Annotated in this window: 51 protein-coding genes, 1 tRNA gene and 3 pseudogenes (1 of these 55 only partly in view); 35 read left to right on the top strand and 20 right to left on the bottom strand. The window is 70.6% G+C overall.

What is annotated here, in order from left to right:
* The 3 genes in view from ACFYZL_RS14860 to gntD are tightly spaced (at most 41 nt apart) and all read left to right on the top strand, a layout consistent with a single transcriptional unit that may run on beyond the window.
* Positions 1-1,210: the 3' portion of an MFS transporter gene (locus tag ACFYZL_RS14860; RefSeq protein ID WP_384747560.1), read on the top strand. 95 nt of this gene lie to the left of the window's left edge; 1,210 of the gene's 1,305 nt are visible here — the last part of the coding sequence; the start codon falls outside the window, past its left edge; it ends in the stop codon at positions 1,208-1,210.
* A 2-nt stretch (positions 1,211-1,212) separates the two neighbouring features.
* Positions 1,213-1,869: a hypothetical protein gene (locus tag ACFYZL_RS14855; protein WP_388679148.1), complete on the top strand. Its 657-nt coding sequence runs from the start codon at positions 1,213-1,215 to the stop codon at positions 1,867-1,869.
* 41 nt (positions 1,870-1,910) lie between these two features.
* Positions 1,911-2,933: a guanitoxin biosynthesis L-enduracididine beta-hydroxylase GntD gene (gene gntD, locus ACFYZL_RS14850; protein WP_384747555.1), complete on the top strand. Its 1,023-nt coding sequence runs from the start codon at positions 1,911-1,913 to the stop codon at positions 2,931-2,933.
* A gap of 99 nt (positions 2,934-3,032) precedes the next feature.
* Here the strand turns inward: gntD and ACFYZL_RS14845 are convergent, their stop codons facing one another.
* Positions 3,033-4,538, bottom strand: a complete 1,506-nt coding sequence (locus tag ACFYZL_RS14845) for a helix-turn-helix domain-containing protein (RefSeq protein WP_388679145.1) — start codon at positions 4,536-4,538, stop codon at positions 3,033-3,035.
* Between the two features lie 328 nt (positions 4,539-4,866).
* Here ACFYZL_RS14845 and ACFYZL_RS14840 point away from each other — a divergent pair, with 328 nt between their 5' ends.
* On the top strand, positions 4,867-5,577 hold the full coding sequence (locus ACFYZL_RS14840) for a DUF4232 domain-containing protein (protein WP_384747546.1): 711 nt from the start codon (positions 4,867-4,869) through the stop codon (positions 5,575-5,577).
* 420 nt (positions 5,578-5,997) lie between these two features.
* Here ACFYZL_RS14840 and ACFYZL_RS14835 read toward each other — a convergent pair.
* Positions 5,998-6,066, bottom strand: a pseudogene (locus ACFYZL_RS14835) (alpha/beta hydrolase); the annotation flags it as partial.
* A gap of 279 nt (positions 6,067-6,345) precedes the next feature.
* On the opposite strand from ACFYZL_RS14835, the gene ACFYZL_RS14830 reads away from it, so the two are divergent.
* The gene (locus tag ACFYZL_RS14830; protein WP_384747543.1) at positions 6,346-6,651 is read left to right on the top strand and encodes a putative quinol monooxygenase; all 306 of its coding nucleotides are present in this window, start codon (positions 6,346-6,348) and stop codon (positions 6,649-6,651) included.
* 257 nt (positions 6,652-6,908) lie between these two features.
* On the opposite strand, the gene ACFYZL_RS14825 is transcribed toward ACFYZL_RS14830, so the two are convergent.
* Positions 6,909-7,247 (bottom strand): helix-turn-helix domain-containing protein, encoded by a 339-nt coding sequence (locus ACFYZL_RS14825; RefSeq protein ID WP_384747541.1) that lies wholly within the window; start codon positions 7,245-7,247, stop codon positions 6,909-6,911.
* A 1,007-nt stretch (positions 7,248-8,254) separates the two neighbouring features.
* Here ACFYZL_RS14825 and ACFYZL_RS14820 point away from each other — a divergent pair.
* Positions 8,255-8,614: a hypothetical protein gene (locus tag ACFYZL_RS14820; RefSeq protein ID WP_384748984.1), complete on the top strand. Its 360-nt coding sequence runs from the start codon at positions 8,255-8,257 to the stop codon at positions 8,612-8,614.
* 110 nt (positions 8,615-8,724) lie between these two features.
* Here the strand turns inward: ACFYZL_RS14820 and ACFYZL_RS14815 are convergent, their stop codons facing one another.
* The 7 genes and pseudogenes from ACFYZL_RS14815 to ACFYZL_RS14785 all read right to left on the bottom strand — a co-directional run bounded on the left by ACFYZL_RS14815 (position 8,725) and on the right by ACFYZL_RS14785 (position 13,331).
* The gene (locus ACFYZL_RS14815) at positions 8,725-9,036 is read right to left on the bottom strand and encodes an SCO5918 family protein (RefSeq protein ID WP_388679140.1); all 312 of its coding nucleotides are present in this window, start codon (positions 9,034-9,036) and stop codon (positions 8,725-8,727) included.
* Between the two features lie 52 nt (positions 9,037-9,088).
* On the bottom strand, positions 9,089-9,493 hold the full coding sequence (locus ACFYZL_RS14810) for a CBS domain-containing protein (RefSeq protein WP_384748978.1): 405 nt from the start codon (positions 9,491-9,493) through the stop codon (positions 9,089-9,091).
* Between the two features lie 46 nt (positions 9,494-9,539).
* A complete protein-coding gene (locus ACFYZL_RS14805; protein WP_388679137.1) occupies positions 9,540-11,054 on the bottom strand; it encodes a DEAD/DEAH box helicase in 1,515 nt (504 codons plus the stop codon).
* Positions 11,055-11,364: 310 nt separating this feature from the next.
* Positions 11,365-11,568, bottom strand: a complete 204-nt coding sequence (locus ACFYZL_RS14800) for a cold-shock protein (RefSeq protein ID WP_384748973.1) — start codon at positions 11,566-11,568, stop codon at positions 11,365-11,367.
* Positions 11,569-11,879: 311 nt separating this feature from the next.
* Positions 11,880-12,323: a DUF2267 domain-containing protein gene (locus ACFYZL_RS14795; RefSeq protein WP_388679134.1), complete on the bottom strand. Its 444-nt coding sequence runs from the start codon at positions 12,321-12,323 to the stop codon at positions 11,880-11,882.
* A 64-nt stretch (positions 12,324-12,387) separates the two neighbouring features.
* A pseudogene (locus ACFYZL_RS14790) lies at positions 12,388-12,781 on the bottom strand (DUF2267 domain-containing protein).
* Positions 12,782-12,896: 115 nt separating this feature from the next.
* Positions 12,897-13,331 (bottom strand): Hsp20/alpha crystallin family protein, encoded by a 435-nt coding sequence (locus tag ACFYZL_RS14785; protein WP_384748967.1) that lies wholly within the window; start codon positions 13,329-13,331, stop codon positions 12,897-12,899.
* A 128-nt stretch (positions 13,332-13,459) separates the two neighbouring features.
* On the opposite strand from ACFYZL_RS14785, the gene ACFYZL_RS14780 reads away from it, so the two are divergent.
* Entirely contained in the window at positions 13,460-14,113 is a 654-nt protein-coding gene (locus ACFYZL_RS14780) for an HSP18 transcriptional regulator (protein ID WP_384748964.1), read from the top strand.
* A gap of 56 nt (positions 14,114-14,169) precedes the next feature.
* On the top strand, positions 14,170-14,544 hold the full coding sequence (locus ACFYZL_RS14775) for an STAS domain-containing protein (RefSeq protein WP_388679130.1): 375 nt from the start codon (positions 14,170-14,172) through the stop codon (positions 14,542-14,544).
* Positions 14,545-14,803: 259 nt separating this feature from the next.
* Here ACFYZL_RS14775 and ACFYZL_RS14770 read toward each other — a convergent pair.
* Positions 14,804-14,874 (bottom strand) — tRNA-Gly (locus tag ACFYZL_RS14770).
* A 461-nt stretch (positions 14,875-15,335) separates the two neighbouring features.
* On the opposite strand from ACFYZL_RS14770, the gene dcd reads away from it, so the two are divergent.
* Entirely contained in the window at positions 15,336-15,923 is a 588-nt protein-coding gene (dcd, locus tag ACFYZL_RS14765; protein ID WP_376660035.1) for a dCTP deaminase, read from the top strand.
* On the top strand, positions 15,920-16,420 hold the full coding sequence (locus ACFYZL_RS14760) for a phosphoribosyltransferase (RefSeq protein WP_384748958.1): 501 nt from the start codon (positions 15,920-15,922) through the stop codon (positions 16,418-16,420). Before dcd ends, ACFYZL_RS14760 begins: the two co-directional genes overlap by 4 nt.
* Positions 16,421-16,510: 90 nt before the next feature.
* On the opposite strand, the gene ACFYZL_RS14755 is transcribed toward ACFYZL_RS14760, so the two are convergent.
* Entirely contained in the window at positions 16,511-17,416 is a 906-nt protein-coding gene (locus ACFYZL_RS14755) for a Yip1 family protein (protein WP_384748955.1), read from the bottom strand.
* Positions 17,417-17,668: 252 nt separating this feature from the next.
* Here ACFYZL_RS14755 and ACFYZL_RS14750 point away from each other — a divergent pair, with 252 nt between their 5' ends.
* Entirely contained in the window at positions 17,669-18,658 is a 990-nt protein-coding gene (locus tag ACFYZL_RS14750) for a hypothetical protein (protein ID WP_388679125.1), read from the top strand.
* A gap of 643 nt (positions 18,659-19,301) precedes the next feature.
* On the opposite strand, the pseudogene ACFYZL_RS14745 reads toward ACFYZL_RS14750, so the two are convergent.
* Positions 19,302-21,563 (bottom strand): annotated as a pseudogene (locus ACFYZL_RS14745) ((Fe-S)-binding protein); the annotation flags it as partial.
* Between the two features lie 110 nt (positions 21,564-21,673).
* Positions 21,674-22,204: a sugar transferase gene (locus ACFYZL_RS14740; protein WP_384736382.1), complete on the bottom strand. Its 531-nt coding sequence runs from the start codon at positions 22,202-22,204 to the stop codon at positions 21,674-21,676.
* A gap of 318 nt (positions 22,205-22,522) precedes the next feature.
* Here ACFYZL_RS14740 and dnaK point away from each other — a divergent pair, with 318 nt between their 5' ends.
* Genes dnaK through ACFYZL_RS14720 form a run of 4 tightly spaced genes read left to right on the top strand, consistent with a single transcriptional unit; the run spans position 22,523 to position 26,741 of the window.
* Positions 22,523-24,367: a molecular chaperone DnaK gene (gene dnaK, locus ACFYZL_RS14735; RefSeq protein ID WP_384748950.1), complete on the top strand. Its 1,845-nt coding sequence runs from the start codon at positions 22,523-22,525 to the stop codon at positions 24,365-24,367.
* Positions 24,367-25,044, top strand: coding sequence for a nucleotide exchange factor GrpE (gene grpE, locus ACFYZL_RS14730; RefSeq protein ID WP_388679121.1), 678 nt, complete (start codon positions 24,367-24,369; stop codon positions 25,042-25,044). Before dnaK ends, grpE begins: the two co-directional genes overlap by 1 nt.
* Positions 25,045-25,083: 39 nt before the next feature.
* A complete protein-coding gene (dnaJ, locus tag ACFYZL_RS14725; RefSeq protein WP_388679118.1) occupies positions 25,084-26,268 on the top strand; it encodes a molecular chaperone DnaJ in 1,185 nt (394 codons plus the stop codon).
* 2 nt (positions 26,269-26,270) lie between these two features.
* Positions 26,271-26,741 carry a heat shock protein transcriptional repressor HspR gene (locus ACFYZL_RS14720; protein WP_384580355.1) on the top strand — a complete coding sequence of 157 codons (471 nt, stop codon included), beginning with the start codon at positions 26,271-26,273 and terminating at the stop codon, positions 26,739-26,741.
* Positions 26,742-26,876: 135 nt separating this feature from the next.
* On the opposite strand, the gene ACFYZL_RS14715 is transcribed toward ACFYZL_RS14720, so the two are convergent.
* Positions 26,877-27,920, bottom strand: coding sequence for a helix-turn-helix transcriptional regulator (locus tag ACFYZL_RS14715; protein ID WP_384748942.1), 1,044 nt, complete (start codon positions 27,918-27,920; stop codon positions 26,877-26,879).
* 114 nt (positions 27,921-28,034) lie between these two features.
* Between ACFYZL_RS14715 and ACFYZL_RS14710 the strand changes: the two genes are divergently transcribed.
* Positions 28,035-28,247 (top strand): hypothetical protein, encoded by a 213-nt coding sequence (locus tag ACFYZL_RS14710; protein WP_384580359.1) that lies wholly within the window; start codon positions 28,035-28,037, stop codon positions 28,245-28,247.
* 29 nt (positions 28,248-28,276) lie between these two features.
* Positions 28,277-28,558 carry a (2Fe-2S)-binding protein gene (locus tag ACFYZL_RS14705; RefSeq protein WP_051734285.1) on the top strand — a complete coding sequence of 94 codons (282 nt, stop codon included), beginning with the start codon at positions 28,277-28,279 and terminating at the stop codon, positions 28,556-28,558.
* Between the two features lie 159 nt (positions 28,559-28,717).
* On the opposite strand, the gene ACFYZL_RS14700 is transcribed toward ACFYZL_RS14705, so the two are convergent.
* The gene (locus tag ACFYZL_RS14700; RefSeq protein ID WP_384580361.1) at positions 28,718-29,131 is read right to left on the bottom strand and encodes a pyridoxamine 5'-phosphate oxidase family protein; all 414 of its coding nucleotides are present in this window, start codon (positions 29,129-29,131) and stop codon (positions 28,718-28,720) included.
* A gap of 145 nt (positions 29,132-29,276) precedes the next feature.
* Here ACFYZL_RS14700 and clpB point away from each other — a divergent pair, with 145 nt between their 5' ends.
* Positions 29,277-31,877, top strand: coding sequence for an ATP-dependent chaperone ClpB (gene clpB / locus ACFYZL_RS14695; RefSeq protein WP_384748939.1), 2,601 nt, complete (start codon positions 29,277-29,279; stop codon positions 31,875-31,877).
* Positions 31,878-32,033: 156 nt separating this feature from the next.
* A complete protein-coding gene (locus ACFYZL_RS14690; protein ID WP_384748937.1) occupies positions 32,034-32,573 on the top strand; it encodes a YbjN domain-containing protein in 540 nt (179 codons plus the stop codon).
* A gap of 4 nt (positions 32,574-32,577) precedes the next feature.
* On the opposite strand, the gene ACFYZL_RS14685 is transcribed toward ACFYZL_RS14690, so the two are convergent.
* Together ACFYZL_RS14685 and ACFYZL_RS14680 are read right to left on the bottom strand one after the other, a co-directional pair.
* Positions 32,578-33,771: a hypothetical protein gene (locus ACFYZL_RS14685; RefSeq protein ID WP_384748934.1), complete on the bottom strand. Its 1,194-nt coding sequence runs from the start codon at positions 33,769-33,771 to the stop codon at positions 32,578-32,580.
* A 172-nt stretch (positions 33,772-33,943) separates the two neighbouring features.
* A complete protein-coding gene (locus ACFYZL_RS14680) occupies positions 33,944-35,134 on the bottom strand; it encodes a pyridoxal phosphate-dependent aminotransferase (protein WP_388679111.1) in 1,191 nt (396 codons plus the stop codon).
* A 705-nt stretch (positions 35,135-35,839) separates the two neighbouring features.
* Between ACFYZL_RS14680 and ACFYZL_RS14675 the strand changes: the two genes are divergently transcribed.
* The 13 genes from ACFYZL_RS14675 (at position 35,840) to ACFYZL_RS14615 (ending at position 49,597) form a co-directional block, all read left to right on the top strand.
* On the top strand, positions 35,840-36,388 hold the full coding sequence (locus ACFYZL_RS14675; protein WP_384748929.1) for a DUF2617 family protein: 549 nt from the start codon (positions 35,840-35,842) through the stop codon (positions 36,386-36,388).
* A 118-nt stretch (positions 36,389-36,506) separates the two neighbouring features.
* On the top strand, positions 36,507-38,150 hold the full coding sequence (locus tag ACFYZL_RS14670) for a polyamine aminopropyltransferase (RefSeq protein ID WP_388679108.1): 1,644 nt from the start codon (positions 36,507-36,509) through the stop codon (positions 38,148-38,150).
* Positions 38,151-38,182: 32 nt separating this feature from the next.
* Positions 38,183-39,274, top strand: a complete 1,092-nt coding sequence (locus tag ACFYZL_RS14665) for an SRPBCC domain-containing protein (protein ID WP_388679105.1) — start codon at positions 38,183-38,185, stop codon at positions 39,272-39,274.
* A 37-nt stretch (positions 39,275-39,311) separates the two neighbouring features.
* Positions 39,312-40,100 carry an aldose 1-epimerase gene (locus ACFYZL_RS14660; protein ID WP_384748921.1) on the top strand — a complete coding sequence of 263 codons (789 nt, stop codon included), beginning with the start codon at positions 39,312-39,314 and terminating at the stop codon, positions 40,098-40,100.
* Positions 40,101-40,121: 21 nt separating this feature from the next.
* Positions 40,122-40,661: an orotate phosphoribosyltransferase gene (gene pyrE, locus ACFYZL_RS14655; protein WP_384748918.1), complete on the top strand. Its 540-nt coding sequence runs from the start codon at positions 40,122-40,124 to the stop codon at positions 40,659-40,661.
* A gap of 283 nt (positions 40,662-40,944) precedes the next feature.
* Entirely contained in the window at positions 40,945-41,967 is a 1,023-nt protein-coding gene (gene fbaA / locus ACFYZL_RS14650; protein WP_376656574.1) for a class II fructose-bisphosphate aldolase, read from the top strand.
* Positions 41,968-42,145: 178 nt separating this feature from the next.
* On the top strand, positions 42,146-42,862 hold the full coding sequence (locus ACFYZL_RS14645; protein ID WP_388679101.1) for a ScbR family autoregulator-binding transcription factor: 717 nt from the start codon (positions 42,146-42,148) through the stop codon (positions 42,860-42,862).
* A gap of 182 nt (positions 42,863-43,044) precedes the next feature.
* Entirely contained in the window at positions 43,045-43,851 is an 807-nt protein-coding gene (locus ACFYZL_RS14640; RefSeq protein WP_384751578.1) for a BTAD domain-containing putative transcriptional regulator, read from the top strand.
* An 88-nt stretch (positions 43,852-43,939) separates the two neighbouring features.
* Positions 43,940-44,353 carry a DUF3151 domain-containing protein gene (locus tag ACFYZL_RS14635; protein ID WP_388679098.1) on the top strand — a complete coding sequence of 138 codons (414 nt, stop codon included), beginning with the start codon at positions 43,940-43,942 and terminating at the stop codon, positions 44,351-44,353.
* A gap of 162 nt (positions 44,354-44,515) precedes the next feature.
* A complete protein-coding gene (locus ACFYZL_RS14630; RefSeq protein ID WP_384751583.1) occupies positions 44,516-45,361 on the top strand; it encodes a tryptophan 2,3-dioxygenase family protein in 846 nt (281 codons plus the stop codon).
* On the top strand, positions 45,354-46,598 hold the full coding sequence (gene kynU, locus ACFYZL_RS14625) for a kynureninase (protein WP_388679093.1): 1,245 nt from the start codon (positions 45,354-45,356) through the stop codon (positions 46,596-46,598). The genes ACFYZL_RS14630 and kynU overlap by 8 nt, the downstream gene beginning before the upstream one ends.
* Positions 46,599-46,769: 171 nt before the next feature.
* A complete protein-coding gene (locus tag ACFYZL_RS14620) occupies positions 46,770-47,648 on the top strand; it encodes an alpha/beta hydrolase family protein (protein ID WP_384751587.1) in 879 nt (292 codons plus the stop codon).
* Positions 47,649-47,899: 251 nt separating this feature from the next.
* Positions 47,900-49,597, top strand: coding sequence for a hypothetical protein (locus ACFYZL_RS14615; RefSeq protein WP_384751590.1), 1,698 nt, complete (start codon positions 47,900-47,902; stop codon positions 49,595-49,597).
* Between the two features lie 78 nt (positions 49,598-49,675).
* Here ACFYZL_RS14615 and ACFYZL_RS14610 read toward each other — a convergent pair whose 3' ends face one another.
* A complete protein-coding gene (locus ACFYZL_RS14610; protein ID WP_384751593.1) occupies positions 49,676-50,959 on the bottom strand; it encodes an adenylosuccinate synthase in 1,284 nt (427 codons plus the stop codon).
* A gap of 184 nt (positions 50,960-51,143) precedes the next feature.
* Here ACFYZL_RS14610 and ACFYZL_RS14605 point away from each other — a divergent pair, with 184 nt between their 5' ends.
* On the top strand, positions 51,144-51,965 hold the full coding sequence (locus tag ACFYZL_RS14605; RefSeq protein WP_384751635.1) for a diacylglycerol kinase: 822 nt from the start codon (positions 51,144-51,146) through the stop codon (positions 51,963-51,965).
* An 89-nt stretch (positions 51,966-52,054) separates the two neighbouring features.
* Here the strand turns inward: ACFYZL_RS14605 and ACFYZL_RS14600 are convergent, their stop codons facing one another.
* On the bottom strand, positions 52,055-52,546 hold the full coding sequence (locus ACFYZL_RS14600) for a GbsR/MarR family transcriptional regulator (RefSeq protein WP_384751637.1): 492 nt from the start codon (positions 52,544-52,546) through the stop codon (positions 52,055-52,057).
* Positions 52,547-52,621: 75 nt separating this feature from the next.
* Between ACFYZL_RS14600 and ACFYZL_RS14595 the strand changes: the two genes are divergently transcribed.
* Together ACFYZL_RS14595 and ACFYZL_RS14590 are read left to right on the top strand one after the other, a co-directional pair.
* Entirely contained in the window at positions 52,622-53,515 is an 894-nt protein-coding gene (locus ACFYZL_RS14595; protein ID WP_384751596.1) for an ATP-binding cassette domain-containing protein, read from the top strand.
* Positions 53,512-55,089: an ABC transporter permease gene (locus ACFYZL_RS14590; RefSeq protein WP_388679088.1), complete on the top strand. Its 1,578-nt coding sequence runs from the start codon at positions 53,512-53,514 to the stop codon at positions 55,087-55,089. Before ACFYZL_RS14595 ends, ACFYZL_RS14590 begins: the two co-directional genes overlap by 4 nt.
* The last annotated feature ends 90 nt before the right edge of the window (positions 55,090-55,179 follow it).

The raw sequence follows: 55,179 nt of genomic DNA, 5'->3' as shown, positions 1-55,179 counted from the left end.
TCTGGCCTACATGCCCATCTACCTGTACGACACGGTGGGCATGGACGGTGCCACCATCGGCTATGTGATCGGTGGCAGCGTCCTGGTCGGCACGCTGGCGGGCGTTTACGGTGGCTATCTCGCGGACCGGTTCAGAAAAGTCGACCTGGTCATCGTGCTGGACTTCGCGCTCATAGTGTTCTATCTCGGCCTGACGGTGTTCCACGATCCGGTCACCGTTACGGCCATCCTGCTGATGGCCAACGTCGCCTCCTGGTCGATGGGGGTCGCCGGCAGTGCCCTGCTCTCCGAACTGGTGCCATCCGAGAATCGCGTCAAGGTGTTTTCCCTGCGCTATTCGTTGCAGAACATAGGCGCAGCGGCAGGTCCCTTCCTGGGCATTGCCGCGCTCGCGGCCGGATCCGGTGGGCCGTTTTTTCTCAGCGTCACCGTCATTGGCACATCCCTGCTGCCTCTGATAATTTTCCGCCACCGGTTCCTGCCCGCCGGCAGTGGTACGACGGCACCGGCCGGGGCGACGGAGCAGAGCTCGGAAAAGCAGAGCGCGGAGGAGCAGGGCGGGGAAGAGACCCCCAAGTTCCGTGAAGTGCTGAGGGTGATGGGGGCGGACCGGAGGCTGACCTATTTCACCATCGGTGGAATTCTCAGCATCGTGGTGTACGGGCCGCTCCTGACCTTCATGTCGCAGTACCTCGTCCTGGTGGAAGGCCGCGACACCGCCTACAGGCTGGTCGCCTACATTTCCGCCGCCAACGCCATCACGGTCATCGGCGCCCAGTACGCCCTCGGCAGCCGCCTGAAGCAGGACAACCTCCTGAAGTGGCTGACCGTCGGGATCGGCGCCTTCGTCGTCGGGTTGGTCGCGATGTCGCTGTCCACGCATGCGGCCATCGTCGTCATCGCCGTGGTGATCTTCAGCCTCGGCGAGGTCATCCTCGTGCCGGCGGAGTTCACGTTCATCGACTCCATCGCCCCCGACAACCTGCGCGGCAGCTACTTCGGCGCACAGAATCTCATTCATATCGGCATAGCCCTGGGCCCGATACTCTGCGGTTTTCTGCTCCAGCATTTCGCGCCAGTCGCGATGTTCTACGTCCTGATCGCCGTCGTGCTGGCCAGCTGGTGGTTCTACGTCATCGGCTGCCGGGTCACGGCAGCCCATGACGAACCGGTACCGGTGGGTGTCCAATCAGTAAAGGTGGGGAATTAGAAATGAGCTTCGAGGAGATCACGAAGAAGTCGTACTGCCCCTTCGCCAAGCCATCGAAGATGGGGCCTGGGATCACCATTCGGACCGATGACGTCGAGAATGAGCTGACGCGGCACCGTGAGATCATCGCGGACTTCTTCCGCACGGCCTCCGAGCGCTCACTCGACGGCATGATCATCACCTTCGAAGAGCCGACGCTGGGTATCACGCTGGACGCGCTGACGGATCTCACTCGACGCTTCTACACCACGCTCACCCGGATGTTCTCGAGCGTGTACATTCCCGATGATCCGCAGCCCGATGAACGTTGGTACGCGATGATCGAAGGCGAAATGACCTTCCTGGTCTCCTTCGCCCCCTGCTATCCGGAGACATCACCGCGGTATACGTACGGCGATCAACGGACCTACTTCCTGCTGCAACCCGCCAGCACCTTCGTGCGGAATGCCAAATTCATCGATCGGCAACGTACGGGAATCCAGCGCGCCTTCGCCGCGGTCGGGAAACCGTACGACGTGGAACTTGCCAATCTGGAGAACGACATTTTCAAGGCCGTCATGCCGATGGACCCCGTCGGTGATCACATTGCATGGTGGCTCCCCGAGGGCAGCAGCACGGCGAGAGAACAGCAGGACCGTCTCGTGCACGCCGGCCTTTAAAAGGCCGGAAGCAAACATTCGACACCAGAAGTGAGGCACCCATGAGTCAGTACCGCGGCATCCTGAGCTACGACCTTTCCGCCGACGAAGTATCGTCCCTCGAGCAGTTGCTCGCCGACCCGAAGGTGGCACAGAACGACCCCGGCAAGGAGACGTTCTATGACAACGCCTGGGAGCTGGTGTCGGAGGTACCGATCGGACTTCGCCGGTTCCTGGAGGAATTCCGACGCAACGACGCGGCTGCCGGCTTCCTGCTGCGCGGCTTCGGCGTCGACGACGACGCCGTCGGCCCGACACCCGGCAACTGGGCCGAGGCCGCGGCCGCCGGACGTACCCACCGAGAAGAGCTCTTCCTCGCGTTGATGGGGCAGTGCCTCGGCGAAGTGTTCAGCTGGCCCACCCTGCAGTCCGGACGAATGATCCAGAACGTGCTGCCCATCGCCGGCGAGGAAGGTGAGCAGAACGGACACGGCAGTGACGTGCTCCTCGAATGGCACACCGAGGACGCTTTTCATCCCTACCGCTGTGACTACCTGGCCCTGTTCGGCATCCGCAACCACGACCGGGTTCCGACGACGATGGCTTCGATCCAGGAGGTGGAACTGTCGGCGGACACGCGACGGGTGCTGTCCGAACCGCGGTTCTACATCCTGCCGGACGACGAGCACCTGCGTCAGCTCGCCGTTCAGCGGCCCAATGACCCCGGACTGCTGCGGATGCGGGAGATGCGGGACAACCCCGAGCCCGTCGCCGTGCTCTTCGGTGCCGCGGACGCTCCGTACCTGCGCATCGACCCGTTCTTCATGCGCTGCGTCGAGGGCGACGCCGAAGCGGAAGTGGCGCTCAAGGAGCTGGTGACGGAGCTGGAGCGTGTGCAGCAGGACGTGGTGGTGGAAGCCGGCACCCTGCTGGTCGTCGACAACTACCTCGCCGTGCACGGCCGTCGCGCGTTCACGGCCCGCTACGACGGAGCCGACCGCTGGCTGCAGAAGGCGGTCGTCACACGTGATCTCCGCAAGTCGCGGTCCGCGCGCGAGTCCGCCGCAGGACGCCTCCTGAGCTGATCCGGATGCCCGGGACCAGAGGCTCCATCCGTTCCCGGATGGAGCCTCTGCCATGCCGCCGCCCCTCGCGGACGCCTGGGCACGGTCGGGGCACGCCTCTCATCCCGTGTCCGGCAGCCAGGCGTTGTTGTTCGCGTTGTACCAGTAACTGTGCCCGGCATTCAGGGCGACCGTGCGGAACGGGCGGCCGTGGTCGTCGATGCGGGTGGTGCCCTTGCGGTCGCCACTGCTCCAGGCCAGCTCCAGGTACCAGCTGACGTCCTGACCAAGTGTGGCGGCGTCGATGTTCAGCACCTGGGGGTCGGTGGCGGAGACCTTGTACGGGAAGTCGGTCGAGGCCGTCGGCCGCTCGCCCTCCTTGCCAGGTACGGGCCTGGCCCTCGGGGAGGCGTCGTCCAGGTCCACGGCGAAGGACGCCGGCACCAGTGCGCCGCCGCAACCGGCTCCCATGGTGTACGCGTTCCAGCCGGGAGCCTTGCGGCCGCTCACGACATGGACGTACAGCGCGTGCAGGACTGCGGCCTTGTCCTCGGTGCCCTGGACGGTCAGTTGCATGCGCAGGTGCCCCGCCGGGACGGCGTCCAGGGCTCGGGCCCACCCTTCGGTCGCCTGCCCGGCGGGGGGCGGGGGGACCGTGCCGGGTGCCTTGTCCAGGGCGAACCACTGGTCGCAAGGGCTGTCCCAGTTGTCGGGCAGGACGTTGACCGTGAACGGGGCGGTGGGGGAGGTCCCCGCCTTGGCGGTGGCCGGCGAGGCGGACGTTGCCGAGGGGGACGTCGGTCCGGGGCTGGACGGGGGTGCGGAATCGGGTGTGGGCGTGGGTGACGACGACCCGCCGGGCGGCAGGGCCGGGCCCGCCGCCACCCGCTCGCGCGAGGACGGCTGGACGGCGCCGTGGCGGGTGTCCCCGTGACCCGTGCCTCCCAGGGAGGAGACGGCGGCGGCGGTCCCCGCCACCGCGGCGGTGGCCACGGCGGCCGCGACGGCGAGCAGCAGCCGAGGACGACGCCGGGTCCCCGGTGCGGAGGCCCGGGCGGGGCCCGGCTGGACAAGCGCGGCGGGGGCATGTGCGGGTGCCTCCGGTGCCGGTGCCGGTGCCGGCGCGGGAGCGGGAGCGGGGGCAGGCGCCTGCGCGGGTGCCTCCGCAGCGGCGGGTCCGGGCGCCGGGGCGGAACCGGCTGTGGACGCCGGGGCCGGTTCGGGGTCGGTCTCCGCCTGCGGCCGGACCTCCGAAGCCTCCCCAGCCACCACCGCCGCCGATGCCGGCGGCACCTCCGGCGAGGCGTCACCGCCCTGCGGCGCCGTGGAGTTCGTGGTCCCCGACCTCGGGGCCTGCCCCTCCGTCGCCCCCCGCCGCCGTTCCACCAGCGCCAGCAGCCACTGCCGGTGCAACGCGAGCAGCTCGTCGGCCGAGGCACCGCAGACTCGGGCGAACCGCTCCACCGGGGCGTAGTCCGCCGGCACCGCCGCGCCGCTGCAATAGCGGTGCAGCGTCGAGTTGCTGGAGTGCAGACGCTTCGCGAGCGTGCCGTAGCTGCGCCCCGAGCGCTCCTTGAATCCGCGCATCAGCTCCGCGAACCGCTCCGTCTCCGTGGCCGTGGCCATTCCACCCTCCCCCTCATCCCGGAAGCACGTTCCAGGCGCGCCCGAACGCCCAGGTGAGAGGGGTCGGGAGCGTTCCAGGGTCCCTACTATCCCGGTCCAGGCGCCACTGGGACAAAACCAGCCCCACAGTTGCGTCATCAGCCCGCCGGTCCGCCGATCGGATCGGCGGTCGGATTCGGCGGTCGCAACGCAAGGGCCCCACGCGCCCCACCGACCGCCCTCGGTCGCCTGCGGTAGCAGCCGACCGGAACAGCAGCCCCACCCAACGTCTCGTCAGGCGGAGAGCGGAAGCCTCCGTCCGACGACCGTACCGACACGGAGAGTTCCCATGCGCACCCATCGACTCCGCACCACCGCCCTGGCCGCCGCCACCGCCGGCCTCGCTCTGGCCCTGACCGCCTGCGGCGGCTCGGACAGCGCCGGCGGGCCGACCGCGAACCCCGCCGCGACCAAGAGCGCGGACAAGCAGGTCTCGACCGGGACCGTGACGCCGTCCGGGGAGGGCGCCTCCGCGCCGTCCGCCGGCAAGGTCACCGGAACCGGCACGGCCACCGCCACCCCGGCGAAGGCCGGTTCGGGCGGCAAGGGGGACACCAGCGGTGACTCCTACGCCTACACCCACCCCTGCTCGGCGCGCGACCTGACCGTCAAGGTCACTTCCCCGACGGGTACCGCGGCCACCGTCCGCGTCATCACCGTGACCAACAACGGTTCCACCTCCTGCGGTCTGGACTACTTCCCCACCGTCGGCTTCAGCGCCAAGGGCGGCGCGCTCGGGCTCCAGGCCGCTGCCCCCGGTGGACTGGGCGGCGCCCCGGCGTACCCGGTGCACCCCGGCGCCACCGCGTACGCGGCCGTGGACCTCAACCCGTCGGGTGGCAACGGCCCCGTGGCCGACGAGGTCAACGTCCTCGCCGACAAGGAGCACATGCCGAACGCGGACGGCGTCAGCCTCGAGCTGGCCAAGCCGGGCAGCGTCGCCAACCCGAAGGTCGGTCTGTACCGCACCAACACCCGCGACGCGCTGAACGCCTTCTGAACGGCGTTCCGGGGCCGCGGCCGTCTCACGGGGTGCGTCGCCGGGCCGGCAAGGACACGATGGTGCGGGCCGGGCCGAGGAGTCTGGCGCGGATCTGGCACGAGACCATGGGAAAGGTCTAGGCAACACAAAAGCCCCGGGTCGCTGACCTGGGGCTTTGTCGTGGAGCGGATGACGGGAATCGAACCCGCGCTATAAGCTTGGGAATCTATGGCGCTTTGGGTGCCGAAGTATTCTCCTGACCTGCGAAAACAGCGGCCCGGGTGGCCATCCCTGGGGTGCGTGAGGGCCCGTATTGACGGCTGTTCACCGGTCTGAAGGGCACGGATGGGGCACGGTGCGGGGCAGGTGGCCCCGGTGTCGTTCACCGCTGCCGAGGCAGGCTGTTGACGCGTTGGGGGTTCCTTCAAGGAGCCAGGGGAAGCGCAGGCCCGCCTTCTCCAGGCCGCCCGGATCGAGGGCGGTGACCGAGGCGAGGCGGCCGGGCCGCAGGGCGTGTGCGATCGACTCCGTCAGTGTTCGGGCCCTCAGAAGGGCAGCTGACGGGACCTTCCTGGCCTTCGCTGCCATCGCCGCTGTCACCGCAGACTGGTCAAGCGAAAGGGCACCTAAAGAAAGCCATACATAGAGGCTCCTAAAATCGCAAAAGATGACAAAATGGGTAACATTGGGCATCGGCGCGGCCGTATAAGAGACCCGTTCGACGCCATCCGGTCACGGCAGTGCCCGGCCGCTCCCCGGCGACCGAGCGCCTGAAGGAGTCCCCTCATGGCTGACATCAACGTCGCGCTACACGTACAGGTCGAGGCCCAGCCCGGCAAGGAGGAGGAAGTCGCCGCCTTTCTCCGTGACGGCCTTGCCATCGTGCAGGAGGAGCCCGGCACCGTCGCCTGGTTCGCCGTACGCCTGAGCCCGTCCACCTTCGCCATCTTCGACGCCTTCCCCCACGACGACGCACGCCAGGCCCACCTCGCCGGCCGCCTGGGCAGTGCCCTGATGGAACGAGCCGGTGAACTGTTCGCCCAACCGCCTTCCGTCGAGCAACTGGACGTCCTCGCCCACAAACTCCCCTGACGGCCGAACTGCCTTGTCCGCGCCCGGCGCGTCGGACTGGTCCCGGCCGGCGCCCGAATACGAGGCGCCGCAAGCCGGGCGGCAGTCGGTTCCATGTGCAGCCTGATGCGGCCGCGAAGATGATGGCGGCGAGCACCTCGCGGTCCCCGCGCCGGCGATGGCCTCCACCCTGCGGGCGAACCGGAGCCGGCTGCACCACTCGCCGGGGGGCCGTCTCCGACGACCGAGGCCCGCCGATTTCGACGGGCACGCTCGGTTCAGGCCGAGGGCGGCGGTGCGGATGAGTCGGCGGCGCGGCGGTACTCGGCGTTGATGCGCTGGGCTTCCTCGAGCTGGTCCTCGAGAATGATGATGCGGCAGGCGGCCTCGATGGGGGTGCCCTGGTCGACGAGTTCCCGGGCGCGGGCCGCGAGGCGCAACTGGTAGCGGGAGTAGCGGCGGTGGCCGCCCTCCGAGCGGAGCGGGGTGATCAGGCGGGCGTCTCCGAGGGCGCGGAGGAAGCCTTGGGTGGTGCCGATCATTTCTGCGGCCCGGCCCATGGTGTAGGCGGGATAGTCGTCGTCGTCGAGACGGCCGAACGAGGCGTCTGCTGTCATTGAACCTCTCTCATGGAACGCGTGGAGGGGCCCTGGTGCCGTACGGCACCAGGGCCCCGAAGGAACTACTACACCATCTGTCGGCCCTGATACTGCGCCGACCCTGTGTTTCCGCCGACCCGGCCGACACGCTGCCGGGAGTGCGGGGATCGCGGTTGCTTGACCGGAGACCACCTCGCTATCGATGTCCTGCGGTACCCGGACTCAAGACCTCTGCCCGGGCGATCCTGATGGTGCTCGGCTCCTCCGTTCTTCCCTCGGTGATCAACTGCTTACTGCTCGTACTGCTGGTGACCCGTCTCGGCGCCACACTTCGGCAGCCAGCCCCGTTGCCCGTCCTGCGTCTGCTCTGGCTTGGAACCCCACTGCCGAACTCCCCGGAGCGCGCGCCTGCAGCCGACGCCTTCACCGAGGTGCTGCTCACTGCTGGTACTGCGTACTGCGTACCGCACTTGCGACCACTGCACTTGCGACAACTGCGGTCCTGCTCTCGGCGGCCCCTGCGACTGCGGGCCACCCGGTCCGGTCGTCAGCCCCGTCGCCGTCCTGCAACAACCTGGCTTCGGACTCCACCACCGCACCGTCCTGCGTACTGCAACTGCGGGTACCGCTGCCTGGCAGTTCGTCTCTGCCAGGCCCTGCTTTCTCTCTGGGTTACGAGAGAAAGCATAACCACGCCGCAGCGCAATGTCTACTCTGGCCGTCATAGATTTTCGTTCCTGTCGAGGAGAGGTAGACCTGCATGGCCGGTTCAGGATGCGCAGAACGGTTTGCGCCGCAGGTCAGGGGCTCGGGCGGTCCGCAGCCGAGGGTGTGGACCTGGGTCGGTTCGGCGGGCGGTGGGGTGGGGCGCAGGGACCAGGTAGGCAAAGGGCGGACGTGGACGATGCAGAGACCAGGGGGGCCTGGTGAGCACGGCCTCCGGCGGGAAGACGGTGAGTGCTCTTCTGGACCGGTGGTCCTCCCGCTCGACAGAACGGGAGGACCGGTGCATAAGATCGGCTCCCATGTCGAAGCCTGACGAGCTGCTCGTTGACGTTGCCACCCTGGTGGAGTCCGGGCGAAGCAATCAGATGTCGCTGACCGTGGTCACCGGTGGCGCTGTCGTCACCGGTCGGCTGGCACCCGAAGCCGTATGGAGGCAGCGGGTGTCGGAGGTTCTGACGGACTCCGCCCGCCTGGGTGAGTTCGCCGCGATCTTCACTACCGCAACACCCCACGAGGGGCCGCCTACCCATCTGCACTTCCATGTGGCCCGCATCCTGCAGGGCACGGTGGGGATCCCGGAGACCGGTGGGATGTACCGCGTTTCGATCGCGGATGTCAGTGCCTGGACCATGGGCGACTTCAGCTACTCCGACCACTGACCCGACCATCGCATACCCCCCGGTGCGCGGGAGGGCCCGACCGGCGCTTGCCGGTCGGGCCCTCTTCGCTGTCCGGGTGGGTGTCGGCTCGCGCCGGTCCTGTCCGTCCGTCAGACAGTCACCGGGAGGCCGAGCATCGCGGAAGCCTGCTGGAGCGGGCTGAGGACATGGGTGGGCACGGCGGCCCGAGGAAGGCCGCGGCAGGCGAACCCGAGCCGGGTCATGGCCCTCAGCACTTCACCGGCGCTGAAGTCACGCCTGTCCTGGCGGGTGATGACCTGACCGACCTGCTTGACGGGGTACGTGCGGCGCCCGATGGTCACCGACTCGCCGACGACCTGCTCGGGCTTGACGCCCTTCATCGACTCCAGGACACCGCTCTTGGTGAGGTCGAACGGGAAACGGGCGATGACACAGCGCATGGTGCCTCACAGGAAGAGGAAGGGGGGGACGGTCGTGCCGTGGTGAGGTGGTTCAGCGGGCCAGGACGAGGATGCCCAGAGCGCCGCCCTGGTCGTCGACGACTGGCATGGCGTCGAGCCGGCGGTAGCGCATCGCGTGTTGGGCTTCGGCCATCGTGGTCACGTATGAAGCGACCGGTCCGCGGTCTCCCGGGAGGTCGCGCAGGCGGACCTGGTCCGTGTACGCCGCGCTGTCGCGGACGGTGGCGAGCCCGGCCCGGGTGACCAGCCCGGTGCACAGGCCGTCTTCGTCGCGGACGAGCAGGTGCTCCGTGCGGGCACTGGCCATGACGGCAAGAGCCACCTCGACCGTCATGTCGTCACAGACCTGTGGACCGGCCGCCTGCATCGCGGCGCCCACCGTCCGGTGCACAGGGTTGGCGTTCGTCGAGCGGGGCTGCATCTGGACCAGCGTCAAAACGTGCCTCCTGCAGAGATGGGTCAGTTTCCTGAGCACGTGGTTCTCAGGCCGCCGCATCGAAGGCGGGCTGTCGTACGCTCACGCGCCGGGCCGTCGCAGCGGGCCGGCGCCTTCCCCGGGAGGCCGAGGCGCGCTGGGCGCGTTCGACGACCGGTGCGGTGATGACGACGGGGACGCCGGAGGGTGCCTGGGCGCCGGTGATGCGGTTCAGGGCCTCGTCGCCGGAGCGGACCTGGGTGGTCTTCGGGGTGATGCCGGCGGCCTGCATGAGGCGGGTCATGTCGCGGCGCTGGCCCGGGGTGACCAGGGTGACGACGCTGCCGGACTCGCCGGCGCGGGCGGTGCGTCCGCCGCGGTGGAGGTAGTCCTTGGGGTCCGTGGGCGGATCGACGTTGACGACGAGGTCGAGGTTGTCGACGTGGATGCCGCGCGCCGCCACGTTCGTCGCGACCAGCACGGTTACGTGGCCGGTCTTGAACTGGGCGAGGGTGCGGGTGCGCTGGGGCTGCGACTTCCCGCCGTGCAGGGCTGCCGCGCGGACACCGCTGTCGAGGAGGTCCTGGGTGAGTCGGTCGACGGCGTGCTTGGTGTCGAGGAACATGATGACCCGGCCCTCGCGCGCCGCGATCTCCGTCGTGGTGCGTTGCTTGTCGGCACTGTGGACGTGGAGCACGTGGTGCTCCATCGTCGTCACCGCACCGGCCGAGGGGTCCACCGAGTGCACGACCGGGTCGGTCAGGTACCGACGGACCAGCAGATCGACGTTGCGGTCCAGGGTGGCGGAGAACAGCATCCGCTGCCCCTCGGGACGCACCTGGTCCAGGAGAGCGGTGACCTGGGGCATGAAGCCCATGTCGGCCATCTGGTCGGCCTCGTCGAGGACGGTGATCGCGACCTGGTTCAGTCGGCATTCACCACGGTCGATGAGGTCCTTCAACCGGCCGGGCGTGGCTACGACGACCTCCGCGCCTCCGCGCAGCGCTCCGGCCTGTTTGCCGATCGACATGCCGCCGACGACGGTGGTCAGGCGCAGCTTCACGGCGCGGGCGTACGGCGTGAGGGCGTCCTTCACCTGCTGGGCCAGCTCGCGGGTGGGGACGAGGACGAGCGCGAGCGGCCGGCGGGGCTCGGCGCGCTGCCCGGCGGTGCGGGCCAGGAGAGCGAGGCCGAAGGCGAGCGTCTTGCCGGAGCCGGTGCGTCCGCGGCCGAGCGCGTCACGGCCCGCAAGGGTGTTGGGCAGGGTCGCGCCCTGGATCGGGAAGGGTACGGTCACGCCCTGCGCGGCGAGGGCGGCCAAGAGCTCGGCCGGCAGGGTCAGGTCGGCGAAGGCCTCGACGGCCGGCAGCGCGGGAGTGATGGTCTTCGGCAGGGCGAACTCGCCCTGCACTGCGGTGAGCCGCCGACCAGGTACTCGCGATCGCCGCGGATCCGCGGAACGACTCGGGGCCGACGAGCCGAAACGGCTGCCCCGCTCCGATCCGGCGGCGGTGGCGAAAACGGGAACGCCGGCGCGGTTGCGGGTGCGAGAGGAACGGCCGTTCGTACGTGTGCGGTTCATTGAGAACCTTCCTTGATGCGGCTCAGATCAAGGAATTTCCGCAGCGGGAACGCGGTGCGGGAAATCGCAAGAACGGGCCGAATGGAATGCGAAAGCGACTCCGGTCCACCGGGATTCGGTACGGGCGCCTGCGCCGAGGTGGGATGGCGTCATTCCGACGCGAAACCTGGAAAAACTGGGGAGGGTGAAGCGCCGAGCGGGGCGCAGCCCTTAATGTTTCGTCCCGCAGTGATGCCACTGCGGGAAATGGGTGCAGCTGGGGCCCGCACCCCGAAGGATACGGGCCCCAGCTACGAAATGTGCGCCGGCGTCAGGCCGGAACGATGTTCTCGGCCGTCGGGCCCTTCTGGCCCTGCGCGATGTCGAAGGTGACCCTCTGACCTTCCAGCAGTTCGCGGAAGCCCTGGGCGGCGATGTTCGAGAAGTGGGCGAAGACGTCGTCGCCGCCACCGTCCTGCTCGATGAAGCCGAAGCCCTTTGCTGCGTTGAACCACTTCACGGTGCCAGATGCCATGTGAAATCTCCCTTGGGGCAGTACGCCGGCGTCCGCATGGTGCGGATGCCGTGTCGCGGCGATGATGCCCCGCCGGAAAAGGACCGGAAATGTGAAGCGCCTGAGCTCGTTGAAGCCGATTGAGGCGCTCGAAGTTTTTGGGTACCAAAACTGCAACCGAGATCGACAGTAGCACGTCATGGCTGTCCGTGCTGCGTAAAATATCTCCATCGCTCGCGGTGCGGAAAAACTCTCCCTGCGAGGTCGGTTAAATTCTCTGACGGCGAGGGTAGATATTTATTTGTCCTGGCATCGGTGGCCGGTCCGGCGCCTCACGCTGCGGGCTGTGGCCGGCGCAGTTCGGCTTGGCCGAAGAGGAGGGCGTAGCCGGTGGGGAGCTGGTGGAGGATGCGGGTAAGGAGGCCGGGGTCGGTGAGACGGGTGACGACGGCGAGTACGGCGCCGGTGTCCCAGCGGGCGACGGCCGGGCTGGTGCCGGCGCGGGCGGCCATGTCCTTGATGAAGTCCCAGCCGGTGAGCCGTTCGGTGGCGGGGATCTGGGCGGTCAGGGCCAGTGCCGCTTCGACGGGCAGGGCCTGGGCCAGGTCGACGCGTTCGTCTCCGACGAGCTGGCGGCCGAGCGCCGCGAGGACGCTGCGGACGGCTTCTTCTGCGCGTTCGCGGGTGGGGTAGGCGCCTTCATGGCGGACGTGTTCCAGGATCTGCTCGAACGTCATGGTGGGCTGGGCCTGGTGCGGTCGAGGCTGGTCGTACATGGTGCTGCGGTTGCCTTTCTCGTCGCGGGCTCGGTGTCCGGCCGGTTGCGGTGACGTCGGACGGTCAGGTGGGCCGGGGGTGGCCGAAGAGGAGGTCGTAGCCGGGTGGGAGCTGGAGCAGGGCTTCGCGGGTGAGGGCGTCTCCGGCCACGTCGGCCACGGTGGACAGGACCGTGCCTATGTCCCACAAGGCCGTCTTCTCGGTGGCGCCCTCGATCCGGGCCGCGCTCGCGCGGACGAATCGTTCAGGTGAGAGCGGCTCCGCGGCCTGCAAGGTTGAGGAGGATCAGGGCGTAGGTCTCGGGAAGGCGGGCCGCGAGTGCTGCTCGCACGGCTCCGACCAGGTGCGCGCCCATCAGGGCCAGGACTACGCGGGCCGCTCGTTCGGCCTCTTCCTGGGTCTCGTACTCGCCTCGTTCCTGGACGTGGTCCAGAAAGGCTTCCCTGCGCATCGACATCTCACGTCACCTCCGGAGGAGGGGTGAAGAGGGCAAGGGGTGCGGAGGACGGGGCGCCGGAGGGGGATAGGGTTCCCCGTCCTCCGCTGCTGGTGCCAGGGGGTTGCCGGGCCGGTCAGCCGGAGATCTGCTTGCGGCCGGCGTCGCCGCCGATCGCGATCTTCCGCGGCTTGGCGCGCTCGGCGATCGGGATCCGCAGGGTCAGGACACCCGCGTCGTAGTCGGCTTCGATGTGCTCGGTGTCGAGGGTGTCGGCCAGCATGACCTGGCGGGAGAAGACACCCAGCGGCCGCTCGGACAGTTCCATCTGCACGCCGTCGGACTTGCCCGTGGGGCGGCGCTCGGCCTTCACGGTCAGCATGTTCCGCTCGACGTCGATGTCGATCGCCTCGGTGCTCACACCGGGCAGGTCGAAGGCGATGACGTACACGTCGCCTTCGCGGTAGGCGTCCATGGGCATCACGGACGGCTTCGACCACGTACCCGACGCACCCGAAAGCTGCTGAACGATCCGGTCCATCTCGCGGAACGGGTCGGTGCGCATCAACATCGCGAAACACCTCCAGTTGGTCCAGGCAGAAACTGCCAATGCGCTTCAACGTGCTCCCGTTGTAACATGTCATCGAAACGATGACAAGCAAGCAGTCATCTGGAGGATGACAGACCACGGAGACCGCCATGACCGAGGCCGCAGAGCCGACCCCACCCGTCACCTTCCTGGCCGCCGCCGCGGCGCTGGAGACCATCCACCAGGCCGTCAAGGACGCGCAGCAGGCAACATCGGCAGCGTCGCCGACACCGGGCGCGGGCCCCCACCCGGCCCTGGCCGCCCTGCTGATGCTGCGCGAGGTCCGCGAGCAGCTGGGAGGCTGGGAGGCCGGCCTGATCGAAACTGCCCGCAGTGAGGGCGCCAGCTGGGCCGACCTCGCCGGCCCCCTGGGAGTCGCCAGTCGCCAGGCCGCCGAGCGCCGCTACCTGCGCCTGCGGCCGGGGAAGGCCGGAAGCACGGGCGAGGAGCGCGTCCAGGCCACCCGGGATGCTCGCGCCGCCGACCGCAGCGTGGACGCCTGGGCCCGCGACAACGCCGCCGATCTGCGGCGGCTCGCCGGCCAGGTCACCGCCCTCACCGGCCTCGCTGCGGACTCCGTGGGCGCGATCGGCGACCTGAACCAGGCCCTCGCCCACAACGACACCGCCCGCCTCGTCCGCCCCCTGGCCGGTACCCGGGCCCACCTGCGGCCCGAGGATGCCGAGATCGCCGAGCGCATCGACGCCATGACCCGGCACGCCGACCAGCTCCGCCAGAACACCCGCGATCAGCGCAGTTCGTGACCCGTATCCCCGGCGTCGGGAGGGGGGCGCCTCGATGGATGCAAGGAGTGATCGCCATGGCCGGACAGCGTCCCCAGCCCCCCGGCGGCAACGGCATCGGCGTGGAGATCCTGGAACACGCCGTCACGATCAGGCCCACCGGAGAGATCGACATCGATACGGCGCCCGCCTTGCACTTCGCCCTCTCCGAGGCGCTCGCTCATGCTTCGGTGGTCAAGCCCGTGGCGGTCGACTGCAGCGGCCTCACCTTCTGCGACTCCTCGGCGCTGAACGTGCTCCTCGCCGCGCGCCGCGCGGCCCAAGGGACCGGCACCGTCATCCGCCTGCCGGCTCCTCGGCGCCGGCTCCAGCGGCTTCTGGAAATGACGGGCACCCGGTCCCTCTTTCCCGTGGACCCGGAACCGCCGGCCGGTCGACAGGTGCCGGAGTAGGCGCCCTGGCTGGACGCGTCTGCCAACTGTCGGTTCAGCACCGCGAATTGGCACCACCCGACCGCTGCTGTGAGGCAGGTCATGCGCAATGCGCCTCGCGATGGGAGGTGCGATCGCGTCCGGGAGGTGTGAATGGTGTGCGGAAACCCCTCCGGGCAGGGCGTTCCTGCGAGTTGGGGCACGCGGAGGGCACGGCGAGGCCAGAGAGGTCTAGACAACGACGAAAGCCCCAGGTCGCTGACCTGGGGCTTCGTGGAAGAGCGGATGACGGGAATCGAACCCGCGCTATAAGCTTGGGAAGCTCATGTTCTACCATTAAACTACATCCGCAGGGTGGACCAGTTGCCTGGATCCTTACCGTTGCCCACTCTACCTCATGATCGACCCCCGGTGTGTTCGCCGCGGGGTCGTTGTCGTGTGTGGCGTGCATCCAGGCGTGTGTGGGCGGGAGTTGGGGCGTACCGTGTGGGTTCGGAGCGGCGGCTGGAGCTCGGTCCCGATCATCCCCTAATGTGGCGATTCGTCGCAGTACAGCTCGTTGGGGAAAGGGACTCGATGGAGCACACCGTCGTCCGTTGTGCCGAAGGGCACGTGTTCAGTACCGCCTCCTTCCCGCTGCAGCACCTCGGTGCCGGCCGGATCGGGCCCGGACGGTTGCTGCGGTGTCCGCGGTGTGCGCGGTTGCGCCAGGCCGTGCCCGTCGGTGGCGTGAAGCGGTAGCAGGAGGCAGGAGGCGCGCGCGGTGCCGCTCTCGATTGGGGGTGGCCCGTGCGCCTGCGTATCCTCGGGACGTGCTTCTCTCTGACAAAGACATCCGGGCCGAGATCGACAGCGGACGGGTTCGCATCGACCCGTTCGAGGAGTCGATGATCCAACCCTCCAGCATCGACGTGCGCCTCGACCGGTTCTTCCGGGTGTTCGAGAACCACCGCTACGCCCACATCGACCCCGCCATCGAGCAGGCCGACCTGACCCGCATGGTCGAGCCGGAGGGGGACGAGGCCTTCATTCTGCACCCGGGCGAGTTCGTCCTCGCCTCGACGTACGAGGTCATCTCGCTCCCCGACGACATCGCCTCCAGACTGGAGGGGAAGTCCAGCCTCGGCCGTCTCGGCCTGGTGACGCATTCGACCGCCGGGTTCATCGACCCCGGGTTCTCGGGCCACGTGACCCTGGAGCTGTCGAACCTCGCCACGCTGCCGATCAAGCTCTGGCCGGGCATGAAGATCGGGCAGCTGTGCATGTTCCGCCTCAGCTCGCCCGCGGAGTTCCCGTACGGCAGCGACCGCTACGGGTCCAGGTACCAGGGGCAGCGCGGGCCGACCGCCTCGCGCTCCTTCCAGAACTTCCACCGCACCCAGGTGAGGCACGAGGCATGAGTGACGTAGTACGCGAGAACCTCTCCTACGAGGGCTTCGGGAACGCCATCCGCGAGCTGGCGACCACCATCGCGGAGGACGGCTACGAGCCCGACATCATCCTGAGCATCGCTCGGGGCGGGGTGTTCGTCGCGGGCGGGCTGGCGTACGCGCTCGACTGCAAGAACATCCACCTGGTGAACGTCGAGTTCTACACGGGCGTCGGGACCACGCTGGAGATGCCGGTCATGCTGGCCCCCGTGCCCGAGGCGATCGACTTCACGAACAAGAAGGTGCTGATCGCCGACGACGTCGCCGACACCGGCAAGACGCTGAAGCTGGTCCACGACTTCTGCCTCGGCCACGTCGCCGAGGTGCGCTCCGCCGTCATCTACGAGAAGTCGCACTCCCTGGTGCAGTGCGAGTACGTGTGGAAGCGCACGGACGACTGGATCGAGTTCCCCTGGTCGGTCCTGCCGCCCGTCGTGAAGCGTGAGGGACAGGTGCTCGACGCCTAGTTCCACGGGCGTGGGCAAAGCGGAGGGCCCGCCGTGCGGAGGATCGCGCGGCGGGCCCTTTCTGCGTGCGGGGAGGGGCGTGCGGCGGGGCTACAGCGTGCCCAGCTTGATGATCGACAGCAGGGCGATCAGCTGGATCGCGGACGCGCCCAGCGCCTTCGGCCACGGCAGGTCGTGAGACTTGCTGATCAGCGACGTGAAGAGCGCACCGGCCGCCACCCAGGTGGCCCAGCCCAGGACCTGGACCAGGCCGTTGTCGCCGCCCAGGAACACCGCGAAGAGCAGGCGCGGGGCGTCGGTCAGCGACATGACCAGCATCGACAGGCCCACGGTCGGCTGCCAGGCCCCGTCGCCGCCCATCTGGCGGGCCAGCGTGTGCGTGACGGCGCCCAGGAGCAGACCGCAGATGACGAAGGCCGCTCCGGCGGAGAGGACGATCGGGACGGCCTTCGACAGGGTCGCGTTGATCACGTCCTTGCGGGCGTCGTCGAAGCCGAAGACCGCGAGGAGGCCGTAGAGGAAGGTCACGGTGAGCGCCGGACCCCAGACGGCGTGGTCGCGCATCTGGAAGAAGGTCTGCCCGGGCCGGGTCACGATGCCGCGGAGCAGTTCCTTCCAGGGCAGTCGCGGCCCGGCCGGAGCCGCCGCGGCCCCGCCGGCCTGGTAGGTCGAGCCCTGGCCGTACGGGTCCTCGCCGAAGGCGAAGACCTGGGTGTGCCCCGGGTTGTCGTTGGTGTATCCCGGTCCGGGTGCTCCGTGGCCGTACGGCTGCTGCGGTTGCTGCTGACCGTACGGGTCGAAGTACTCGGGCTCGCCGTGCCCACCGCCGGCGCCCGGCTGCGGCCACTGCTGCTGCGGGGGCGGGGGGCCGGCGGGAGGGTAGGCCTGGCGGCCGTACGGCGGCTGCGGTTGCTGCTGACCGTACGGCTGCTGCTGCGGGGGTTGTTGGGGCGGGCGGTTGTTGTCCCGGCCGCGTCCGATCCTGAATCCAGCCACGTGATCGAACGTACCTGGTCCTGCGGGGTCCGGTGACCGGGCGGCGGAAAGAAGCACCCTTTGCGGCTGAGCTGTGACATCCCCTAGGGGATGTCCGGGGGAACCCCGAGCTGTCCGGTTTACGTGTTTGCGTCGCGTTCTGTTGGTCCTCGTTACATTCCCTACGGAATACGCACATATCGGGTCCGTAGCTTCGTGAGTGTCGCTGAACGAATGAACGAATCAACGAACGAACGAGAAGAGCCGTCCGTCATGCGCAGCACCCCCCGCACTCGCCGTACCGCCCTCCGTACCGCCGCCGTCGTGACCGGCGCGGCCGCCGTCATGGCCCTCCCGGTGGGATCCGCCTTCGCGGACTCCCCGGCCGTCCCCGAGCCGCAGGTACTGCCGGGGATCGAGCAGCCTCCGGTGGACCCGCCGGTGGACCCGCAGATCCAGCCGCCGGTGAAGCCGTCCGAGAAGCCGGTCGAGAAGCCGAAGCCGAGCGTGCGGGCGTACGTCACGACCGTGAAGCTGGCGGACGGCTCGATCGCCAAGGTCTACAAGATCTCCGACAACCACTTCGAGGCGGACATCCTCTCCGGCGGTACGAAGCTGGACACGCTGGTCAGCAAGGGCGGGGCCGCGACGTACGGCCGGAACAACGGCCTGCACGTGGTGCTCCAGCCGAACGGCACCGTGACCTCGTGGGTCGAGGGCTCCGAGAAGCCGAAGCCGAAGCCGGAGGTCAAGAGGGAGAGCTCGGTCCGGCTGACCATGCCGGACGGGCGGATCGCGAAGCTGGTCGACGGCCCGAACGGCAAGCGCGTCCACCTCTCCATGCCGAACGGGAACGCCCTCGGCACGATCGACCTGAAGCACCCGAGCGTGCAGAACGACGGCTGGACGTACAAGCTCGTCCGGGACGGCAAGCGCGTGAAGTTCGTCGTCATCGACGGCAGGGGCGGCGGGAACAGCTGGGTGTACGACTTCAACGGCAGGCTGATCGAGAAGTACACGGTGGACACGAAGCGCGACACGAAGCGCGACACGAAGCGGGAGACGGGGACGGCGGACGTCGCGAAGGACGTCGTCAAGCCGGCCGTCGAGCGGATCGTCCCGAAGGGCGGGGTCAAGGCCGGTGCGGAAGGGGTCGCCACGGCGGACGCCGACACCCCGCTGCTGCTGGCCGCGGGCGGCGGCATGGCCGCGGTCGGTGCGGCGGGCCTGGGCTTCGCGATGCTCCGCCGCAACCGGACCTGACCTCCGGACTCCCGCCCCTCCCGGACCCCGGCGGCGGACCGGGGCCCTGTGGGGCCGGGCGGAACACATCGCGGCCCGGCCGGCCCCCCGGCGGGGCGCCGGACATGCCGGAACGGCCGGCCCCCCGGGTGGGGGACCGGCCGTTCCGGTGTGGTGCGGGTGGACCCGGGGACTACTTGGTGTCCTCGGCCTTGACCGCCTCGGGCTTCGCCTCGGCGTCGTCGTCCGCCGTCGTCGTCGCCGTCTCGGCCTCGTCCTTGGCCTCAGCCACGGCCTTCGCCTCGTCCTTGGCCTCGGTCTTCGCCTCCGGCTTGGCTTCAGCCTCGGTCTCGGCCTCGGGCTTCGCCTCCGGCTCGGCGCCGGCTTCCGCCTCGGCTGCGGGGGCCTCGGCCTCCGCCTCCGCTACAGGAGCCACAGGCTCGGCCTTGGCCTCGGATTCCGGCTCGGCCTTCGCCTTGGCCTCGGCTTCCGCCTTCGCTTCGGCCTCGGCCTTCGCCTTGGCTTCCGCTTCCGCTTCGGCCTTCGCCTTCGCTTCGGCCTCTGCCTTGGCCTTCGCCTCCGCCTCGGCCTTCGCCTTCGCTTCCTCCTCGGCCTTGGCCTTGGCAGCGGCCTCCGCGGCAGCGGCTTCGGCAGCGGCTTCGGCTTCGGCGGCGGCTTCCGCGGCGGCGGCTTCGGCCAGTTCGGCCTCCGTCGGGCCCGGGGCCTTCACCGACTCCAGGAGGAGCTGGGCCACGTCCACCACCTGGACGGACTCCTTGGCCTGGCCCTCGTTCTTCTTGCCGTTGACCGAGTCGGTCAGCATGACCAGGCAGAACGGGCACGCCGTGGAGACGATGTCCGGGTTCAGGGACAGGGCCTCGTCCACGCGCTCGTTGTTGATGCGCTTGCCGATGCGCTCTTCCATCCACATCCGCGCACCACCCGCGCCACAGCAGAAGCCCCGCTCCTTGTGTCGGTGCATCTCCTGCTGTCGCAGGCCCGGAACGGCCGACATGATCTCGCGCGGCGGCGTGTAGACCTTGTTGTGGCGGCCCAGGTAGCACGGGTCGTGGTACGTGATCAGACCGTCGACCGGCGTCACCGGCGTCAGCCGGCCCTCGTCGATCAGGTGCTGGAGCAGCTGCGTGTGGTGGATGACCTCGTACTCGCCGCCGAGCTGCGGGTACTCGTTCGCGATGGTGTTGAAGCAGTGCGGGCAGGTCGAGACGATCCGCTTCGCCGACTTCGGCTTCTTCGTCTCGGGGTCGTCGTCGTCCTCGCCGAACGCCATGTTCAGCATGGCCACGTTCTCCTGGCCCAGCTGCTGGAACAGCGGCTCGTTGCCCAGGCGGCGCGGCGAGTCACCGGTGCACTTCTCGTCGCCGCCCATGATCGCGAACTTGACGCCCGCGATGTTCAGGAGCTCCGCGAAGGCCTTCGTGGTCTTCTTGGCCCGGTCCTCCAAGGCGCCGGCGCAGCCGACCCAGTAGAGGTAGTCGAACTCGGAGAGGTCCTCCGCGTCCTTCCCGATGATCGGGACCTCGAAGTCCACCTCCTTGGTCCACTCGACGCGCTGCTTCTTCGCCAGGCCCCAGGGGTTGCCCTTCTTCTCCAGGTTCTTGAGCATCGTGCCCGCCTCCGACGGGAACGCGCTCTCGATCATCACCTGGTAGCGGCGCATGTCGACGATGTGGTCGATGTGCTCGATGTCGACCGGGCACTGCTCGACGCACGCACCGCAGGTCGTGCAGGACCACAGCACGTCCGGGTCGATGACGCCGTTCTCCTCGGCGGTGCCGATGAGCGGGCGCTCGGCCTCGGCCAGGGCGGCCGCCGGGACGTCCTTCAGCTGCTCCGCGGAGGCCTTCTCGTCGCCCTCCATCGTCTTGCCGCCGCCGGCCAGCAGGTACGGGGCCTTGGCGTGCGCGTGGTCGCGCAGCGACATGATCAGGAGCTTCGGGGAGAGCGGCTTGCCCGTGTTCCAGGCGGGGCACTGCGACTGGCAGCGACCGCACTCGGTGCACGTGGAGAAGTCGAGGATGCCCTTCCAGGAGAACTGCTCGACCTGGGAGACGCCGAAGACGTCGTCCTCGCCCGGCTCCTCGAAGTCGATCTCCTTGCCACCGCTGGTCATCGGCTGGAGCGCGCCGAGGGCGGTCGCGCCGTCCGCGTTGCGCTTGAACCAGATGTTCGGGAAGCCGAGGAAGCGGTGCCAGGCGACACCCATGTTGGTGTTCAGCGAGACCGTGATCATCCAGGTGAAGGACGTGACGATCTTGAGGGCCGCGAAGAAGTACGTGAGGTGCTGGATCGTGCCCGGGCTCAGCCCGTCGAAGGCGGCGATCAGCGGGTACGAGGCGAAGAAGCCCGGCTCCCAGCCGTCGACGTGGTGCTGGACGCCCTCCAGCGCGCGCAGCGTCATGATGCAGACGCCGACGATCAGGATGACGGCCTCGACGAAGTAGGCCTGGCCCGTCTTGGATCCCGCGAAGCGGGACTTGCGGCCCGCCTTGCTCGGCCGGCTCAGCTGCCGGATCACGATCAGGGTGACGATGCCGAGCACGGTCATCAGGCCGAGGAACTCGGTGAAGATCTCGTACGGCAGCCAGTCGCCGATGATCGGGATCAGCCAGTCGGCCTGGAAGAGCTGGCCGAAGGCGTTGACGATCGTCAGCAGCAGCGAGAAGAAGCCCACCGCCACGAACCAGTGGGCGAAGCCGACGATGCCCCAGCGGTTCATGCGGGTGTGGCCGAGGAATTCCTTGACCAGGGTGATGGTGCGCTGCGTGGGGTCACCGGTGCGCGTGCCCGCGGGCACAGGCTGGCCGAGGCGCACGAATCTGTAGATCTGCGCGATGGCACGGCCGAACAGCGCGACGGCTACCACCGTGATGACCAGCGACACGATGATCGCGGCGAGTTGCATGGGCGGGCTCCTCGGGCAGCACTTACTAAGCGGTAACTTATGAAGTCAAGGCTTGAGGTTACCCATTCCCGACGCCGCAATGTAGCCGAGCGTGCGGTGATCTGTGTCGCTCAGGCGAGCCTTTGCCGCAAGGCCGCCCGAGGGGTCTGCGCGAGGATCGCCAGGTCCATCCCGAGCCAATGGTTCTCCACATAATGCCGGTCGAGCAGGGCCATCTCCTCCCAGGGCAGGTCGGAGCGCGCGCTGACCTGCCACAACCCGGTCATTCCGGGACGTACGAGCAGCCTGTCGGCCCGGTCGGTACGTGATTCCGGGCGCGGGCCGACGAGGGACATCTCGCCGCGGAGCACGTTGAGCAGCTGGGGCAGCGCGTCGAGCGCGCAGCGCTCCACCGCGGCTCCGGTGCGGCCTGCCGGGGCCGTGCGGAACCTCCAGGTCCGGAAGGGCCGCCCGGACAGCCCGGCCACCGGCTCCCGCACGAAGACCCGCCCGCCCTGGGTCGCGCAGAGCAGCCCGGCGGCCAGTGCGAGCGGTACGGCGCACAGCGCCAGCAGGGCGGCCGCGCCGAGCAGGTCGAACACCCGCTTCGCCGAGGGCCTGGCCGGTCGTGCCCCCGGCCGGGCGATGAGGGACGTTGCCATGCCAGCACCGTGCCGTACGCCTCCCGGCCGGGGTGGGTGGCGCGCGGCCGGGTGACCCGTTCGGCTGCGGCGCCGCCGCCGGGGCTCCGCCCCGGAGCCCGCGCCTCGAACGCCGGCGGGCCTGGAATCGCCCCGCGCCGCAAGTGGCGGCAGGGCCGGAATCGCCCCGCGCCGCAGGCGCCGGCAGGGTCGGAATCCGCAGGGTTGCGTGTAAGGGCGACCTAAAGGTTGAGTCGACTCGACTCAGTTCTGTTGACGTGCGCGCCGCGATGAGTCATGGTTGAGTCTGTTCCACTCAAGTCAGCTGGAGGAATCAAAATGGCACGTGCGGTCGGCATCGACCTGGGCACCACTAACTCCGTCGTCAGCGTTCTGGAAGGCGGCGAGCCCACCGTCATCACCAACGCCGAGGGCGCCAGGACCACGCCGTCCGTCGTCGCCTTCGCCAAGAACGGCGAGGTCCTCGTCGGCGAGGTCGCCAAGCGCCAGGCGGTCACGAACGTGGACCGGACCATCCGCTCCGTCAAGCGCCACATGGGCACTGACTGGAAGATCAACCTGGATGGCAAGGACTTCAACCCGCAGCAGATGAGCGCCTTCATCCTGCAGAAGCTGAAGCGCGACGCCGAGGCCTACCTGGGTGAGAAGGTCACGGACGCGGTCATCACCGTCCCGGCCTACTTCAACGACTCCGAGCGTCAGGCGACGAAGGAGGCCGGCGAGATCGCGGGCCTGAACGTCCTGCGCATCGTCAACGAGCCGACGGCCGCCGCCCTGGCCTACGGTCTCGACAAGGACGACCAGACCATCCTCGTCTTCGACCTCGGTGGCGGCACCTTCGACGTGTCGCTCCTGGAGATCGGCGACGGTGTCGTCGAGGTCAAGGCCACCAACGGTGACAACCACCTCGGTGGCGACGACTGGGACCAGCGCGTCGTCGACTACCTGGTGAAGCAGTTCGCCAACGGCCACGGCGTCGACCTGTCCAAGGACAAGATGGCGCTCCAGCGTCTGCGCGAGGCCGCCGAGAAGGCGAAGATCGAGCTGTCCTCCTCCACGGAGACCACGATCAACCTGCCGTACATCACGGCCTCCGCCGAGGGCCCGCTGCACCTGGACGAGAAGCTCACGCGCTCCCAGTTCCAGCAGCTGACCGCGGACCTGCTCGACCGCTGCAAGACCCCGTTCCACAACGTCATCAAGGACGCCGGCATCGCGCTGTCCGAGATCGACCACGTGGTCCTGGTCGGCGGCTCCACCCGCATGCCGGCCGTCGCCGAGCTCGTCAAGGAGCTCACCGGCGGTCAGGACGCCAACAAGGGCGTCAACCCGGACGAGGTCGTCGCCATCGGCGCCACCCTCCAGGCCGGTGTCCTCAAGGGTGAGGTCAAGGACGTCCTGCTCCTCGACGTGACCCCGCTGTCCCTCGGCATCGAGACCAAGGGCGGCATCATGACCAAGCTCATCGAGCGCAACACCACGATCCCGACCAAGCGGTCCGAGATCTTCACGACGGCCGAGGACAACCAGCCGTCCGTGCAGATCCAGGTCTACCAGGGCGAGCGCGAGATCGCGGCGTACAACAAGAAGCTCGGCATGTTCGAGCTGACCGGCCTGCCGCCGGCCCCGCGTGGCGTCCCGCAGATCGAGGTCTCCTTCGACATCGACGCGAACGGCATCATGCACGTGACCGCGAAGGACCTCGGCACGGGCAAGGAGCAGAAGATGACCGTCACCGGCGGCTCTTCGCTCGGCAAGGACGAGGTCGACCGCATGCGCCAGGAGGCGGAGCAGTACGCGGACGAGGACCTCCGTCGCAAGGAGGCGGCCGAGTCCCGCAACCAGGGCGAGCAGCTCGTCTACCAGACGGAGAAGTTCGTCAAGGACAACGAGGACAAGGTCCCGGCCGAGGTCAAGGCCGAGGTCGAGACCGCCGTCACCGAGCTGAAGGACAAGCTCAAGGGCGAGGACACCGCCGAGATCCGCACCGCGACCGAGAAGCTCGCCGCGGTCAGCCAGAAGCTGGGCCAGGCGATCTACGCCGACGCGCAGGCCGCCCAGGGTGCCGCGGGCGCCGCGGGTGCCCAGGACAAGGCCGCCGACGACGACGTCGTCGACGCCGAGATCGTCGACGACGAGAAGCCGAAGGGCGGCGCTGCCTGATGTCGGAGGAGACCCCGGGCTTCGAGGAGAAGCCCGAAGTCCCCGCCGACGGCACGCCCGAAGAGTCGAAGGCCGCCGGGTCCGCCGAGTCCGCCAAGGACACGGAGGCCCCGGCCGGGGACGACAGCGCAGCAGCACAGGCCGCAGGCCAGGAAACGGCCCTTCTGGCGCAGCTGGACCAGGCCCGTACGGCGCTCAATGAGCGCACCGCGGACCTCCAGCGGCTCCAGGCGGAGTACCAGAACTACCGCCGCCGGGTGGAGCGGGACCGGATCACCGTCAAGGAGATCGCGGTCGCGTCCCTCCTGACGGAGCTGCTCCCGACCCTGGACGACATCGGCCGGGCGCGGGAACATGGCGAGCTGGTCGGCGGCTTCAAGTCGGTGGCCGAATCGCTGGAGACGGTCGCCGCCAAGATGGGTCTGCAGCAGTTCGGCAAGGAGGGCGAGCCCTTCGACCCGACGGTCCACGAGGCCCTGATGCACTCGTACGCGCCGGACGTCACCGAGACGACCTGCGTGGCGATCCTGCAGCCGGGGTACCGGATCGGCGAGCGTACGATCCGTCCCGCACGGGTCGCGGTGGCCGAGCCCCAGCCGGGCGCGGCCCCCAAGTCCGAGTCGTCGGAAGGCGACGCGTCGTCCGACAAGGACACGGATGCAGCCGACAACGGCTGAGCTTGAACCAGTGGTGGCACGGGAGGAGGGACACCGGGGATGAACACGAAGGACTTCGTCGAGAAGGACTACTACAAGGTCCTCGGTGTCCCGAAGGACGCCACCGAGGCCGAGATCAAGAAGGCGTACCGGAAGCTCGCCCGCGAGTTCCACCCGGACGCCAACAAGGGCGACTCCTCGGCCGAGGAGCGCTTCAAGGAGATCTCCGAGGCGAACGACATCCTCGGTGACCCGAAGAAGCGCAAGGAGTACGACGAGGCCCGCGCGCTGTTCGGGAACGGTGGCTTCCGCCCCGGTCCCGGCGCGGGCGGCGGCTCGTTCAACTTCGACCTGGGCGACCTCTTCGGCGGCACCCAGTCGGGTGGCGCCGGGGCCGGCGGTTTCGGCGGCGGCCTGGGTGACGTCTTCGGCGGCCTCTTCGGCGGCCGCGGCACGGCGGGTCCGGGCACCCGGACCCAGCCGCGCCGCGGCCAGGACATCGAGTCGGAGGTCACCCTCTCCTTCACGGAGGCGGTGGACGGGGCCACGGTCCCGCTCCGGATGTCCTCCCAGGCGCCCTGCAAGGCCTGTGCGGGCACCGGCGACAAGAACGGCACGCCCCGCGTGTGCCCGACCTGCGTCGGCACCGGCCAGGTCTCCCGGGGCAGCGGCGGCGGCTTCTCGCTGACCGACCCGTGCGCCGACTGCAAGGGCCGCGGCCTGATCGCGGAGACCCCCTGCGACGTGTGCAAGGGCAGCGGTCGTGCCAAGTCCTCCCGCACCATGCAGGTCCGGATCCCGGCGGGCGTCTCCGACGGCCAGCGGATCAGGCTGCGCGGCAAGGGCGCGCCGGGCGAGCGCGGCGGTCCGGCCGGCGACCTCTACGTCGTCGTGCACGTCGGCTCCCACCCGGTGTTCGGCCGCAAGGACGACAACCTGACGGTGACCGTCCCGGTGACCTTCGCCGAGGCGGCCCTGGGCGCCGACATCAAGGTGCCCACCCTGAACGGCCCCTCGGTGACGCTGAAGCTGCCGCCGGGCACCCCGGGCGGTCGCACCATGCGGGCCCGCGGCAAGGGCGCGGTCCGCAAGGACGGCACCCGCGGCGACCTGCTGGTCACCGTCGAGGTCGCGGTGCCCTCGCAGCTGTCGGACAAGGCGCGCGAGGCGCTGGAGATGTACCGCGAGGCGACGGAGTCCGAGGACCCGCGCTCCGCGCTGTTCGAGTCCGCGAAGGGAGCATGACCATGGACGGCCGCCGACGACAGTCCTCCCGCCTGGGCGGGGGCTACCAGCTCACCGACGAGACCCCGGTCTACGTGATCTCGGTGGCCGCCCAGCTCTCGGGCCTGCATCCGCAGACCCTCCGCCAGTACGACCGCCTCGGCCTGGTCTCCCCGGACCGCACGGCCGGGCGCGGCCGACGGTATTCGGCCAGGGACATCGAACTGCTCCGCACGGTGCAGGCGTTGTCCCAGGACGAGGGCATCAACCTGGCGGGCATCAAGCGGATCATCGAGCTGGAGAACCAGGTCGCCGCGCTCCAGCAGCGCGTGGCCGAGCTCTCCGCGGCGGTCGACGGCGCGGCGGCCACGCTCCGGGCCCGCGAGGCCCAGGTGCACGCCTCCTACCGCCGTGACCTGGTCCCGTACCAGCCCCCGCAGCCGGGCAACGCCCTGGTGGTGTGGCGGCCGGCGCCGAAGCGGCCGATGGACTGAGCGCACCTCGCGCACACCCGCGCAAGAGAAGGGCCCCCGACCGGACAGCCGTCCGGCCGGGGGCCCTTCTCGCGTTCCGCGCCGGGCGGCCACCGGGCGGCCGCCGTTCGGGCCGCCGGCCCCGGTCCACCGGGTTCAGGCCTCCGGGCCGTCGTCGGGCTTGGTCGGGTCCCCGGGCCGGCCCAGGATGCCGGACTGGGCGATGAGGAAGCCGAGTTGGGCGCGGCTGCCGCTGCCCAGGGCGGTGGCGAGCTTCGCGATGTGCGCGCGGCACGTGCGTACGTTCATTCCCAGCCGGCGCGCGATGGCCTCGTCCACGTGCCCCTCGACGAGGAGTTGGGCGATGGTGCGCTGCACGCCGGAGATGCCCGACGGCATGGGGTCGTACGTCACCTGCTCGCTGAGCGGTGTGGCGAGGTGCCACAGCGCCTCGAAGACTCTGATGAGGTACTCGACCAGCCCGGGATGACGCAGTTCCAGGGCCACGCTGCGGTCGTCGCTCGCCGGGATGAAGGCGACCGTGCGATCGAAGACAATCAGCCGCGGGATGAGCTGCTCCAGGGTGCGGACTTCCACCTTTCCGGGGGAAATGTGCTCCACGTACGCGAGGGTGCCGGGACTGTGCCGGACGGTGTGCTGGTAGAGCGTGCGTATGCTGACCCCCCGGTCGGTCAGCGGCTGGTCGCGCTGCAGGGCCTGGGTGAGGGCCGGCGCGCTGCGGGCGCCACCGGGCTGGATGGTCAGCATCTCGGTGTGGCAGTCGGCGGTGGCGAGGTTGAGTGCCAGGTTGATGCGGTCGAACCCCTCCAGCACGGTGATGGCGTCCGCGTTGGGCGGCATCTGCGTGCTGATGGCGAGGAAGGGCTCGAAAGCTTCGGCGAGTTCGATGGAATGCCGGCGCCGGTCCTGGATTTCCCGCTCGATGGGGTGAAGACGCTGTGCGAGTGCGACGGACGGGGGAACCGGACGCAGCAGGTTCGCGTCGTCAGGATCGGGGTGGAGCAGCGCGAATTCGAGCAGGCAGGGGGCCGCTTGCACGTCTGCACGCGCGATTCGGCCGGCGCTGAGTGCGTTCGCGTACAGACGGGTGCCCTCGGGGCACAGGTCTGCAATGGAGTGGTGATGTGTCGTTTTTGTGGTGCTTTGAGGCAAATCTCCACCCCCCAGGGTCCTGAACATGCAAGAACATGATGCATCGTCCCTGTGGCATCGACGTGCCCGAATGAGCCATCGTCTAGTTCGCGGGGGAGAGGATTTCATCAAGTTAGGACGAAGCCGACCATGTACAGAAGAATGCTTCGCTCGACGCTTGCCACCGTCATCTTCTCGACCGTGGCCTTCGGGGGGCTGATCGGCGCGGGCCTCGGGGTCGCCGGAACCCAGGCGCTGAGCCCGGTCGACAGCGGTTGGGACAGCGTACAGGCCGGGCGGCTGGACAGTGGATGGGATTCGAGCCCCATGCGTACGGACGGAAGCGTCCCCGTGGCCGGAGGGAGGGAAGCGTGACCCCGGACGACCGCGGCTTCCGCCGCGAAATGGCCTCTGCCTACCGCTCCGGCTGGCAGTTCATCGACCTCGCCACGGCCATCCCCCACCCTGGCGACTCGTTGATGGTCACGCTCTTCGGACAGCCGATCGTCATCGTGCGCGAGGAGGACGAGGACGTCCGTGCCTACAGGTGCCTGCGCCGGCCGCGCGGCGCGCCGCAGCCCGTCCGCTGCGAGGTGCGCTACGGAATGGTCTTCGTCAATCTCGATCAGCGCGACCACCAGCTCTTCGAACCCGATATCACCACCGCCACCCCCCGCAGTGCCTGAAGCGATTCCCCCGTCGTTGCAGATCGCTCAGGTGCTACCCCCACACAACGGCGCCATCGTGGACCTGACCACGATGGCGCCGTTGTGATGTCCCCGTCCAGTGGTTGAACGGGACAATATGAGCGGGACGGTTTCCGGCCCGCACCCTTCCGGTTCCGCTCAGGCCCGGCCCATCGCCCGCTCCAGGGTGATCTCCAGGACCACCCGGTCGGGGTTGGGCGAGGGAGTGCGCCCGTACCGCTGCGCGTAGCGCGCCACCGCCTCGGCGACCGAGGCCTCGTCCGTACGGATCACCGCGCGCCCCTCCAGCGTCGCCCAGCGGCGCCCCTCCATCTGGCAGACGGCGACCCGGGCCCCGCCCGGCTCGGCGGCCTGGGCCGCGAGGACGTTGCGCACCTTCTTGCTGTGCTTGTTGCTGATGACCCGGGCCAGGCCGGCCTCCGGGTCGTACGTCACGCCCACCGGGACCACGTGCGGGGAGCCGTCGGGCCGCGGGGTGGTCAGGGTGCAGACGTGCCGCTCCCGCCAGAAGGCGAGGTACTCGGGCGTCGGGTTGAGTACGTCATGGGACATGGCCCGAAGGGTACGGGCAGACCGGCCCCGAATCGCCCTTGAGTGGAATAGACTCAACTTTGCATACGCTGACCCTGTCAGAATTCCTGTTCGCGCAACCGTACGACCATGGATCCGGGTAGCCCTCCGGAGAGGAGAAGACGCAGTGGACGCCGAGCTGACCAACAAGAGCCGGGACGCCCTGAACGCCGCCACCAGCAGGGCCGTCAAGGACGGCCACGCCGACCTGACCCCCGCGCACCTGCTGCTGGCGCTGCTCGCCGGCGAGGACAACGAGAACGTCATCGACCTGCTGGTCGCCACCGACGCCGACCAGGCGGCCGTCCGGGCCGGCGCCGAGCGGCTGCTCGCCGCCCTGCCCAGCGTCACGGGCTCCACCGTCGCGCCCCCGCAGCCCAGCCGCGACCTGCTCGCCGTCCTCGCCGAGGCCGACGCGGAGGCGGGCAAGCTCGGCGACGAGTACCTCTCCACCGAACACCTGCTCATCGCCGTCGCCGCCAAGGGCGGTGCGGCCGGTGAGGTCCTTTCCGGCCAGGGCGCGACGGCGAAGAAGCTGCTCGACGCCTTCCAGAACGCACGAGGAGCACGGCGGGTGACCACCCCCGACCCGGAGGGCCAGTACAAGGCCCTGGAGAAGTTCGGCACCGACTTCACGGCAGCCGCCCGCGACGGCAAGCTCGACCCGGTCATCGGCCGCGACCACGAGATCCGGCGCGTCGTCCAGGTGCTCTCGCGCCGCACCAAGAACAACCCGGTGCTCATCGGGGAGCCCGGCGTCGGCAAGACGGCCGTCGTCGAGGGCCTGGCCCAGCGCATCGTCAAGGGCGACGTCCCCGAGTCCCTCAAGAACAAGCGGCTCGTCTCCCTCGACCTCGGCGCGATGGTCGCCGGCGCCAAGTACCGGGGCGAGTTCGAGGAGCGGCTCAAGACCGTCCTCGCCGAGATCAAGTCGAGCGAGGGCCAGATCATCACCTTCATCGACGAGCTGCACACCGTCGTCGGTGCGGGCGCCGGCGGCGATTCCGCCATGGACGCGGGCAACATGCTCAAGCCCATGCTGGCCCGCGGCGAGCTGCGCATGGTCGGCGCGACCACCCTCGACGAGTACCGCGAGCGCATCGAAAAGGACCCGGCGCTGGAGCGGCGCTTCCAGCAGGTGCTGGTCGCCGAGCCGTCCGTCGAGGACACCATCGCCATCCTGCGCGGGCTCAAGGGCCGCTACGAGGCCCACCACAAGGTGGTCATCAACGACAGCGCGCTGGTCGCCGCCGCGACCCTCTCCGACCGCTACATCACCTCCCGCTTCCTCCCCGACAAGGCCATCGACCTCGTCGACGAGGCGGCGTCCCGGCTGCGCATGGAGATCGACTCCTCGCCCGTGGAGATCGACGAGCTCCAGCGTTCCGTCGACCGGCTGCGGATGGAGGAGCTGGCGCTGAACAACGAGTCCGACCCGGCCTCCCGCGAACGCCTCGACAAGCTCCGCAAGGACCTCGCCGACAAGGAGGAGGACCTGCGCGGCCTGACCGCCCGCTGGGAGAAGGAGAAGCAGTCCCTCAACCGGGTCGGCGAGCTCAAGGAGCGCCTGGACGAGCTGCGCGGGCAGGCCGAGCGCGCCCAGCGCGACGGCGACTTCGACTCCGCCTCCAAGCTGCTCTACGGGGAGATCCCCGCCCTGGAGCGCGAGCTCGCCGAGGCCACCGAGGCCGAGGAGGAGGCCTCCAAGGCCGGTGCGGCCAAGGACAGCATGGTCAAGGACGAGGTCGGCCCCGACGACATCGCGGACGTGGTCGGCGCCTGGACCGGCATCCCGGCCGGCCGCCTCCTCGAAGGGGAGACCCAGAAGCTGCTCCGCATGGAGGAGGAGCTGGGCCGCCGCCTGATCGGCCAGACCGAGGCCGTGCGGGCCGTCTCGGACGCGGTGCGCCGCACCCGCGCCGGCATCGCCGACCCGGACCGCCCGACCGGCTCCTTCCTCTTCCTCGGCCCCACCGGCGTCGGCAAGACGGAGCTGGCCAAGGCCCTCGCCGACTTCCTCTTCGACGACGAGCGGGCCATGGTCCGCATCGACATGTCGGAGTACGGCGAGAAGCACAGCGTGTCCCGCCTCGTCGGCGCCCCGCCCGGGTACGTCGGCTACGAGGAGGGCGGCCAGCTCACCGAGGCCGTGCGCAGGCGCCCGTACTCCGTCGTCCTCCTGGACGAGGTGGAGAAGGCCCACCCCGAGGTCTTCGACGTCCTGCTCCAGGTCCTCGACGACGGCCGTCTCACGGACGGCCAGGGCCGCACCGTGGACTTCCGCAACGCCATCCTGATCCTCACGTCGAACCTGGGCAGCCAGTTCCTGATGAACCCGGCCACACCCGCGGACGAGAAGAAGAAGCAGGTCCTGGACGTGGTCCGGGCCAGTTTCAAGCCGGAGTTCCTCAACCGGCTCGACGACCTCGTGGTCTTCTCGGCCCTCGGCGAGGAGGAGCTGGCGCACATCGCCGAGCTCCAGATCGGCCGCCTCGCCAAGCGGCTGGCCGACCGCCGCCTGACCCTGGACGTCACCCCCGAGGCCCTGGCCTGGCTGGCGGACAAGGGCAACGACCCGGCGTACGGTGCCCGGCCGCTGCGCCGCCTGATCCAGACGGCGATCGGCGACCGGCTGGCCAAGGAGATCCTGGCCGGCGAGGTCCGCGACGGCGACACCGTGCGCGTGGACGTGGCGGGCGAGGACCTGCTCGTCGGCAAGGCCCTGTGAGGCCCTCCGGGCCGTCGTGACCAGGGGTGATCCGGACATCTTCACCCTTACGGCGGCCCGGTCCTGTCCGCCCTGCGCGGATCGCGCGTGCGGGGCTGGACATGGGGTGGGACGGATGGGGGAGGATGCAGGTATCCGCACGAAGGGAAGAACACGGTGAGCATCGACCCGGCCTCGATTCCGAATTTCGGAGGGCAGCAGCCCGAACCGCAGGCCTCAGGACCGGCGGGCCCCGTCGTCCCCGACCAGGAGCTGGTCAAGCAGCTGCTGGAGCAGATGGAGCTCAAGTACGTCGTCGACGACGAGGGTGACCTCGCGGCGCCGTGGGAGGACTTCCGCACGTACTTCATGTTCCGCGGCGAGGACGAGCAGCAGGTGTTCTCGGTGCGGACCTTCTACGACCGTCCGCACAAGATCGACGAGAAGCCGCAGCTTCTCGAGTCGATCGACGACTGGAACCGCCGCACCCTGTGGCCGAAGGTCTACAGCCACACGCACGACGACGGCTCGGTCCGTCTGATCGGTGAGGCGCAGATGCTGATCGGCACCGGCGTCAACCTGGAGCACTTCGTGTCCTCCACGGTCAGCTGGGTCCGCGCCTCCATCGAATTCGACAAGTGGCTCGTCGAGCAGCTCGGCCTGGAGAAGGAGATCGACTCCTCCGAGGGCGACGGCGAAGGCGACGAGACCAACTAGTCGACTACAGCGGTACGCGGGCGATCAGCAGCAGGTACAGCCCGTATCCGTACCCGAGCCCGGCCAGCACCGCGGTCACCACGATCGCGGTGCGCGGCCGGGCTCTCGCCATCACGGCGGCCATCGGCAGCAGCAGCGGGAACGCCGGCAGCAGGAACCGGGGCTTCGACTCGAAGTAGCCCGCCCCGCCGAAGGCGATGAGCAGCAGTATCCCGGTGTAGGCGAGCAGCGGCAGCGGGATGCGGTCCAGTACGAGGAGCATCGCCAGCAGCCCCGTGACCGACAGCAGCACCACCGTCACGGTGGTCGCGAGCGGCACGTGCCCGCCGGTCAGCACCTGCTCCGCCGAGCGCAGCGCCCCGACGCCGAAGTCGAACCTCGACCCCCAGTTCCGCTGCACGGCGAAGTAGCCGCCGAGGGGATCGCCCACGTGCACCCCGACGGCCAGGACGTACGCGGCCCAGCCGGCCGGCGCCAGCAGCCCGGCCGCCCACACCTCGGGCGCGCGGGACTTCCGTACGACGATCGCGTGCAACGCCATGGCCGACACGGCGGCCGCGACGGCCAGCCCCGTGGGCCGGGTCAGCCCGGCGAGCACGGCGAGGCCGGCGGCCCACAACCAACGGCCCCGCAGCAGGGCGTACAGGGCCCAGGCGGCGAGCGCGGCCAGCAGGGCCTCGGTGTAGGCCAGGGACAGCACCACCGCGTGCGGGAGGGCCGCCCAGAGCCCCACGAGCAGCAGCCCGGCCCGCGGGCCGATGACCCGCTCGCCGATCCTGTACACCCCGACCGCGGCCACGGCGGCCGAGATCCAGGCGATGAGGATCCCGGCGGGGACGAGCCCGCCGGGCAGCACGGAGCCGAGGAGTCGTATCAGCGTCGGGTAGAGCGGGAAGAACGCGAAGTCGCTCTGGATCAGCCCGGTGCCGGTGGCGTGCGGGCTGGGCCACATCTGGGTCCGCCCGTAGCCGTTCGCGGCGATCTTCAGGTACCAGACGGAGTCCCAGGAGACCCCGAGCACCTTCATGGGCGAGCGCCCGGCCCACCAGGACCCGATGACGAGCACGAGCACCCCGGCCCCGCGTACGGCGGCGAACAGGGCGAGTGCGATGAGGCTCGTCGGTGCGGCCGACCGTACGACCTTGAGCGCGCGGATCTCCAGGGGCGACGAGGTCACCGTCGCTCTGCCCGTTGCCATGTGTCCCGACTTTCGGCTCGTGATGGTTCCGCTCACGGCGTCGTGAGTGGCTTCGGGCACGTTCGCACCGACAGCTTCACATCGGCCTCAGCCACCTCGCAAGCACGCACGAATGCGCCTGGCGCGCCGGCCGGAAAGGTTTGCGAAGCGGTGAATCCTTCGGGTCGGACCCCTAGAGCGCGCCCAGACGGGAAACGGCCTCCTCGAGCACTTCGGTCCGCTTGCAGAAGGCCCAGCGGACCTGGGTGGCCCCCGCGGCGGTGTCGTCGTAGAAGACCTGGTTGGGGATGGCGACGACCCCGCAGCGCTCGGGCAGGGCGCGGCAGAAGGCGAGGCCGTCCTTCTCGCCCAGCGGGGTGATGTCGGTGGTGATGAAGTAGGTGCCCTGCGGGCGGTAGACCTCGAAGCCGGCCGCCGCCAGCCCCTCGGAGAGCAGGTCGCGCTTGGCGGCCAGATCGGCGCGGAAGCCGTCGTAGTAGTCGTCGGGCAGCGCGAGGGCCTCGGCGATCGCGTACTGGAAGGGGCCCGAGGAGACGTAGGTGAGGAACTGCTTCGCCGAGCGGACCGCCGTGACCAGCGCCGGGGGCGCGGTGATCCAGCCGACCTTCCAGCCGGTGAAGGAAAACGTCTTCCCGGCCGAGGAGATGGTGACCGTGCGCTCGCGCATGCCCGGCAGCCCGGCCAGGGGGGTGTGGGCGCCGTCGAAGACCAGGTGCTCGTACACCTCGTCCGTGACGACGAGGAGGTCGCGCTCCACGGCGAGGGCGGCGATCGCGGCCAGTTCCTCGCCGGTCAGGACGGTGCCCGTCGGGTTGTGCGGGGTGTTGAGCAGCAGCAGCCGGGTGCGCGGGGTGACGGCGGCGCGCAGTTCGTCGAGGTCGAGGGCGAAGGCCCCGGAGTGCGGGCGCAGGGTGACGGGGACGCGGACCGCGCCCGCCATCGCGATGCAGGCCGCGTACGAGTCGTAGTACGGCTCCAGGGCGATGACCTCGTCGCCCGGTTCCAGGAGGGCCAGGAGGGAGGCGGCGATGGCCTCGGTGGCCCCGGCGGTGACCAGCACCTCGGTGTCGGGGTCGTAGGACAGGCCGTAGAAGCGCTGCTGGTGGGCGGCGATCGCGGTGCGCAGCTCGGGGACGCCGGGGCCCGGTGGGTACTGGTTGCCGAGACCCGTGAGGACCGCGCGGGAGGCGGCCTCGGCGATGGCCGCCGGGCCGTCGGTGTCGGGGAAGCCCTGGCCCAGGTTGATCGAGCCGGTGCGGGCGGCCAGCGCCGACATCTCCGCGAAGATCGTGGTGCCGAAGGCCGCCAGGCGGCGGTTCAGGAAGGGGCGGTCGCTGCTCACGGGTGCGCTCATGGGCGCCATCCTGCGGGCAACCTCTGGACTTGCTCAAGTGTGCTTTGGGCCGCGTGGCCTGCGGGCATCCCCCCTGCACGCGGGACGAGGGGATCCCGCTCCCCGGGAGGACCGGGGCGTGAGAGAGGGGGCGGACATGACGTTCGTCTTCATTGGGATCGGAATCCTGGTCTTCGCCGTCCTGGCGGCCATCGCCATCCGGTCGTTCCGTCAGGGGTACTCGGGCTCCGGCTCGGGCGGCAGTGGCAGCAGCAGCAGCGGCAGCAGCAGCTGGTGGGCCGGCGGTCACTCCGGATCCGGCTGCGGCAGCTCTTCCTCCTGCGGTTCCTCGTCCTCCTGCGGATCGTCGTCCTCGTGTGGCGGCGGTGGCGGGGGGTGCGGCGGTTCCAGCTGACACGGGGCAGCGGGCACCGCGGCGAGCGGGGCGCCCGGCGGTCCGGAGACCGCCGGGCGCCCTCTCGTCGACCACCGCACCGCGACGCGCCGGCGGGGGCCGGTTGAACACCTGAACTGTGGAGCCCCCGGGGGGATGTAAACCACGTCAAGTTGGGTAAAAGCGCTGTGAGTGCCGTGCCTTTCATGATTCCCTCGGTTGAGTAGACCAGTCCTCGGACCCACCCGGACTTCCTGTGGACCCGTGCCGGTGTCCCCCCGCCCGTTGCCCACCGCCGGCGGACCCCGGCCATCTCCCTCGCGCGTTTGCGGAGCCGACTCATGCTCACGACCCTCCAGACCTCCTACACCGACACGCGTGCCGCCGATCTCGCCTGGGCCCTCGGACGGGACCGGCTGCCCGCCCTGGCCGTACTGAACCTCCAGCTGGCGGACGCCAAAGTGGAGTTGCGTCTGCTCGGGGCCTCCCATCAGGTGCTCCTGGAGGAGGGCGAGGTGCTCTGCTCGGAGACGGTCGCCTGCATGCCCGGCAGCAGCACGCCGCTGCCGCTCGGCGTCGCGAAGCGGGTGGGCGACTGGGAGTACGAGTTCGCCGCGCGGGTCGAGACCCTCTCCCGCGGGTCGTTCGCCGGGCGGGCGCAGGAACTGCTCGCACTGGTGGCGGATCACCCGAACGGGCTCGCGGGAACCTTCCCGGGCAGCCCGCACGCCTTCACCGCCATGCTCGCGCAGCGCTGGGAGGGCCAGGTGCGGTGGCGCACCTGGCACGCGTACCCCCAGGAGGGCCAACTGGTGGCCACCCGTACGCGCGTCGGCGTGCGCATGGGCGCCCCGACGCCCGTGCCCGTGGAATCCCCCGCGCTCCTCTAGATCTGTCGTTCGGGCGCGGGTGCCCGCCCCGTGGTTGCGCCAACCGGGTGGATTGGTACGCCACTTGCACCCATGTGGGTGACCGGGTGCGAGTGGGTGGTGACGTACGGTTCGCTGCATGATCGACCGTTCCGTCCCGCGCCGGGTGCTCCCGGCCCCGGAGCCGAGGGGTGCGTCGGCCGTCCCGTCCGCCCTGCCCGTGCGGCCCCGGACCGGCCGACTCCTCGTCCTGGCCACCGTGTTCGTCTGCGCCGCCTGCGGGCTCGTGTACGAACTGGAGCTGCTCGCCCTCGGCTCCTACCTCATCGGCGACTCCGTCACCCAGGCGTCGGTCGTGCTGTCCGTCATGGTCTTCGCCATGGGCGTCGGCTCCCTGCTCGCCAAACGGTTCCGCCGCCACCCGGCCCTCGGCTTCGGCGCCATCGAGGCCGTGCTGGCGCTCCTCGGCGGGCTCTCGGCCATGGCGCTGTACGCGAGTTTCGCCTGGTTGGGGGAGTCCCGGCCGGCGCTCGTCGGCTTCTCCTTCGCCATCGGGGTGCTCATCGGCGCGGAGATCCCGCTGCTGATGGTCCTCATCCAGCGCATCCGCAGACAGGACGCGGGCGGGGCCGTCGCCGACCTGTTCGCCGCCGACTACGTGGGCGCCCTCGTCGGCGGCCTGGCCTTCCCCTTCCTACTGCTCCCGCTGCTCGGGCAGCTCACCGGCGCCATGGTCACCGGCACCGTCAACGCGGCCGTCGGGGGCTTCCTGGTGCTGTGGTTGTTCCGCCGCGACCTGAGCCGGCGCGGCCGCTGGCTGCTGATCGTCGCCAACGTCACCGTGCTCGCCGTGCTCGCCGCCGCGACCGTCCTCGCCGGGGACTTCGAGCGGGTCGCCCGGCGCGCCGTCTACGGCGCGGAGGTCCGCGTCGCCGTCCAGACCGGGGTGCAGGAACTGGTCCTCACCGGGCCGGCGACCGGCTCCCCTCGCTCCCTCGACCTCTACCTCGACGGGCGGCTGCGGGTCAGCGGCTACGACGAGTACCGCTACCACGAGGCCCTCGTGCACCCCGCGATGAGCGGCCCGCACCGCCGGGTCCTGGTCCTCGGCGGAGGCGACGGGCTCGCCGCCCGCGAGGTGCTGCGCTACCGGGACGTCGACTCCGTCACCGTCGTCGAGCTCGACCCGGGCGTCGTCCGTCTGGCCCGCACCGACCCCCAGCTCTCCGCGCTCAACGCGCGGGTCTACGAGGACCCGCGCCTGGGCGTCGTCACCCAGGACGCCTTCCGCTGGCTGCGGGGCCCGGCCGCCGAGGACCGCTTCGACGTCATCGTCTCCGACCTCCCCGACCCGGGCATCACCCCCAGCACGAAGCTGTACTCGCAGGAGTTCTACGGGCTGGCCGCGCGGGCCCTGCGCCCCGGCGGCCGGATCGCCGTGCACGCCGGACCGGTGGTCACCCGGCCGCGGGCGTACTGGACCGTCGAGTCCACGCTGCGCGCGGCGGGGCTGCGCACCGCGCCGTACAGCGCCGGCGGCCGCCTCTCGGGCTTCGCCGCCGGGCCCGACCGCACTCCGCTCGGCGTGACCGGCACGCCGCCGCAGGACTGGGGCTTCGTACTCGCGGCCCGCGACGCGGCGCCGGTCCTGCGGGTGGACCGCGACACGCCGGGGCTGCGGTCGCTGTCGACGGCGTCCCTGCTGGACTCCGCGCGCGACGCGGAGCGGACCAGGGTGGCGGGACTGCCGCCGTCGACGCTTCCGCATCCGCGGTATTCGTGACCGTGAGGGGTGTCGTCGGTAGGCTCGACCGCATGGAGCATCAGGTGTTCGTTCCGGTACCCGCAGACGATCTCCGCGCCGCGCTGCGCGATCCGGCCCGGGTGGCCCGGTGCGTACCGGGGCTCCAGCAGGACGCCGACACCGCGGCCGGGCCGCTCGCGGGCCGCCTCAGGATCCGGGTCGACGGGCACACCGTGACGTACCGGGGGGCGCTGACCCTGACCGAGCGGGACCCGGACCACTTCGTCCTCGAAGGCGAGGGCACCGAGGTGCGGGGCAGCGGCACGGTCAAGCTCACCCTCGACGTGACGCTGACCCCGGAGGGCGAGGGGACCCGGCTGGACTTCACCGCCGGTGCCGCCGCCGACGGCCGCGCGGCGGCCTTCACCCCGGAGTCCACGACCGCGGCCGTACGCCGCCTGCTGGACCGCACGGCCACCCGCCTGGCCACCCCTGCGGACCTGCCGCCCGGCAGCATCACCGCGGACCTGGACGACACCGGGATCTCGGACCCCGTGGCCGAAGCCGAGGAGGCCGAAGCCGACTTCGCCGCCCCCGACTGGCCAGAGCCCGACCTCCCGGGCACCGCCGACCGAGCCGTACCCGGCCCAACCGACCGACCGCAGCCCGACGCGGCCGACCGTCCGGAGCCCGGCGCAGCCGACTGGGCCGAGCCCGGTGCAGCCGAGGACGGCCTGCCGGGCGCAGCCGACTGGGCCGAGCGCGGCGTAGCCGATCGGCCCGAGCACGGGGCAGCCGGGGCGGCGGCTGACCCGGCCGAGCGCGGCGCAGCCGAACCCGCCGAACCCGCCGAGCCCGCCGCAGGCGAACCGGCAGGCGAACCGGCAGGCGAACCGGTACCGCTCGATCCGTTCCTCGCCGGGGAGCTCGACGAGCTCGACGGCGCCCCCCGGCCCCCGGCCGAAGCCGCGCACGCCCGCCGGACGATGATCGGCCGGAGCGCCGAGGAGGTCGACCACGCGCCGCCGCGCGGCCGGTACGCCCCGGTCCCCGCACCCGCCGCCACCACCGCCGGGGCGGGCCTGCGCTGGATCGCCCCGGCCGCCGCCCTCGCCCTGGCCTCGGCCGTGGTCCTCGGGCGGGCGCTGCGCCGCCGTCGCTGAGCCGGGTCAGCCCCGGGCACCCCCTAATCTCGGTCGCATGACTACGCAACTGAAGGCCGGCGGCGCCGAGCTGACCGTCGACCAGGAGAACGGCTGCCGGATCAGCAGCCTGCGCATCGACGGGACCGAGCTGCTCCGCCAGGGCGCGCACTACGGGGCCTTCCCGATGGTCCCGTGGTGCGGCCGGATCGAGAACGGTCAGTTCCGCGACGGCGCCGCCCTCCACCAGATGCCGGTCAACCACCCTCCGCACGCCCTCCACGGCTTCGGCCGCGACGCGCCCTGGCGCCGGGCCCGGGCCACCGCCACCGATGCGGTGTTCACCTACGACCTCGCCGACCCGTGGCCCTACCCCGGCAAGGTCACCCAGATCGTCGAGCTCGCCGAGGACTCGCTGACCCTCACCATGGGCGTCGAGACGTACCAGGACTCCTTCCCGGCGCAGGCCGGCTGGCACCCCTGGTTCCTCCGCGAGCTCACGCCCGGCGGCGGGGACGTGGAGCTCTGGTTCGAGGCCGCCTGGCAGGAGGAGCGCGGCGCCGACCACCTGCCCAACGGCCACCGCATCGAGCCCCAGCCCGGCCCCTGGGACGACTGCTTCGGCATGCCGGACGGGGTCGACGTCACCCTCACCTGGCCCGGGGCACTGGAACTGCGGGTCACCAGCCGGGCCGAATGGGTGGTCGTCTACGACGAGCAGCCCGAGGCCGTCTGCGTGGAGCCCCAGTCCGGCCCGCCGAACGGCCTGAACACGCTGCCGCGCCTGGTCACCCCGGTGGATCCGCTGGAGATCTCCACGACGTGGACCTGGCGGCGGCTCTCCTAGCGCGCAATTAAGCTCGGGGCCATGACTGACGTACGCGATGCGCTTCTGCAGCAGATCAAGGACAAGGCCGTCGTGCACGGCAAGGTGATCCTCTCCTCCGGCCGCGAGGCCGACTACTACATCGACCTCCGCCGGGTCACCCTCGACGGCGAGGCGGCCCCCATGGTCGGTCAGGTCATGCTCGACCTGACCGCGGAGCTCGACTTCGACTGCGTCGGCGGTCTGACCCTGGGCGCCGACCCGGTCGCGACCTCGATGCTGCACGCCTCCGCCGCGCGCGGTCAGCGCCTGGACGCCTTCGTCGTCCGCAAGGCGCAGAAGGCGCACGGCATGCAGCGCCGCATCGAGGGCACCGACGTCAAGGGCAAGCGCTGCCTGGTCGTCGAGGACACCTCGACCACGGGTGGCTCCCCGCTGACCGCCGTCGAGGCCGTCCGCGAGGCCGGTGGCGAGGTCGTCGCGGTCGCCACGATCGTCGACCGGGGCGCGGCCGACGCCATCGCCGAAGCGGGCCTGCAGTACCTCACCGGCTACCGCCTCGGGGACCTCGGTCTCTCCTAGCCGCTCCTGGTGCGGTGATCGTCAGCGTGCCGGTACCGGGCGTCCGGTACCCCGGGGCGACTCGTGACCAAGGTCCCGAGATGTCCTGATCAAGGCCCTGACCTGCTCTTTCCCGGCCGGTCTGGATGTTTCACGTGAAACGTCCCGGCCGGCCGTGCCCGTACCGGAACGCAGGTGGGCTGGACGGTCGCGCCGAGTCTGGAAAGATAGGCGCGACGATGACGTCGCCCCCAGGTCAGGGCCGTAATAAGCACACTCCCCGCACATCCCAAGGAGCGGACAGATGCCCATCGCAACCCCCGAGGTCTACAACGAGATGCTCGACCGGGCGAAGGCAGGCAAGTTCGCCTACCCGGCCATCAACGTGACCTCCTCCCAGACCCTGCACGCCGCCCTGCGCGGCTTCGCGGAGGCCGAGAGCGACGGCATCATCCAGATCTCCACCGGTGGTGCGGAGTTCCTGGGTGGCCAGCACAACAAGGACATGGTCACCGGCGCCGTGGCCCTGGCCGAGTTCGCCCACATCGTGGCCGCCAAGTACGACATCACGGTCGCGCTGCACACGGACCACTGCCCCAAGGACAAGCTGGACGGCTACGTCCGCCCGCTGCTCGACATCTCCGCCGAGCGCGTGGCCAAGGGCCAGAACCCCCTCTTCCAGTCGCACATGTGGGACGGCTCCGCCGAGACCCTGGCCGACAACCTGGCCATCGGTCAGGAGCTGCTCGCCAAGGCCGCCGCCGCGAAGATCATCCTCGAGGTCGAGATCACCCCGACCGGCGGCGAGGAGGACGGTGTCAGCCACGAGATCAACGACGAGCTGTACACCACCGTCGAGGACGCGATCCGTACCGCCGAGGCCCTCGGCCTGGGCGAGAAGGGCCGCTACCTGCTGGCCGCCTCCTTCGGCAACGTGCACGGCGTCTACAAGCCGGGCAACGTCGTCCTGCGCCCCGAGCTCCTGAAGGACCTCCAGGCCGGTGTCGCGGAGAAGTTCGGCAAGGCCTCGCCGTTCGACTTCGTCTTCCACGGCGGTTCGGGCTCCACGGCCGAGGAGATCGCCACCGCGCTGGAGAACGGCGTCGTGAAGATGAACCTGGACACCGACACCCAGTACGCCTTCACCCGCCCGGTCGTGGACCACATGTTCACCAACTACGCCGGCGTCCTGAAGGTCGACGGCGAGGTCGGCACGAAGTCCAAGTACGACCCGCGCACCTGGGGCAAGGCCGCCGAGGCGGGCATGGCCGCGCGCGTCGCCGAGGCCTGCGCGAACCTGCGCTCCACCGGTACCCGCCTGAAGTAGTACTTCCAGGGCACCAGCACGCCGAAGGGCCCGGCCGCCGTCTCACGACGGCGGCCGGGCCCCTCGTGTTTCACACGAGGGCCGGGCCAAGAGCGGTACAGGGGTGAGACGCCTGTGGACGGATGCCCGGGGATGGGGTGGACTGTCGGCAAGGTACGTACCTGGAGGTATGTTCGTGATGAGGGCTGACCGACCGCAGGTGGAGCAGGACCGCGCGCCGCGTACGCGCCGGGCGATCCTGGAGGCCGCCGCAGTGCTGTTCGAGGACCGGGGCTACGACGGCGCCACGCTGTCGGACATAGCCGGGCTGGCCAGGGTCACCAAGGGCGCGCTCCAGTTCCACTTCGCGTCCAAGGAGGACGTCGCGCAGGCGGTGATCGAGGCCCAGGCGAGCACCCACCCGCCCTTCGTCCCGCAGGAGTTCAAGGCCCAGGAGTTCGTCGACGTCGGCATGGTCTTCTCGCACCGGCTCCGGCACGACGTGCTGACGCGCGGCAGCGCACGGCTCACCCTGGAGGAGAGCTGTCGCAAGCTGCACCGGGCGGCGCCCTACCAGGAATGGATCGACCTGCACACGGCCCTGATGGTGGAGGCCAAGGCGTGCGGCGAGCTGCTCCCGCACGTGGATCCGGCGCAGCCCGCGCGGCTGGTGGTGGGGGCCTTCGCGGGGCTCAACGTGATGTCGCAGACGCTCGGGTTCGACCTGGACCGCGAGGTTTCCGCGCTCTACACGGGCGTGATGCAGAGTCTGGTGTTCCCCGCGGTGGCCGCCCGGCTCGACACCGCTCCGGGCCGCGGCGCCAGGGCCCTGCACGGCCCGGACGGGGCGCTGTCGTGCGACTGCGCGGCACGGTCCGCCGCGGAGCCGCTCGTGGAGGCGCTCACCGCGGGCTGACGTCCGTACGCGGGGGCCCGTACGTCGGCATGCCCGCACGGCCGCATGTCCGTACGCCGCTCCTGGGGAACTCCCGCCCCGGGGGCCGATGGTGGCCGGAAACATAAACCTCGATATTCTTTTTTGGATCGAGTCGAGTCGAGTCCGTGCCGACGCGGACTCCGCCTGCCTGGGAGAAGATTGTGGACATTGACGTACTCGGAGGACTGGGCGTTTTCGAGAACGGTGTGCCCATCGCGCCTGCCGCACCGTCCGAGAGGCAGGTCCTCGCCCTCCTGGCCGCGCACGCCGACCGGGTGGTGCCGGTCGACGTGCTCGCGGAGGAGCTCAGGGCGTTAGTGCCGCGGGAGCAGGCGCATCCGGTGCTGCGGGCCGCCGTGCGCCGGCTGTCCGAGCGGCTGGACGCGGCCGTCGCCCCGTGCGGCGGCCGTACCGCGGCAACCGCGCTCGTGCGGACGGCCGACGGCTACCGTCTCGACACCGGCGGCGGCCGCCTCGACGTACGGGAGTTCGCCCGCGAGGCGGATGCGGGACATCTTGCCCTGGCCCGCGGGGAGTACGCGACGGCGGCCGTCCGGCTGCGGAGTGCGCTGCGCCTCTGGAAGGGCCCGGCCTTCGACGGGGTGACCCCCGGCCCCCGTCTCACCGAGCGCACGGTGGAGCTGGAGTTGGCCCGCAAGAGCGCCGTGGAGGGTTGGGTGGAGGCCCAGTTGGAGCTCGACAGGCTGCGCCGGTCCTTCGACGGGGCGTCGGATGGGGCGGCAGAACCGGCACCGGCGTTCGACGGAGCGCGCGAGCACCGCCCCGTGCCCGTGCCCGGACTCCGGTCGCTGCCCCGGCAGTTCGCGCCCGTCCCCGCGGGGGACTCCGGATGGAACCGGATGCGTCCCGGGCGGGCGTCCGCCCGTACGACGGCCTCGGCCGCCGCCGCCGACCGGGGCGCCATCCGCCTCGCGGCCTGCCGGATGAGGCGCACGCACGCCCGCTGATCCCGCCCGGGATCCGACGCGCGGTCCGCACGGCCCCGGCCGGGTGGGCCGGATGCCGTCGGGGCGGGGAGCCCGGCAGACTGGGGGCATGTCGATTCACCAGAACCTGCTCGGGGGCCCCGCCCCCACCCACCTCCCCGACGAGCCGGGCCGCGAGGCCATCGCGGCCGGCACCGCCGCCGTCGAGGTGGCCGCCGCGCACCCCACCTCCTCCCTGGCCTGGGCGGTCCTCGCCGACGAGGCCTTCGAGGCCGGCCGCACCGTCGAGTCGTACGCGTACGCCCGTACGGGCTACCACCGAGGCCTCGACGCCCTGCGTCGGGCCGGCTGGAAGGGACACGGCCCGGTGCCGTGGGAGCACGAGCCGAACCGGGGCTTCCTGCGCGCCCTGTTCGCGTTGTCCCGCGCGGCCGAGGCGATCGGCGAGAAGGAGGAGTACGAGCGCTGCTCGACCTTCCTTCGGGACTCCTCCCCGACGGCGGCCGACGTCCTGACCGCCTGAGTCCGTACGAAGGGTGTGACGCCCGGTTCCTTGTGACCTGCGTCACTCCCCGCTGGAGCCCCGCCCCGACCGTGTCTTACGATGCGGGCAGGGGACCGGGGCTCCACTTGCCTCACGGAAGGAGCGGACCGCTACCCGGAAGCACGTGTCGAGGAGACAGCGATGTCGAACACCCTTGATGCCTCCGGAGCCGGTTCGGACACCCCGAACCTCGACTTCGACGGCACGACCCCGTACGAGGACTACGTCCAGGCGGACGTCCTCACCCACCTCCAGCACCTCCGTTCGGACGACCCGGGCGAGATGGTCTTCCTGGTCACCACCCAGGTCATGGAGCTGTGGTTCACGGTCATCGTCCACGAATGGGAGACGGCCGCCCGCGCGCTCGGCGAGGACCGGATCCCCGTCGCGATGGACGCGCTGAAACGATCCCTCCGCGAGCTGGAGGCACTGAACAACTCCTGGCGTCCGCTCGCCCAGCTCACCCCGGGCCAGTTCAACGCCTACCGGGCCGCGCTCGGCGAGGGTTCCGGTTTCCAGTCGGCGATGTACCGGCGCATGGAGTTCCTGCTCGGCGAGAAGTCCTCCTCCATGCTCGTCCCGCACCGCGGCGCCCCGCGCGTCCACGCGGAGCTGGAGAAGGCCCTCCAGGAGCCGAGCCTCTACGACGAGGTCCTGCGCCTGCTGGCCCGCCGCGGGTTCGCGGTCCCGGCGGAGGTCCTGAACCGCGACCTCTCCCTGCGGTACGAGGCCTCGCCCGAGGTCGAAGCCGTCTGGACGGGCCTGTACGCCGCCCCCGACGAGCACCCGGACCTGCACCGCCTCGGCGAGGTCCTCACGGACGTGGCCGAACTGGTCTGGCGCTGGCGCAACGACCACTTGGTGGCGACCCGCCGCGCGATGGGCGCGAAGACGGGCACGGGCGGCTCCGCCGGCGTCACCTGGCTGGAGAAGCGCGCGACGAAGAACGTCTTCCCCGAGCTCTGGACGGCCCGCAGCCATGTCTGACGAGACCCTGATACCCGCCGCCGCGCCCGCCGTCCCCGCCGCCCCCGCCACGCAGGACCTCGTCGCCCGGGCCGCGGCCCTGGACGCCGCCGACGAGCTCGCCAAGCTCAAGGAGCGCTTCGTCCTGCCCGACGGAGTCGTCTACCTCGACGGCAACAGCCTCGGCGCGCTCCCCGCCGGGGTCACCGACCGGCTCGCCGACGTCGCCTCCCGCGAGTGGGGCGAGCTCCTCATCCGCTCCTGGGACGAGAGCGAGTGGTGGACCGCCCCGGAGCGGATCGGCGACAGGATCGCCCCGCTCGTCGGCGCGGCCCCCGGCCAGGTCGTCGTCGGCGACTCGACCAGCGTCAACCTCTTCAAGGCCCTCGTCGGCGCGGCCCGCCTCGCCCTCCCGGGGCGGACGAAGCTGCTGGTGGACGCCACCACCTTCCCCACCGACGGGTACATCGCCGCGTCCGCCGCCCGGATGACCGGCCTCACCGTCACCCCGGTGGAGCCGGGCCGCGCGGCCGAGGAGATCGACGGCGACACCGCCGTCGTCCTGCTCAACCACGTCGACTACCGCTCCGGCCGCCTCCACGACCTGCCCGCCCTCACCGCCGCCGCCCGCGCGGCCGGGGCGATCACGGTCTGGGACCTGTGCCACTCGGCCGGCGCGCTCCCCGTGGGCCTCGACGCCCACGGGGTCGACCTCGCCGTGGGCTGCACGTACAAGTACCTCAACGGCGGCCCCGGGTCGCCCGCGTACCTGTACATCGCCGCCCGCCACCAGGCGGATTTCGACTCCCCCCTCCCCGGCTGGAACGGCCACGCGGAACCCTTCGCGATGACTCCGGACTACCGGCCGGCGGACGACGCGCGCCGCGGGCGCGTCGGCACTCCGGACATCCTGTCGATGCTGGCCCTGGAGTCGGCGCTCGACGCCTGGGACGGGGTCTCCGTGGAGTCCGTACGGGCCAAGTCCCTCGCGCTGACCGACTTCTTCCTCGAATGCGTGGCGGCGTACGTCCCGCAGGGCAAGGTCGAGGCGGTCACCCCGGCCGGCCACGCCGAGCGCGGCAGCCAGGTGTCGCTGCGCACCGAGAACGCCCGTGAGGTCATGGGCGAGCTCATCTCCCGGGGCGTGATCGGCGACTTCCGGGCCCCCGACGTCCTGCGCTTCGGGTTCACCCCGCTCTACGTCGGTTTCGCCGACGCGGAGCGCGCCGCGCGCACGCTGGGTCACATTTTCGGGTGACGCGGTAGCGAAACGTCACGGCGCGGGGCGGGCGGGGCTACGGCTCCGCCCGCCCCGTCACATTCCGGACCTCGCACGGAACGCCGTGTTCCAGACTGATACGGTCCCGCTCTGCCGGACCACCGGAACATCTGTCCCCGCTGTCCCACGCGTTACCGAGAGGTTGAGCCGATGACGGACCCCGCCGCCGTGGAACGGGACGCCGCCGAGGCCGCCTCGGCCTTCTCCCATCCGGCCGTCGCGCCGGACGCTACGGCCGCGTACGGGGAACACCCGGACCAGGTGGTGGACTTCTACGCCCCGCGCGGTGCGGGAGCGGGCCCGGCCCCGCTGGTGGTGCTCCTGCACGGCGGGGCGTGGCGGGCCCCGTACGACCGCCTGCACGTCACCCCGCTCGCGGACTTCCTGGCCCGGCAGGGTTTCGCCGTCGCCAATGTCGAGTACCGGCGGGGCAGCTCCCTGCCGCACCAGGACGCCGAGGGGCCGGTCGCCGGTCGCTGGCCGGAGACCTTCGACGACGTGGCCGCCGCCATGGACGCCCTGCCGGGCCTCGTGGCGACGGCCCTCCCGCAGGCCGACGTCCGCCGCGTGGTGGTCACCGGCCACTCCGCGGGCGGCCACCTCGCCCTGTGGGCCGCCGCCCGGCACGTGCTCCCGTCCGACTCCCCGTGGCGGCTGCCCGCCCCGCCGGAACTGCGCGGCGTGGTGGCGCTGGCCCCGATCGCGGACTTCGCGGTGGCGGAGGACCTGGGCGTGTGCGGCGGAGCCTCGGCCCAGCTGCTCGGCGGTGATCCGCACTTCACGGCCCGCCTGCCGTACGCGGACCCGGCGGCGCTGCTGCCGACGGGCATCGCCACGGCGGTGGTGCAGGGGCGGCAGGACATCGTCGTCCCGGCGGCGGTGGCGGAGTCGTACGTGGCGGCGGCCGCGAAGGCGGGGGAGATGGTGGGGCTGACCCTGCTGGACGGGATCGGTCACTTCCCGCTGATCGACCCGGCGGCGGACGCGTGCGCGGTGGTGGCCGAGGAGATCTCGCAGCTGGCCTGGTAGGGCCCACGGCCCGGCCCGGTCCTGCTCGGGGACGGGCACCGGTGTCGGCGCCGGGAAATGCGGTTGTCCTCGTCCGCCAGGGCTGTTCTCCTTCGGATCGGAGCCTTCGCAGCCTTTCCGGGCGGGGGCGTGTCCGGACAACGGGGCCCGCCGTTCGGCATGCACTTCACCTGTGTACTCTGGGCTCACTTTCGCACCTGATCGCGTTCAAAAACGAAACTGGGGGGCCGGTGCGCAATCGCCGTCTCGTAATGTCCGCTGCCGCCATCATCGCGGCCGGTGTTGGTCTCATACCGGGTACGGCCTCGGCCGCGCCCGTGCCCGTACCCGTGGGGCCGAAGGCCTCGGCGCCCGACGTCGACGTCACCAAGGACGCCGAGTCGAAGTTCAAGACCTACAAGAGCCCCGCCGAGAAGTCGGTCCGCACGACCCTGTCGGGCGCCAAGAACAAGGCCGCCGCCGCCCCGATGGCCGAGGGCGCCACCGCGGCCAACCAGAACCTGGCGGTCGTCCTCAGCGCCTCGCCGACGTCGGCCCACGGGGTCAGCCTCGACACCGACATCATCAGCGACCCGGCCTCGCTCTCCGTGAGCGTCAACTGGGGTGACGGCAACGAGGACGTGGTCGCCGCCTCCGGCGCCGGGCTGCTGACCCACAAGCACGTCTACGCCGAGCTCGGCGTGTACAAGGTCACGGTCAAGGTGACGGACACCGGCAGCGGGCAGGTGTCGACCAACGTGCTGGAGGACATCGCCACCGCCGGCTCGGACTTCATCCCGTACACCCCCACCCGCCTCCTGGACACCCGCGAGGGCATCGGCGCGGCGAAGGGCAAGGTCCCCGGCCGCGGCACGACGCGCGTGAAGGTCGGCGGCAACGGAAACATCCCCTTGGGCATCACCGCGGTCGCCCTCAACGTCACCGTGACCAACCCGGTCAGCAGCGGCTACATCACCGCGTACCCCAGTGGTGCCAAGGAGCGTCCGACCTCGTCGAACGTGAACTTCGCGGCCGGTCAGACCGTTCCCAACATGGTGATCGTCCCGGTCGGCAAGGACGGCTACGTCGAGCTGTACAACGGCAGCTGGAACGTGGGCGACTCCGTCGACCTGATCGCCGACATCACCGGCTACTTCTCGCCGAAGGCCGCCAGCGGCTACACCCCGATGACGCCGGCCCGCTTCGTCGACACCCGCGAGGGCCTCGGCACGACGAAGGCGGGTCAGGTTCCCGCGCGCGGCAGCTTCACCACCCAGATCTCCGGCCTGCGCAACGTGCCGAGCGGCATCAGCGCCGTGGCGCTCAACGTGACGGTCACCGGGCCGCGGAGCGCCGGCTTCCTGTCCGTCCTGCCGGGCGGCGGGTCGAACCCGAGCGTGTCCAACCTGAACTTCAACAACGGTGACACGATCGCCAACTCGGTGATCGTCCCCGTTTCCAACGACGGTAAGATCACGGTCTTCAACGGCTCCTGGAGCGGCGCGACCGATGTCGTCATCGACGTCGTCGGCTACTACAGCACGGCCAGCAGCGGCGCCTACATGCCCATGCAGCCGAAGCGCTGGCTGGACACCCGCGAGAAGACCGACTACTACTACGGCGCCCTCAAGGGCGGCTGGTTCAAGTGGGTGACCTTCTCGCCGGACCCCCAGGACGACGGCGTCACGGGCTACGTCCTGAACGCCACGGCCACCAACACCGCCGGCAACGGCTTCCTCGCGGTCGCCCCGGACCCGTGGTCGGCCGAGGCCCGCCGCGGTGGCTGGGCCGGAGACACGTACCCGCCCGAGTCTTCCACGCTGAACTGGACGAAGGGCAAGACCGTCCCGAACCTGGTCCAGGCGTCCTCCGGCGAGAACGGCATCGTGGACTTCTTCAACATGAGCTGGAACGAGTGGGAGACGATGGACCTCGTCGTCGACATCTTCGGCTACTACGAGAAGAACTGATCCACCCGAACCACGCCGAAGGGGCGGTGCGCGAGATGCGCACCGCCCCTTCGGGCGTTCAGGTACCGCCCGCCGTGCCTAGAGGAACGAGTTGATCTCGATCGTCTCGGTACGGCCCGGGCCGACGCCGATCGCGGAGATCGGGGCGCCCGACATCTCCTCCAGCGCCTTCACGTACGCCTGCGCGTTCTTCGGCAGGTCGGAGAAGGTCTTGGCCTTGGTGATGTCCTCGGACCAGCCGGGCAGGTTTTCGTAGATCGGCTTCGCGTGGTGGAAGTCCGTCTGCGAGTACGGGAGCTCCTCGACGCGCTTGCCGTCGATCTCGTACGCGACGCAGACCGGGATCTCCTCCCAGCCGGTCAGGACGTCCAGCTTGGTGAGGAAGAAGTCCGTCAGGCCGTTGACGCGGGTCGCGTAGCGCGCGATCGGGGCGTCGAACCAGCCGCAGCGGCGGTCGCGACCGGTGGTCACACCGCGCTCGCCGCCGATGCGGCGCAGGTCCTCGCCGTCCTGGTCGAACAGCTCGGTCGGGAACGGGCCGGCGCCGACGCGGGTCGTGTAGGCCTTCAGGATGCCGATGACGCGGCTGATCTTCGTCGGGCCGACACCGGTACCGGTGCAGGCGCCGCCCGCGGTCGGGTTCGACGAGGTGACGAAGGGGTACGTGCCGTGGTCGACGTCGAGCAGGGTGCCCTGGCCGCCCTCGAAGAGCACGACCTTGTTCTCGTCCAGCGCGTTGTTGAGGATCAGGGTGGTGTCGGCGACGTAGCCCTTGATCTGGTCCGCGTACTGGAGCATCTCCTCCACGATCGCGCCGGCCTCGATGGCGCGACGGTTGTAGAGCTTGGCGAGGAGCTGGTTCTTGCCCTCCAGCGCCGCCTCGACCTTCTGCGTGAGGATCGACTCGTCGTACAGGTCCTGCACGCGGATGCCGACGCGGTTGATCTTGTCCGCGTACGTCGGGCCGATGCCGCGGCCGGTCGTACCGATCTTGCGCTTGCCGAGGAAGCGCTCGCCGACCTTGTCGAGGGTGACGTTGTACGGCGTGATCAGGTGCGCGTTGCCGCTGATGAGCAGCTTGGAGGTGTCGATGCCGCGCTCGTTCAGGCCGCGCAGCTCGGAGAGCAGGACGGCCGGGTCGACGACGACGCCGTTACCGATGACCGGGGTGCATCCGGGGGAGAGGATGCCGGAAGGGAGAAGGTGCAGCGCGTACTTCTGGTCGCCGACGACGACCGTGTGGCCGGCGTTGTTGCCACCCTGGTAGCGCACTACATAGTCAACGGATCCACCGAGCAGGTCGGTGGCCTTTCCCTTGCCCTCGTCACCCCACTGAGCTCCGAGCAGCACAAGAGCGGGCACAGGCGTACACCTCTTCCGGATGGGGCATGTCCAAGGTCAGGGGGCGTACGACGATGTACACCGCAGGCTGAGCCGTCGGACCGGTACCCCGGAATAGACGAAGGCCCTGGCGCAATAGCGCAAGGGCCTCTTGCACAAAGATGCTACCCGAGGAAGGACCGAGGTGTCGGCTCCAGAGCCCACCATGAGCCACGCGGGCGCGCCGGTAGGCGGCCTGCTGGTGCTCGTCGACCCGGTCGCCCGCCGTCTTGACGGCGAGTCCGTGCGAATCGCGAAAGATGTGTTGTCAGCGGGCGCGGCGGCGAAGATCTGCCTTCCCGACTCACGGGAGGAGTTCGCGCGGGCCCTGGCCCGCCGGGGTCAAAGGCGGCCGGTGATCGTGGGCGACGACCGGGCGTTGGTGCGGGCCGTCGGGTTGCTGCACCGGGAGCGGGCGCTGTCGGGCGGCGTGATTTCGCTGATTCCCGTGGGGCCCGTGGGGTCCCTGGTGCTGGCGGGATCGCTCGGTGTGCCACTTTCGGCCGTTTCCGCGGCGCGGGCGGTCCTGGACGGTGTGGTCCGGGTCTGCGACCTGCTGGTCGACGACAGCGACGGGGTGGTGTTGGGGGACCTGCGGATCGTCTCGCCCGAGCGGTCGGGGGCCCGCCCGGCGGCCCCGTCGGTGTGGAACGCGTACCGCTCGCTGGTGCGCACCCTGGTGCGCCCGCCCGCGGGCGGGCTGCGGGTGGAGGCGGACGGGGTGCTGCTGGCGGACCTGGACGAGCCGGTGCTCGACGTGTCGGTGGCGGCGCGGGAGGGCCTGGCGGAGGTGGTGGTCCGGGCCGGATCGGGTTCCGGCGCGGGCGGGGGCGCGGGCGGGCCGCGGGTGGCCCGGGTGCGGTCGGTGACGGTGTCGGGGCCGGACTTCCGCTACCGGGCGGACCAGGCCGTGACCGGTCCGGTCAGGCGCCGCACGTGGACGCTGCGACCGGGCGCGTGGGGGCTGACGGTGCCGCGCCAGAGGTGAGCGGGACACGGCTCGCGGGCACTCCGCCCGGTGGGCGGGGCGCCGGGCCGTCCCGCCGGCCGCTGCGGTGATCGCCCCGGTCGGCGGGGTCAGGCGTCCAGGCCGAGGGTGGCGCGGTGGGCGCGCCAGCGGTCCATCAGGCCGAGGAGTTCCTTCTGCATGAACTCGAAGAACTCCGCCGTCTCCGCGACCCGCACCCCCGCCGGGGAGTCGGCGCCCAGGCTCGCCGCGCCCTCGCGCAGGGTCTTCTCCCACAGGGTCAGGACCTGGTCGCGCCGGGTGAAGGTCTCGTACCAGAGCTCGTTGTGCAGCACGTACCGGTCCCGGCGGGAGCCCGGCTCGCGTTCGCGGCTGACCATGTTGACCTGGGTCAGGTACGAGACGGCCCCCGACACCGCCGCCGGGCTGATCCGCAGCGCCTCGCCCAGCTCGGCCGAGGTCATCGCGCCGCCGTCGCTGGCCAGCAGCTGCGCGAAGACGCGCGCGGCCATGCGCTGCATGCCCGCGTCGGTCAGCTGCGCGGCGAACCGCTCCACGAAGCGCGAGACCGCTTCCTCGTCCCGTGCCGCCGGTACTGCCATCTCTTCCGCCACCCTTCAAACTTTATACGATTCCTTAAGTTCACAATTTTGTGAAAGTCGCGTACGTTCGGAAGCATGACGAAGGCCATCAGGGTCGCCGGACTCCACAAAGCGTTCGGCCGCACCCACGCACTGGACGGACTCGACCTCTCGGTCACCACCGGCGAGGTCCACGGCTTCCTCGGCCCCAACGGAGCCGGCAAGTCCACCACCATCCGGGTCCTGCTGGGCCTGCTGCGCGCCGACTCCGGCACCGCCGAACTCCTCGGCGGGGACCCCTGGGCCGACGCCGTCGCCCTCCACCGCCGGGTCGCCTACGTCCCCGGGGACGTCACCCTGTGGCGCAACCTCTCCGGCGGCGAGGTCATCGACCTGTACGGGCGCCTGCGCGGGGGCCTCGACCGGGCCCGCCGCACCGAGCTCACGGAGCGGTTCGAGCTGGACCCCACGAAGAAGGGGCGCACCTACTCCAAGGGCAACCGGCAGAAGGTCGCCCTCGTCGCCGCCTTCGCCTCCGACGCCGAACTCCTCATCCTCGACGAGCCCACCTCCGGCCTCGACCCGCTGATGGAGGAGGTCTTCCAGGGCTGCGTCGCCGAGGCGCGCGCCGCCGGGCGCACGATCCTGCTCAGCTCGCACGTCCTCAGCGAGGTCGAGGCCCTCTGTGACCGGGTCAGCATCATCCGCGGGGGCCGCACCGTGGAGACCGGCAGCCTCGCCGAACTGCGCCACCTCACCCGTACGTCGATCACCGCCGAGCTCGCCGGCCCGCCGAACGGCCTCGCGCACCTGCCGGGCGTCCACGACGTCGAGGTGCGGGGACTGAAGGTCCGGCTCCAGGCCGACACCGACAAGCTGGACGCCGTACTGCGTTCCCTCACCGCCTCCGGGGTGCGGTCGCTGACCTCGACGCCGCCCACCCTCGAAGAACTCTTCCTGCGCCACTACACGGAAGGGGCGGAGCGATGAGGATCGACGGGCAGGCCGGCACCGGCGCCCTGTTGAGGCTCGCCCTGCGCCGCGACCGCGTGATGATGCCGGTCTGGGTGCTGGGCACCACGCTGCTGGTGGCGAGCATGCCCGGCGCGCTGGGCAGCGTGTACTCCACCGCCGCCGAACGCGCCGCGGCCGCCGCCTCGATGAACGCCAACAGCTCGATGCGCGCCCTGTACGGGCCCGTCTTCAGCGACTCCCTCGGCGGCCTGACCGCCTGGCGCGCCGGCGTCTTCGGCGCGGTCCTCGCGGCCTCCATGAGCCTGGTGATCGTCGTCCGGCACACCCGCGAGGAGGAGGAGACGGGCCGGCAGGAGCTGCTCTCCGCGGGCATGGTGGGGCGGCGGGCCCCGCAGACCGCGGCGCTGCTCGCCGCGCTCGTCGCCAACACCTGCGTGGCCCTGCTCGTCACGCTCGCCCTCGCCGGACAGGGCGCGGGCGGAGCACTCGCCCTCGGGGCGGCCCTCGCCGGCACCGGAATGCTCTTCGCCGGCACGGCCGCCATCGCCGCCCAGCTGACCGGGAGCGCCCGCGCCGCGAAGGGGCTCACGGCCGCCGTGCTGGGCGCCGCCTTCGTCCTGAAGGCGGCCGGCGACGCCGGTACGGCGGGCGGGACCTCGCCGCTGACCTGGCTCTCGCCGCTCGGCTGGGTCGAGAACGTACGGGCCTTCGCGCCGGCCCGCTGGTGGGTGCTCGTGCTGCTCGCCGCGGCCGTGGTGGCGCAGGTGGGCGCGGCCTACGTGCTGGCCGGGCGCCGCGACCTGGGCACGGGCTTCCTCCCGGCCAGACCCGGACCGGCCGAGGGGCGGCTGGGCACGGCGGGCGCCTTGGCCTGGCGGCTCCAGCGCGGCAGCGTCATCGGCTGGAGCGCGGGCTTCCTGATCGCCGGGGTCGTCTTCGGCGGGATGGCGGACGGCGCGGCCGACCTGGTCGGCGGCAACGAGAAGACCCGGGAGATCATCGAGCGGATGGGCGGACAGAGCGGGCTCACCGACGCCTTCCTCGCCACGATGGCCGGCATGTTCGGGCTGATCGCCGCCCTGTACGTCGTCGCGTCGGTACTGCGCCTGAGCGGCGAGGAGTCGGGGCAGCGCGCCGAACCGCTGCTGGCGAACGCGGTCGGCCGACTGCGCTGGGCCGGCGGCCACCTGGTCGTGGCCTTCGGCGGATCGGCGCTGATCCTGCTGTTGGCGGGGCTCGGCCTGGGCATCGGGCACGGGCAGGACCTGCCCGGGACGATCGGCGCCACCCTCGTGCAGCTCCCGGCGGTCTGGGTGATCGGAGCCCTCGCGGCGCTCCTGTACGGCGCGGCACCCCAGTACGCCGTCGCCGCCTGGGCGGTCGCGGGAGCCGCGCTCGCCCTGGGCTGGATCGGCCCCGCGCTGCGTCTCCCGCAGTCCGTCCTGGACCTCTCGCCCTTCGCCCACCTGCCGAAACTGCCGGGCGCGCAGTCGCTGTCCTGGTCCCCGCTGCTGACCCTGACGATCCTGGCGGTCGCCCTGACGGCCACCGGCCTCGCGGCCCTGCGCCGCCGCGACCTCGTGTCCTAGTAGGACTCCGTTAGGTTGTTCTTGATCTTGGGATGGAGTAGGGCTTGCTGGTGAGGGGCCGGTGGCAGGTCGTGCAGACGCCGGTCCAGC

The sequence above is a fragment of the Streptomyces sp. NPDC001717 genome (assembly GCF_042892775.1).
In the GTDB taxonomy this organism is placed as follows: Bacteria; Actinomycetota; Actinomycetes; order Streptomycetales; family Streptomycetaceae; genus Streptomyces.
The sequence above is the reverse complement of the archived record's forward strand: the minus strand, read 5'-3'. Positions and strand labels throughout refer to the sequence as shown.

Coding starts and splice junctions, on each gene's coding strand:
- ACFYZL_RS14855 (WP_388679148.1), top strand. CDS start 1,213: ATGAGCTTCGAGGAGATCACGAAGAAGTCGTACTGCCCCTTCGCCAAG.
- gntD (WP_384747555.1), top strand. CDS start 1,911: ATGAGTCAGTACCGCGGCATCCTGAGCTACGACCTTTCCGCCGACGAA.
- ACFYZL_RS14845 (WP_388679145.1), bottom strand. CDS start 4,538: ATGGCCACGGCCACGGAGACGGAGCGGTTCGCGGAGCTGATGCGCGGA.
- ACFYZL_RS14840 (WP_384747546.1), top strand. CDS start 4,867: ATGCGCACCCATCGACTCCGCACCACCGCCCTGGCCGCCGCCACCGCC.
- ACFYZL_RS14830 (WP_384747543.1), top strand. CDS start 6,346: ATGGCTGACATCAACGTCGCGCTACACGTACAGGTCGAGGCCCAGCCC.
- ACFYZL_RS14825 (WP_384747541.1), bottom strand. CDS start 7,247: ATGACAGCAGACGCCTCGTTCGGCCGTCTCGACGACGACGACTATCCC.
- ACFYZL_RS14820 (WP_384748984.1), top strand. CDS start 8,255: ATGTCGAAGCCTGACGAGCTGCTCGTTGACGTTGCCACCCTGGTGGAG.
- ACFYZL_RS14815 (WP_388679140.1), bottom strand. CDS start 9,036: ATGCGCTGTGTCATCGCCCGTTTCCCGTTCGACCTCACCAAGAGCGGT.
- ACFYZL_RS14805 (WP_388679137.1), bottom strand. CDS start 11,054: ATGAACCGCACACGTACGAACGGCCGTTCCTCTCGCACCCGCAACCGC.
- ACFYZL_RS14800 (WP_384748973.1), bottom strand. CDS start 11,568: ATGGCATCTGGCACCGTGAAGTGGTTCAACGCAGCAAAGGGCTTCGGC.
- ACFYZL_RS14795 (WP_388679134.1), bottom strand. CDS start 12,323: ATGTACGACCAGCCTCGACCGCACCAGGCCCAGCCCACCATGACGTTC.
- ACFYZL_RS14785 (WP_384748967.1), bottom strand. CDS start 13,331: ATGTTGATGCGCACCGACCCGTTCCGCGAGATGGACCGGATCGTTCAG.
- ACFYZL_RS14780 (WP_384748964.1), top strand. CDS start 13,460: ATGACCGAGGCCGCAGAGCCGACCCCACCCGTCACCTTCCTGGCCGCC.
- ACFYZL_RS14775 (WP_388679130.1), top strand. CDS start 14,170: ATGGCCGGACAGCGTCCCCAGCCCCCCGGCGGCAACGGCATCGGCGTG.
- ACFYZL_RS14760 (WP_384748958.1), top strand. CDS start 15,920: ATGAGTGACGTAGTACGCGAGAACCTCTCCTACGAGGGCTTCGGGAAC.
- ACFYZL_RS14750 (WP_388679125.1), top strand. CDS start 17,669: ATGCGCAGCACCCCCCGCACTCGCCGTACCGCCCTCCGTACCGCCGCC.
- ACFYZL_RS14740 (WP_384736382.1), bottom strand. CDS start 22,204: ATGGCAACGTCCCTCATCGCCCGGCCGGGGGCACGACCGGCCAGGCCC.
- dnaK (WP_384748950.1), top strand. CDS start 22,523: ATGGCACGTGCGGTCGGCATCGACCTGGGCACCACTAACTCCGTCGTC.
- grpE (WP_388679121.1), top strand. CDS start 24,367: ATGTCGGAGGAGACCCCGGGCTTCGAGGAGAAGCCCGAAGTCCCCGCC.
- dnaJ (WP_388679118.1), top strand. CDS start 25,084: ATGAACACGAAGGACTTCGTCGAGAAGGACTACTACAAGGTCCTCGGT.
- ACFYZL_RS14720 (WP_384580355.1), top strand. CDS start 26,271: ATGGACGGCCGCCGACGACAGTCCTCCCGCCTGGGCGGGGGCTACCAG.
- ACFYZL_RS14715 (WP_384748942.1), bottom strand. CDS start 27,920: ATGTTCAGGACCCTGGGGGGTGGAGATTTGCCTCAAAGCACCACAAAA.
- ACFYZL_RS14710 (WP_384580359.1), top strand. CDS start 28,035: ATGCTTCGCTCGACGCTTGCCACCGTCATCTTCTCGACCGTGGCCTTC.
- ACFYZL_RS14705 (WP_051734285.1), top strand. CDS start 28,277: ATGGCCTCTGCCTACCGCTCCGGCTGGCAGTTCATCGACCTCGCCACG.
- ACFYZL_RS14700 (WP_384580361.1), bottom strand. CDS start 29,131: ATGTCCCATGACGTACTCAACCCGACGCCCGAGTACCTCGCCTTCTGG.
- ACFYZL_RS14685 (WP_384748934.1), bottom strand. CDS start 33,771: ATGGCAACGGGCAGAGCGACGGTGACCTCGTCGCCCCTGGAGATCCGC.
- ACFYZL_RS14680 (WP_388679111.1), bottom strand. CDS start 35,134: ATGGCGCCCATGAGCGCACCCGTGAGCAGCGACCGCCCCTTCCTGAAC.
- ACFYZL_RS14675 (WP_384748929.1), top strand. CDS start 35,840: ATGCTCACGACCCTCCAGACCTCCTACACCGACACGCGTGCCGCCGAT.
- ACFYZL_RS14670 (WP_388679108.1), top strand. CDS start 36,507: ATGATCGACCGTTCCGTCCCGCGCCGGGTGCTCCCGGCCCCGGAGCCG.
- ACFYZL_RS14665 (WP_388679105.1), top strand. CDS start 38,183: ATGGAGCATCAGGTGTTCGTTCCGGTACCCGCAGACGATCTCCGCGCC.
- ACFYZL_RS14660 (WP_384748921.1), top strand. CDS start 39,312: ATGACTACGCAACTGAAGGCCGGCGGCGCCGAGCTGACCGTCGACCAG.
- pyrE (WP_384748918.1), top strand. CDS start 40,122: ATGACTGACGTACGCGATGCGCTTCTGCAGCAGATCAAGGACAAGGCC.
- fbaA (WP_376656574.1), top strand. CDS start 40,945: ATGCCCATCGCAACCCCCGAGGTCTACAACGAGATGCTCGACCGGGCG.
- ACFYZL_RS14645 (WP_388679101.1), top strand. CDS start 42,146: ATGAGGGCTGACCGACCGCAGGTGGAGCAGGACCGCGCGCCGCGTACG.
- ACFYZL_RS14635 (WP_388679098.1), top strand. CDS start 43,940: ATGTCGATTCACCAGAACCTGCTCGGGGGCCCCGCCCCCACCCACCTC.
- ACFYZL_RS14630 (WP_384751583.1), top strand. CDS start 44,516: ATGTCGAACACCCTTGATGCCTCCGGAGCCGGTTCGGACACCCCGAAC.
- kynU (WP_388679093.1), top strand. CDS start 45,354: ATGTCTGACGAGACCCTGATACCCGCCGCCGCGCCCGCCGTCCCCGCC.
- ACFYZL_RS14620 (WP_384751587.1), top strand. CDS start 46,770: ATGACGGACCCCGCCGCCGTGGAACGGGACGCCGCCGAGGCCGCCTCG.
- ACFYZL_RS14615 (WP_384751590.1), top strand. CDS start 47,900: ATGTCCGCTGCCGCCATCATCGCGGCCGGTGTTGGTCTCATACCGGGT.
- ACFYZL_RS14605 (WP_384751635.1), top strand. CDS start 51,144: ATGAGCCACGCGGGCGCGCCGGTAGGCGGCCTGCTGGTGCTCGTCGAC.
- ACFYZL_RS14600 (WP_384751637.1), bottom strand. CDS start 52,546: ATGGCAGTACCGGCGGCACGGGACGAGGAAGCGGTCTCGCGCTTCGTG.
- ACFYZL_RS14595 (WP_384751596.1), top strand. CDS start 52,622: ATGACGAAGGCCATCAGGGTCGCCGGACTCCACAAAGCGTTCGGCCGC.
- ACFYZL_RS14590 (WP_388679088.1), top strand. CDS start 53,512: ATGAGGATCGACGGGCAGGCCGGCACCGGCGCCCTGTTGAGGCTCGCC.